Origin of the sequence: uncultured Brachyspira sp. (assembly GCF_944390595.1) — a bacterium.
Classification (GTDB): Bacteria; Spirochaetota; Brachyspiria; order Brachyspirales; family Brachyspiraceae; genus Brachyspira.
Genome location: NZ_CALXRN010000032.1, coordinates 1 through 44,666, shown reverse-complemented (window position 1 = coordinate 44,666; position 44,666 = coordinate 1). Strand labels below are relative to the sequence as shown.

At 27.2% G+C, this 44,666-nt stretch carries 35 protein-coding genes and 3 pseudogenes; 11 read left to right on the top strand and 27 right to left on the bottom strand.

Going from position 1 to position 44,666, the window contains the following annotated elements; translation table 11 throughout:
* From Q0J90_RS01895 to Q0J90_RS01875, 5 genes and pseudogenes are all read right to left on the bottom strand, one after another.
* Positions 1-283, bottom strand: a pseudogene (locus Q0J90_RS01895) (immunity 51 family protein); the annotation flags it as partial.
* Between the two features lie 577 nt (positions 284-860).
* Positions 861-984, bottom strand: a pseudogene (locus tag Q0J90_RS01890) (PD-(D/E)XK nuclease family transposase); the annotation flags it as partial.
* A gap of 92 nt (positions 985-1,076) precedes the next feature.
* Positions 1,077-1,394, bottom strand: a complete 318-nt coding sequence (locus Q0J90_RS01885; RefSeq protein WP_297276296.1) for a hypothetical protein — start codon at positions 1,392-1,394, stop codon at positions 1,077-1,079.
* On the bottom strand, positions 1,391-1,681 hold the full coding sequence (locus Q0J90_RS01880) for a hypothetical protein (protein WP_297276295.1): 291 nt from the start codon (positions 1,679-1,681) through the stop codon (positions 1,391-1,393). Before Q0J90_RS01880 ends, Q0J90_RS01885 begins: the two co-directional genes overlap by 4 nt.
* A gap of 69 nt (positions 1,682-1,750) precedes the next feature.
* Complete coding sequence (locus tag Q0J90_RS01875; RefSeq protein WP_297276294.1) at positions 1,751-2,488, bottom strand: 1-acyl-sn-glycerol-3-phosphate acyltransferase; 738 nt, start codon at positions 2,486-2,488, stop codon at positions 1,751-1,753.
* A 105-nt stretch (positions 2,489-2,593) separates the two neighbouring features.
* On the opposite strand from Q0J90_RS01875, the gene Q0J90_RS01870 reads away from it, so the two are divergent.
* Together Q0J90_RS01870 and recN are read left to right on the top strand one after the other, a co-directional pair.
* Complete coding sequence (locus Q0J90_RS01870) at positions 2,594-3,481, top strand: NAD(+)/NADH kinase (RefSeq protein ID WP_297276293.1); 888 nt, start codon at positions 2,594-2,596, stop codon at positions 3,479-3,481.
* Positions 3,481-5,202 (top strand): DNA repair protein RecN, encoded by a 1,722-nt coding sequence (gene recN / locus Q0J90_RS01865; RefSeq protein ID WP_297276292.1) that lies wholly within the window; start codon positions 3,481-3,483, stop codon positions 5,200-5,202. Before Q0J90_RS01870 ends, recN begins: the two co-directional genes overlap by 1 nt.
* A 50-nt stretch (positions 5,203-5,252) precedes the next feature.
* Here recN and thrB read toward each other — a convergent pair whose 3' ends face one another.
* Both thrB and thrC read right to left on the bottom strand, forming a co-directional pair.
* Positions 5,253-6,218 (bottom strand): homoserine kinase, encoded by a 966-nt coding sequence (gene thrB, locus Q0J90_RS01860; protein ID WP_297276291.1) that lies wholly within the window; start codon positions 6,216-6,218, stop codon positions 5,253-5,255.
* A gap of 2 nt (positions 6,219-6,220) precedes the next feature.
* Positions 6,221-7,276 carry a threonine synthase gene (thrC, locus tag Q0J90_RS01855; RefSeq protein WP_297276290.1) on the bottom strand — a complete coding sequence of 352 codons (1,056 nt, stop codon included), beginning with the start codon at positions 7,274-7,276 and terminating at the stop codon, positions 6,221-6,223.
* A gap of 222 nt (positions 7,277-7,498) precedes the next feature.
* Between thrC and Q0J90_RS01850 the strand changes: the two genes are divergently transcribed.
* The 4 genes from Q0J90_RS01850 to Q0J90_RS01835 all read left to right on the top strand — a co-directional run bounded on the left by Q0J90_RS01850 (position 7,499) and on the right by Q0J90_RS01835 (position 9,058).
* On the top strand, positions 7,499-7,999 hold the full coding sequence (locus tag Q0J90_RS01850) for a DUF2147 domain-containing protein (protein ID WP_297276289.1): 501 nt from the start codon (positions 7,499-7,501) through the stop codon (positions 7,997-7,999).
* An 86-nt stretch (positions 8,000-8,085) separates the two neighbouring features.
* The gene (locus Q0J90_RS01845; RefSeq protein WP_297276288.1) at positions 8,086-8,616 is read left to right on the top strand and encodes an HdeD family acid-resistance protein; all 531 of its coding nucleotides are present in this window, start codon (positions 8,086-8,088) and stop codon (positions 8,614-8,616) included.
* Positions 8,617-8,688: 72 nt separating this feature from the next.
* The gene (locus Q0J90_RS01840; protein ID WP_028329055.1) at positions 8,689-8,901 is read left to right on the top strand and encodes a (2Fe-2S)-binding protein; all 213 of its coding nucleotides are present in this window, start codon (positions 8,689-8,691) and stop codon (positions 8,899-8,901) included.
* A complete protein-coding gene (locus Q0J90_RS01835; protein WP_297276287.1) occupies positions 8,894-9,058 on the top strand; it encodes a (2Fe-2S)-binding protein in 165 nt (54 codons plus the stop codon). Before Q0J90_RS01840 ends, Q0J90_RS01835 begins: the two co-directional genes overlap by 8 nt.
* A 63-nt stretch (positions 9,059-9,121) precedes the next feature.
* On the opposite strand, the gene Q0J90_RS01830 is transcribed toward Q0J90_RS01835, so the two are convergent.
* The 5 genes from Q0J90_RS01830 to Q0J90_RS01810 all read right to left on the bottom strand — a co-directional run bounded on the left by Q0J90_RS01830 (position 9,122) and on the right by Q0J90_RS01810 (position 14,201).
* Entirely contained in the window at positions 9,122-10,039 is a 918-nt protein-coding gene (locus Q0J90_RS01830; protein WP_297276286.1) for a transketolase family protein, read from the bottom strand.
* Positions 10,040-10,066: 27 nt separating this feature from the next.
* Positions 10,067-10,864: a transketolase gene (locus Q0J90_RS01825; RefSeq protein ID WP_297276285.1), complete on the bottom strand. Its 798-nt coding sequence runs from the start codon at positions 10,862-10,864 to the stop codon at positions 10,067-10,069.
* Between the two features lie 90 nt (positions 10,865-10,954).
* A complete protein-coding gene (locus Q0J90_RS01820) occupies positions 10,955-12,307 on the bottom strand; it encodes a TldD/PmbA family protein (protein WP_297276284.1) in 1,353 nt (450 codons plus the stop codon).
* Positions 12,308-12,309: 2 nt separating this feature from the next.
* The gene (locus Q0J90_RS01815; RefSeq protein ID WP_297276283.1) at positions 12,310-13,698 is read right to left on the bottom strand and encodes a TldD/PmbA family protein; all 1,389 of its coding nucleotides are present in this window, start codon (positions 13,696-13,698) and stop codon (positions 12,310-12,312) included.
* 11 nt (positions 13,699-13,709) lie between these two features.
* On the bottom strand, positions 13,710-14,201 hold the full coding sequence (locus Q0J90_RS01810) for a pyridoxamine 5'-phosphate oxidase family protein (protein ID WP_297276282.1): 492 nt from the start codon (positions 14,199-14,201) through the stop codon (positions 13,710-13,712).
* A gap of 157 nt (positions 14,202-14,358) precedes the next feature.
* Here Q0J90_RS01810 and Q0J90_RS01805 point away from each other — a divergent pair, with 157 nt between their 5' ends.
* Complete coding sequence (locus Q0J90_RS01805; RefSeq protein WP_297276281.1) at positions 14,359-14,754, top strand: secondary thiamine-phosphate synthase enzyme YjbQ; 396 nt, start codon at positions 14,359-14,361, stop codon at positions 14,752-14,754.
* 305 nt (positions 14,755-15,059) lie between these two features.
* Complete coding sequence (locus tag Q0J90_RS01800; protein WP_297276280.1) at positions 15,060-16,067, top strand: aldose epimerase family protein; 1,008 nt, start codon at positions 15,060-15,062, stop codon at positions 16,065-16,067.
* An 11-nt stretch (positions 16,068-16,078) separates the two neighbouring features.
* Here Q0J90_RS01800 and Q0J90_RS01795 read toward each other — a convergent pair whose 3' ends face one another.
* The 14 genes from Q0J90_RS01795 to Q0J90_RS01730 all read right to left on the bottom strand — a co-directional run bounded on the left by Q0J90_RS01795 (position 16,079) and on the right by Q0J90_RS01730 (position 37,528).
* Complete coding sequence (locus Q0J90_RS01795) at positions 16,079-16,762, bottom strand: hypothetical protein (protein WP_297276279.1); 684 nt, start codon at positions 16,760-16,762, stop codon at positions 16,079-16,081.
* A gap of 17 nt (positions 16,763-16,779) precedes the next feature.
* Positions 16,780-17,481 (bottom strand): hypothetical protein, encoded by a 702-nt coding sequence (locus Q0J90_RS01790; protein ID WP_297276278.1) that lies wholly within the window; start codon positions 17,479-17,481, stop codon positions 16,780-16,782.
* A gap of 41 nt (positions 17,482-17,522) precedes the next feature.
* Complete coding sequence (locus Q0J90_RS01785) at positions 17,523-18,680, bottom strand: hypothetical protein (protein ID WP_297276277.1); 1,158 nt, start codon at positions 18,678-18,680, stop codon at positions 17,523-17,525.
* A 2-nt stretch (positions 18,681-18,682) separates the two neighbouring features.
* Positions 18,683-20,569: a hypothetical protein gene (locus tag Q0J90_RS01780; protein ID WP_297276276.1), complete on the bottom strand. Its 1,887-nt coding sequence runs from the start codon at positions 20,567-20,569 to the stop codon at positions 18,683-18,685.
* A gap of 67 nt (positions 20,570-20,636) precedes the next feature.
* On the bottom strand, positions 20,637-21,746 hold the full coding sequence (locus Q0J90_RS01775) for an ABC transporter ATP-binding protein (RefSeq protein WP_297276275.1): 1,110 nt from the start codon (positions 21,744-21,746) through the stop codon (positions 20,637-20,639).
* 61 nt (positions 21,747-21,807) lie between these two features.
* Positions 21,808-22,821: a PTS transporter subunit EIIB gene (locus Q0J90_RS01770; RefSeq protein ID WP_297276274.1), complete on the bottom strand. Its 1,014-nt coding sequence runs from the start codon at positions 22,819-22,821 to the stop codon at positions 21,808-21,810.
* 185 nt (positions 22,822-23,006) lie between these two features.
* Positions 23,007-26,510 carry a DNA translocase FtsK gene (locus tag Q0J90_RS01765; protein ID WP_297276273.1) on the bottom strand — a complete coding sequence of 1,168 codons (3,504 nt, stop codon included), beginning with the start codon at positions 26,508-26,510 and terminating at the stop codon, positions 23,007-23,009.
* A gap of 21 nt (positions 26,511-26,531) precedes the next feature.
* Positions 26,532-27,341, bottom strand: a complete 810-nt coding sequence (gene uppP, locus Q0J90_RS01760; RefSeq protein WP_028329070.1) for an undecaprenyl-diphosphatase UppP — start codon at positions 27,339-27,341, stop codon at positions 26,532-26,534.
* Between the two features lie 143 nt (positions 27,342-27,484).
* A complete protein-coding gene (locus tag Q0J90_RS01755; RefSeq protein ID WP_297276272.1) occupies positions 27,485-28,210 on the bottom strand; it encodes a hypothetical protein in 726 nt (241 codons plus the stop codon).
* A gap of 103 nt (positions 28,211-28,313) precedes the next feature.
* Positions 28,314-35,243 carry an ABC transporter gene (locus Q0J90_RS01750; protein WP_297276271.1) on the bottom strand — a complete coding sequence of 2,310 codons (6,930 nt, stop codon included), beginning with the start codon at positions 35,241-35,243 and terminating at the stop codon, positions 28,314-28,316.
* A 79-nt stretch (positions 35,244-35,322) separates the two neighbouring features.
* A complete protein-coding gene (locus Q0J90_RS01745) occupies positions 35,323-35,655 on the bottom strand; it encodes an STAS domain-containing protein (RefSeq protein ID WP_297276270.1) in 333 nt (110 codons plus the stop codon).
* An 85-nt stretch (positions 35,656-35,740) separates the two neighbouring features.
* Complete coding sequence (locus Q0J90_RS01740; protein WP_297276269.1) at positions 35,741-36,256, bottom strand: hypothetical protein; 516 nt, start codon at positions 36,254-36,256, stop codon at positions 35,741-35,743.
* Between the two features lie 13 nt (positions 36,257-36,269).
* Positions 36,270-36,797 (bottom strand): hypothetical protein, encoded by a 528-nt coding sequence (locus Q0J90_RS01735; protein ID WP_297276268.1) that lies wholly within the window; start codon positions 36,795-36,797, stop codon positions 36,270-36,272.
* 143 nt (positions 36,798-36,940) lie between these two features.
* Positions 36,941-37,528 (bottom strand): TetR-like C-terminal domain-containing protein, encoded by a 588-nt coding sequence (locus tag Q0J90_RS01730; protein ID WP_297276267.1) that lies wholly within the window; start codon positions 37,526-37,528, stop codon positions 36,941-36,943.
* Positions 37,529-37,846: 318 nt separating this feature from the next.
* On the opposite strand from Q0J90_RS01730, the pseudogene Q0J90_RS01725 reads away from it, so the two are divergent.
* From Q0J90_RS01725 to uvrB, 3 genes and pseudogenes are all read left to right on the top strand, one after another.
* A pseudogene (locus tag Q0J90_RS01725) lies at positions 37,847-41,026 on the top strand (efflux RND transporter permease subunit).
* A 596-nt stretch (positions 41,027-41,622) separates the two neighbouring features.
* A complete protein-coding gene (locus Q0J90_RS01720) occupies positions 41,623-42,294 on the top strand; it encodes a hypothetical protein (protein WP_297276266.1) in 672 nt (223 codons plus the stop codon).
* A gap of 35 nt (positions 42,295-42,329) precedes the next feature.
* Entirely contained in the window at positions 42,330-44,381 is a 2,052-nt protein-coding gene (uvrB, locus tag Q0J90_RS01715) for an excinuclease ABC subunit UvrB (RefSeq protein ID WP_297276265.1), read from the top strand.
* Positions 44,382-44,471: 90 nt separating this feature from the next.
* Here uvrB and Q0J90_RS01710 read toward each other — a convergent pair.
* The coding region (locus tag Q0J90_RS01710; protein ID WP_297276264.1) for a TCP-1/cpn60 chaperonin family protein at positions 44,472-44,666 on the bottom strand (195 nt) is incomplete at its 5' end.

Genomic DNA, 44,666 nt, shown 5'->3' with positions numbered 1-44,666 from the left:
AAAATAAATCGCTTATAAGTTTATCATCTTCGCATGCATCTTTAAATAACAAAGCAAATTTCTTTAATGCTTCAATATTACTACTATAAGCACAGAACATACTTGCCTCAGAATCAAAATCAATAATGCCTTTTAACTCTGGCACTTTTTCTTCTAAAAATACTATAGCCAAAGACTGCCAATCATACCCTCCGCCTTCAAAACCTTCATCTTCTCTTTCTTCAAATATTTCTGTTTTATATTCTCCAATATTTAGGCAAAGAGAAGCACTATTTTTATGTTCTACAAAAAAGAATGGTTATATTTGTTTTTCAAAATCATTATTCATTGTTATTTCCTTTTAATTAAATTATAGTTAATTATTATAAAAATGTAAAAAACAACTTTTAACCCCTAGTTAAATTTTAAACAAGTTTAGAGTTTAGAGTTTAGAGTTTAGAGTTTAGAGTTTAGAGTTTAGAGTTTAGAGTTTAGAGTTTCTCTCAAATCTGTTTTTATATTATATCATAAAAAATATATTTTGTCAAATATAAAGTTAAAATTATATAATATTCATTTTGTTATTATCACTTTTCTATTTCCTGTATACTTAAACCTGTTATTTAGAGATTGTATTAAAATCTACTTTATCTTTTTTATAATTTTTCCATTATAGTTTTTCTTTTACTAAATCTAACATAATAACATCCTACAAGCTGTAGCATCAACCGGCACCTTATTTCAAAATATTATAGATAGTCTTTTATATGTGTGGCTGACTACATTACATTACAACATAAATTTATTTTATTACTAATTAAAAATATTATAAGTATAATATCAATTAATACTAATTACAGAGTTAAAGCATCATATTTTTATCCGTGCTTTAATAATTTACTATAATTAGAAGCCCAATAACATAATATACGTTCTGGAAATCTTGAATTACATTAAAGCTGAATTTCTATTATAACTACTATTCTGTGTAATGCATTTAACATCTGGAGTCTGAGAATATAAAAGAATATTAAATAAGAATAATATAATAAATATATATTTAAAATTATTTATAGTCAAGTTATTTTTTAGCTAGATTATAAAGTGGGAGCATGATATCCTTTATAATTACCATTAGGATGACGCATGCATTTTGCAGAAGTTAATTGTTTTAATGTTTTATATTTATTACCGCAATATTTACATGTATACTCATCTTTTTCGCTTCCCTCATAAAGTTTATGCTTTCCTTTATAATTACCATTAGGATGACGCATACAGTTTTGAGATGTTAATATTTTGACAGAATTAAATCTATTGCCGCAATATTCGCAGTAAAAATTCTCCTGAGATTTTGGCACTAAACTTACAGTAAAACAAAAAAATATAAAAGTTATTATGTATAATTTTCTCATTTTTTATTATCCGAAAGTAAATCTTTATATTTAGAATCTTTAAACTCTATATATGGTTTTGAACTTAACATGTGAATGGCTGTTATAAGAGAATAACTAATACAAGCCTTTTTATCTGTAGGCTTTGATGATGAAGATTCATTTTTTTTAAGAAGCTCATTTAAAGAATCTGATATATCATCAATATGTTCTTCAAAAAAATCTTCGCATTCATCGCAGGTATCCATAGTAGCCTGACCTTGTACTTCCTCTATTTGTTTGCCGCACCAAACACATTTTACAGACATTTATTTTACCTCATATAATTTAATAGCTAATATTATACAGATAATTTTAACTTTGTAAATACCTATTAATTACTTTTCAGACTTTAACTCATTGTAATTTTTTGACATTACATCATACCAATAATCTAACTTGGCATTATCATCGCCTTCTATATCTTTAAAATAAAAAGGCTTCAAAAATCTAATTGTTATTTTTCTAAACGGAGAAACTTTCAAGCTTCTAGCCTTCATAATATTTCTAGTACCGCATATAACAACCGGAAGCACAGGAATATCAGGACATCTCTCTGCTATCTTTAATATTCCCCTTTTAGTTTTTTTTATTTCCCCGCTATCGCTTCTAGTTCCTTCAGGGTATATAATAATGCTTGTATTTGATTTAAGCCTTTCTTCCATATCATCTATTGACTTAGCCGCTCCTACAGTACCTCTTTTCACAAATATATAATTAGCAAGAGACATTCCTTTCCCTATAAATGGAACCTTTCCATAAGTATCTTTTGAAACAAAAGCATAAGATTTTCTAAATATTGTAAAACAGCAGAATATATCAAATGAGCTTTGATGATTAGGTGTTAATAAATAAGTTTTGTTAGGATCATAATTTTCTTTTCCTTCTATTTTGAAAGACGCTAAAGTTAAACGCATTATTATGCTTCCCCAAAGCTTAGCTATAGAATGAACATAATTTATAGCTGATACTCTGCTGAATATTCTAACAAATGGATAAAATAAAAATAATACTAAAACACATATCAATGTAAAGGTAATAGATATTAAAAAATAAAATATACTAAATAAAATCATATTGACAGTTTAATACAAAATTAAAAAATTATCAATATATACCTTGATATATTAATGAGTGTTTGTTATAATTATACTTTATTTTTAATGATAGATTAATTTATTATGGAAAGTAATATAAAAAACAACAAAAAAAATAAAAATACTGTTGGGATCATCGTTAATAAAATGAGAGGCGACCCCAATATCATAGTAGCAAATATAAAAAAAATATTAGAAAAGCATAATATAAAAGATATAGTTGTAGATTATGATATATCCACATATTATAATATCATTAAAGCAATAAAACAATTAAAAGATGTATCAATGCTTATATCAATAGGCGGAGACGGAACTTTATTATCTGCATTAAAAATAGCTATAAAATATGATATATCAGTTCTTCCTATATATAACGGAACATTAGGATTTATATCAGAAATTCCTCCGGATGAAGCATACCTTATATTAGAGGAATACTTTGATAATAGAAAAACATTATATGAAATAGAACCGAGAACATTATTATCAGTTAGAATATCTTCAACTAAAAGTTCAAAAGTAAAAGAATATTTTGCTGTTAATGAATTAGTTTTAAGCAAATGCGGCGGAAGAGCAATTTATATAAACATTAAAATATCCGGCAAAATGATATCATCTATTGTAGGAGACGGGGTCGTAATAGCTACGCCTACAGGTTCTACTGCTTATGCTTTAAGTGCAGGAGGCCCTATACTAGCACCTACTATTGATGCTATTTCATTTGTACCAGTAGCTCCTCATTCACTAACATTCAGACCTTTAGTAATACCTAAAGGCGACAGCATACAATTAGAATTAGCCAGCAATTCATTAAAAGCTATGATTACTATAGACGGATATGAAGTATGTAAATTTGATAATAATAATATTGTAAAAGCAGAAGTCAGCAATAGAAGCTGCTATATATTCCAAAGTGCCAATAGATTATTTTATGATATACTTCGTAATAAACTTAATTGGGGTAGATAATGCTCAAATATCTTGAAATAAGAAATTTTGTACTAATAGATAAATTGAAAATTAATTTTAATAATGGATTTAATGTATTAACTGGAGAAACAGGTGCAGGAAAAAGTATAATTATTAGTGCATTAGAACTTATAACAGGAGAAAAAGGTTCTACTAGAATGGTTGGAGCAAATGGTGACAGATTAATAGTTACAGGATGTTTCAGTCTGCAGTCATCATCAAACATAGTAAAATCAAAATTAAAAGAATGGAATATAGAAATAAATAATGATGAGCTTAATATAAAAAGAGAAATAACAAAAGACGGAAAAAGTAAATCATTCATAAATAATGTTGGAGTAAAAGTTGCAGAATTAAAAGAACTTGGGGATTTAATAGTTGATATACATGGACAGCATGAACATCAGTCATTGTTTAATCCTATTAATCATTTAAATTTTTATGACAGCTATTTAAATATTGATGATAAACTAGAAAATTATAAAGAGCATTACAATAAATTAGTAAAACTTATAAAGCAGTACAATGAAATATTGCAAAATAAAAATACAATCCTAAAAGAAAAATCTTTTTTGGAATATGCCATAGATGAAATAGAGAATGCAAAATTAAAGCCAAATGAAGATGAAGATATAAAAAATGATATAACTATGATGTCAAATGCTGAAAGTATAGCATCTTCATTATCTTCTATTAACAAAGATATATTCGGAAGCGAATCCGGAGCATATATAAAACTTACTAGAAGCATATCAGCATTGCAGGCTGTATCAAAATATGATAACAGACTTTCTGATATGGCTTCTCAAATAGAAGGCATAACATTAAATCTTGAAGATATAAAAAGCGTATTGACAGAAATAAGAGCAAAAACTAAATTCGATCCTGAAGAAATGCAGTCTTTAAATGAGAGGCTTTTCTTTATAAATACATTAAAGAAAAAATACGGCTCAAATATAAAAGACATTATAAATTATGCAAAAGAAGCCAAAGAAAAATTGGAGTCATTAAATTTCTCTGAAGATGATATTCAAAATCTCAAAAATGAAATTGAATCATTAAGAGAAAAAACTTCGCAATTTGCAAAAGAAATTTCTGAAATAAGACATAATAGAAAAGACGAATTTATAAAAGCTATAGAAAATGAAATGAATGATTTAGGAATGTCATCCACAAAATTTGATGTAGAAATAACACTTGATGAAGACGATGACGGAATACTTGTTATAGACGGCTCACATGTTAAAGCCTCTTCCAGCGGTATAGATAATATAGAATTTATCATAGCACCAAATAAACAAAGTATGTTCCAGCCTTTAAGAAAAATAGCTTCAGGCGGTGAAATATCAAGAATAATGCTTTCATTAAAAAGTGTATTATCAATAGGAGATTACTGCGAAACATGCGTATTCGATGAAATTGATGTTGGAGTCGGAGGAAGAATAGCTGAGGTAATAGGAGAAAAGATAGCATCGCTTTCAAAAAGAAAACAGGTTTTAAGTGTTACACATTTAGCACAGATTGCAATATACGCCAATAATCATTTTAAAGTTACAAAAAATGAAGGAGAAGATATAGTAACTTCAACAATTGAAGAACTTGATGATTCTATGCGTGTTAAAGAAATAGCTAGAATGATTACAGGTAAAGAAATTACAGAAGCAAGCATTAAACATGCTGAAGAGTTATTAGAACATGCCAAAAAATCTATAATATCATAACTATAAAAAACATGCTGATAAAAAATACCAGCATGTTACAAAATAAAAATTTATTTTATTAAAATACCTTTCACAGGAATATTTAGAACTTTTATTTCAGAATCTATTTTCTTTTTAGAGAAACTATTTTTCATGGATTCGGAAACTTTTTTAATTATTTTCTCATCATTTTTTACCAATGCAAGTATTGAAGAACCGGCACCGCTGATTGTAACAGAATAAGCTCCGGAATCTTTTGCCTGTTTGAATAAATCTTTAAGCCCAGGTATAAATTTAGCCCTATAATCCTGATGCAGTTTATCATCTGTTGCCACTTCAAGCAAATCAAGTCTGTTTGAAGATAAAGCCGATGTTAAAAGTGCCGCTCTTGAAATATTGAATATGGCATCTTTAAAACTTATTTCTTTAGGCAATGCATTTCTAGCAATTTCAGTACTTAAATGAAAATTTGGAATAGCTACTATTGCTTTTAAATTTTTAGGCGGATTAATTTTAACATATTTGAAATCTTCATTTTTACGTACAACTCCGGATATTATTCCTCCAAGTATGGCAGGAGATACATTATCCGGATGTCCCTCCAATTGAACAGACATATTTAATATATCATCTTCTATAGAAAGCTTATTGCCAAGTATATAATTAGCAGAAAGAAGTCCTCCTATTATAGCAGCAGAACTGCTTCCAAGCCCGCGTGAGAGAGGTATTCTATTTACACATTTTATTATATATCCTTTATCCGGCTTTGCTTTTAATCTTTTATATACCAATTTCATGGCATCAAGTATCATATTGTCATCTTTTGATATTTCATTTTCACCTTCTCCGCTGATTTCAAACTCTATCTTTTTAGAATTTTCATTAGAATAAATATGTATTTCATTGTACAAATCTAAAGCAAGTCCTACACTATCAAAACCAGAACCAATATTAGCAGAAGTAGCAGGTATTTTGAAAGTTACTAATTTTTTATTCATTACAGTTTTATTATTTTTAACTTTTTTAACATTATTCATAATTATATTCCTATAGCATTCCTTATTTCTTCTATATTGTTATCAACTTTTATAGGAGCATTACAAACTTTAATAGCATTATCGGGATCTTTAAGTCCGTTTCCTGTAAGTACAGAAACTACAGTATCTCCTTTATTTAATTTACCGGCTTTATAAGTTTTAATTATACCAGCTAATGAAGCAGCAGAAGCAGGTTCAGCAAATATACCCTCTTCTCTTGTAAGCATTTTATAAGCCTCTAATATTTCATCATCAGTAACAGAATCTATAAAACCATTTGATTCATTTGCAGCATTAACAGCCAATTTCCAGCTGGCAGGATTTCCTATTTTTATAGCAGTAGCAATAGTTTGAGGATTTTCTATTACCCTATTTTGCACTATAGCAGCAGAGCCTTCAGCCTCAAAACCTATCATCTTTGGTAAATTAGATGACTTGCCGTTTTCTTTATACTCTTTAAAACCCATCCAATATGCAGATATATTTCCAGCATTTCCTACAGGTATAACCAAATAATCAGGTGCTTTTCCTAAAGTATCGCAAATTTCAAAAGCAGAAGTTTTCTGTCCTTGAAGTCTGAAAGGATTAATAGAGTTTACCAAAGTTATAGGATATTTATTTGTAATTTCAATAACAGCTTTTAATGCCTCATCAAAGTTGCCTTTAATAGCTATAACCTTAGCACCATACATTAAAGCCTGTGCCAATTTTCCCAAAGCAATATTTCCGTCTGGTATAATTACGATACATTGAATACCGCTTCTAGCAGCATAGGCAGCAGCAGATGCAGAAGTATTTCCAGTAGAAGCACACATTATAGCCTTAGAACCTTCTTCAAGTGCTTTAGCAACAGCCATAACCATGCCTCTGTCTTTAAATGAGCCTGTAGGATTAAGCCCGTCATATTTAAAATATAACTCTATTCCTCCAAGTTCTTTTCCTATTTTTTCAGCTTTTATTAAAGGGGTGTTTCCTTCATGCAAACTAATCAAAGGGGTTTTATCTGTAATAGGCAAATACTCTTTGTATTCTCTTAAAAGTCCATTCCATGCTTTCATAATATTATCCTCTTTTTGTTAATAAACAAATTATTATAAATAGTATCCGTATAGAATATAGTATAAAGAATAATTTTTCAATACTTTTATATTTATAGAAAAAGTTTTTTATAATTAAAAAACTTAAAAAATGTTATATCATAATTTTTTATAATCAAAATAATTTATATAAAATTGACAATAATATTTAAAGTGTTAAAATAAATATAGAGAGATTTTAATATGAAAAAAAATATATTACTTATAATAATTATTTTCACATTTTTAACAAATCTGATTTATGCTTATAATTCAAAGGATGCTGAAGGTTTTTGGTTAATGCCAGCTAAACCAAAAGGCAGAATGGAAGTAGTAAAAATAATAGTCATTAACAATAATCTTTATGCATACGCTGTAAAATTACATGATGATGTAAAAAATGATTTAGATATACATAATCCAAATAAATCATTGAGAGATAAAAAACTTATAGGATTAATATTTATATATGATATAGTATTTGAAAATGGAAAATGGCAAACAGGAAAAATATATCATACAGATCAAGGAAGCACATTTTATGCTAATATAAGTTTATCAGAAGATAAGAATACTTTATTTCTTAAAGCATCACTAGATAAATCCGGAGTTGTAGGTGCTACTGTAAAATGGACTAGACTTCCTAATAAATACAATGATGTCCCTAGAAATCAATTACGTACTATAGACGGTAAATCTTTATAATCACTGCCGAAATTAGCAAATATTAATATTGTTTTTTTTGAATAATTTATTATTATTTATACAAATATTTTTAAAGGATTTATTTTATGGGAAAATTAGGAAGAGTATTATGGCTGATATTTGGCATATTATTAATAATATCAGGAATTGCTACAATGTTTAATCCGGCAGAAACCATATTAGTATTGGCATATACTATAGGATTTTTAACTCTATTTTCCGGAATTAGCGCCATAGTTTATTTTTTCAGTATAAGACATGCATCAGGTTCAAGTTTAATTTTATTAGATGGTATAATATCTACTATATGCGGTATCATTATAATTTCTAATCTTGCTATAAGCGGTGCATTTATACCTTATATGGTAGCATTTTTTGTAATAGTAAGAGGAGTTGTATCTATATCATCTTCTATAGAATTAAAGAAGCACGGATATAATCAATGGAGATTTGCTATGTTAAGCGGTATACTTACTTTAATAGTTGGTATAATATTAACTTTCAACCCTATTTTAGGTGCTATTTATGTAAGTGTTGTACTTGGATTATGTTTAATACTTTATGGAATTATAACACTTCAATTATGGTTTGCGTATGGAAAATTTTTTAAAATATAATATTATTGATTTTATTTTTCATTTTGTTAAAATTAATGAATGTTTTTCATACTAATATTTGGGGAGAAAATTATGTTACAAAAAAATGCCAATAGTACTTTATGCTTTTGCAAAAATATAAAGTACAAAGATGTGGTAAATGCCATCAAAAAAAAGGATTTAAAAACTCTTGAAGAGGTTATGCATACCACCAAAGCAGGTATTACATGCTGGAGCTGCAGAGGTGATATAAAGGATCTATTAGAAGAATATAATAAAACAGGTGATATAGATATCAATGAATAATAAGTTTATATGTCAATGTAAAGAACTATCATTGGAAGAGATAGAAATGCTTAAAAAAGAATACGGCATCAATACCTTAAAAGAACTAGTGAAAAAAACAAAAGCAGGAACAGCATGCGGAGGATGCCGAAACAAACTAAAAGAGATTTTTAAATAAAATTTGATGTAAAAAAGGAATAGGTTTTCAAAATCCTATTCCTTTAATATTTACAAATAATATTTATTTTATAGCATCATACAAAGAAGCAGCATTTAATTTATATTTATTCATAAGTTCATCAACTGTACCTGATTCACCGAATGTATCTTTTATGCCAAGTCTTATTAATTTGCTAGGATATTCATCAGTTAGTACCTCAGATATAGCAGAACCAAGTCCTCCTATAATAGAATGCTCTTCTACACTTATTAACTTTTTATGTTTTTTAGCCATTTCAACAATAATATCTCTATCTATTGGTTTAATTGTATGAATATTAACAACAGTAACAGATATACCGTCTTTTTCATCCATTTCAGCAGCTGCTAAAGCTTCAGGAACAACTATACCGCAAGCAAATATACATACATCCTTACCTTCTCTCAATACATTGGCCTTACCAATTTTAAAAGGAGTATCATTATTAGTAATAATATTTGTAGCAGGTCTTGCCATTCTTAAATAACAAGGACCATCAAATTCAGCAGCAGCAAACACAGCCTTTTCAGCCTCAACCGCATCGCATGGAACAATTACAGTCATATTTGGTATAGAACGCATAATAGATATATCTTCTATAGATTGATGACTTGCTCCGTCCTCTCCTACAGATATACCAGCATGAGTAACAGCTACTTTAACATTTAACTTAGGATAACATATAGAGTTTCTAATTATTTCAAAAGCCCTGCCTGCTCCAAACATAGCAAAAGTAGAAGCAAAAGGTATTTTACCATCTATAGCAAATCCAGCAGCAGCTCCCATAATATTTTGTTCTGCTATTCCCATGTTAAAAAATCTTTCCGGAAAAGCAGCTTTGAAAGTTTTTGTCATAGTAGAACCAGATAAATCTCCATCTAAAACTACTACATTTTTATTTATTTCGCCAAGACGTTTTAAAGCCTCGCCGTAAGCATTTCTTATTGCCTTTTTTTCCATAGTACTTATTCCTCAATTTTTAATTATTTAGTCAAGTCTATTTAACTCTTCCATAGCTTTTTCATACTCTTCTTTATTAGGAGCTTTTCCATGCCAGCCTACAGCATTTTCCATAAATGAAACTCCTTTACCTTTAACAGTTTTAGCCATAACGCATTTAGGTTTACCAGATACCTTTTTCTTAAATACCTCTTCAAGTTCAGCCTCATTATGTCCATCAACAATAAATGTCTCAAAACCAAATGCTTTCATTTTGCCCTCTAAATCTCCCAAACTCATAACCTCATCATTTTTTCCGTCTATCTGTAAACCATTCCAGTCTATTATAAGAGTATAATTATCCAATTTATAATTGGCTGCTGCCATAGCCGATTCCCAAAAAGTACCTTCCTGTGCCTCGCCATCTCCAGCAATAGCAAATATTTTACCATCTTTCTTATCAAGCTTATATCCTAAAGCAATTCCTAAAGCTATACAAACTCCTTGACCAAGAGAACCTGTAGAAGCCTCAACTCCTTCCAAATGCTTTTTATCAGGATGTCCTTGAAGTTTTGAACCTAATTTTCTATAAGTCATAAGTTCATCAGTTGAAAAATATCCCCTATGTGCCAATGTAGAATAAAGTACAGCTGAGGCATGCCCTTTAGACATTATAAGTATATCCCTTCCTTCCATTTTAGGATTCTTAGGGTCTATATTCATAATCTTAAAGTATAGTGTATGCATTATCTCTACCAATGATAAAGAACCGCCTATATGCCCTGAATTAGCATTATAAACCATACTTACTATATCTTTTCTTATTTGAGTATTTAAAGAAGACATAATAATTCCTTATAAAATAAATTTTACGCAAATAATGATACTACAAAATTACAATATTGTCAAATATGTATTTATTATATAATAATATCTTTATGAAGCAAATGATAATTCTCTAATTAAAGCACTTGGTGTATAAATAGATGAATGATTATAATCTGTATCATCTGCAAGCATTTCTACATTACTTAAAAAATCTAATATATTACCAGACACTATAAAAGGACTTGCAGTATATGAAAGCTTGCCATTTTCTATTTTTACTCCTTCTGCCTGTAAAGAAAAATCTCCGCTTACAGAGTTAACTCCGGAATGCGTTCCAGTAAGTGAATTCACTAATATTCCATCTTTAATCTGAGAAATAAGTTCTTCCTGAGTATTCTTGCCATTTTCTAAAATGAAATTATGACATGATATTCCTATTGATGATTTAAAACTCCTTGAAGCATGAGAGGTTGTTTTTCTATTATCTTTTTTTGCTGTATAATTATTGTATAAATAACTGTTTAATATTCCATTTGTTATTATATTTAAATCTTTTGTAGCAGAACCTTCTCCGTCAAAATGAGTATTAGCTAAACCCTTATCGAATACTGGTATATCTTTAATATTTATTATATCACTTGCTATTTTTTGATTCAATTTCCCTTGAAGAAGAGATAACTTTTTCTGTACAGCTTCTGATGAAAAAAGTCCCAAATATGCTGCTATAATAGTTCTCATTGCCTTGCTTGTAAATACTGTTTGATACTTTCCGCTTGATATGGGCTTAGCACTTAATTTGCTTACTGCATTATCAACAATATTTTTAGCAAAAGAATCCGTATCAAAGACAGCATCCGCTGATGAATAAATATCAAAAAAAGTTTTTATAGTATCTGCATCCTTAGCTATTACCTCAGCATAATACATTATACTATTTTTATTCTCTTCTTTGCATACCCCATTACTATTAATTATACATTTATCAAAACTATATCTGGCTAATCCTGCTGACGGAACATTAACTATTCTTTTATCCAATGAATATAATTTATCCTCTATTGACAAAGATATGTTTTTTAACTCATCGCTTGATAAATTAACTATATCTTTATTTATCATATCATAACTTTTTTCATTATCTTCATCTTTTTCTATTAATACATTAAAATCAGGCTCGGAAGATGCATAAGTTAAAGAGTTTTTGGCATTACTAACAAGATTTTCAATAGATTCTTTAGAATTAATTTTTTCTGTAAAACTTATTCCAACTTTTCCATTATCTATAAGTCTCAATCCAATTCCTCCAGATTCAGCAAATGTATATTTATCTAAATCTCTTTCCCTTACAGTAAATTCTTCTTCTGCACTTTTAGACATATAAATTTCTATTTTATCAATACCATTAGCTTTATTTTTAACAGAATCATAAATTTCTTTTAATCTATCCATACTATCAGACATTATTATCTGCCTCCTACTGTTAGTTCTTTTACTCTTAAAGCGGGCTGTCCCACAGTAGTAGGTACAGAGCCGGACACACTTCCGCATATACCATCTGCTAATTCCAAATTAGATGATACAGCTTCAATATTCATAAGTGTTTCATCTCCGCGTCCTATAAGCGTAGCCCCTCTTACAGGTTCTGTAATCTTTCCATTTTCTATTAAATATCCTTCGGAAACAGCAAAGTTATAATCAGTAGTGGCAGGATCAACGGAACCTCCTCCCATTTTTTTAGCATAAAGTCCGTACTCTATACCGGAAATTAAATCTTCAAAACTTGAATTTCCTTTATCTATAAATGTGTTTCTCATTCTTGATGTAGGAGGATATTTATAACTTTCTCTTCTTGCACTTCCTGTAATATTTTGATTCATTTTCATAGAACCAAGCTCATCAACTAAATAACTTTTTAATATACCATTCTCTATTAAAACAGTTCTTTGTGCATCATTACCTTCATCATCAATATTATAACTTCCCCAAGCATTTTTTATCGTTCCGTCATCAATAGCAGTAACAGCATCTGAAGCTATTTTCTCACCTAATTTATTGCAAAATACACTTGCATTATCAGCAACAGCCGTAGCCTCTAAAGCATGTCCGCAAGCCTCATGGAATATTACACCTCCGAATGCATTATCTATTACTACCGGATATTTTCCTGATTTCGGATATTTAGAATTAAGCATTTTAATTGCAGATTCAGCTGTTTCTTTAGCCATATTTTCTAAATTAATATCTTTTATTACTTGATATCCGTCTAAAGCACCTTTAGTTCTGCTTGCTGTTTGAGTATTAGCACCATCAGAAGCCATTGACATCATAACAAGTCTAACGTAAATTTGAGAATCTTCTCTCAAAATACCCTTGCTTGTACATACTAAAATATTTCTTTGTTTTTCATTATAACGTACACTTACCTGTTTGATTTTATCAGAAACTCCTCTGGCTGTTTTATCCAAATATGAAAGAACATCTATTTTTTCATCAAATTTAATAGAAAACGGATCTATATGCAAAGGATGATTATTATTTTCTTTAGATTCAATAAAATCATTAACTATATATTTTTTATTATTTACAACGGAAGCTGCACTCTTAGCCAAATTAATTAAACTATCATTGCTTGTATCATTAGAATATAAATATATTGTTTTTTTATCTGATATAACTCTTAAACCAACTCCATAATTAATACCTAAATTCATATCATCTACTTTTGAATCTAAATAACTTACTGAATTAATTTTAGTATCTTCAAAAAATAGATCAGCATATTCTCCCCCATTTTTCAAAGCCTCTTGTAAAACAGTATACAAAAAATTTTTGTCAAAATTAAAATATTTCATTAATACTCCTATTATTTTTTACTATTAACCAATTCTATAGCCTCTTTTCCTGTCATATACTCTATACAAAGTTCAATCATACATAATGCATTGTATTCTCTGTCTATAGCATAATCTCTATTTTCCTTTTTATCATAAGGATGATACTTTATAGAAAGTTTTTCAATAGCCTCTCTCTTTTTATCTTCATCCTCAATTATAAAAACCTTACCAAAAGCAATAACACTTCTATAATAAGTTGTATATTCTTCCGGTTTAATATCATCTTTTTCTATGACGCAAAATGATGCCTTATTATTATTTCTTATAGCATTCAATTTATAACCATTTCTTGCAGAATGAAAAACTATTCTATTATCATAATAAGCATAACTCAATGGTACAGCATAAGGATAATTATCATCTCCTAAAATAGCTAATACTCCTGATGTACATTTTTCTAATATTGCTATAGTTTCTTCATTTGATAAAAGCTGTTTTTTTCTTCTCATTTCTCTAAACATAAAAATAATTCCTAATTATTAATATAAAACATATATATTGTTAGAATAATAAAATATTATAAATTATATATTTTATAAAAAAATAATCAATTGACAATCATTTTATTATCATATAGTATTAATAGTATTAAATATATAAAGAATAAAAGGAAAGTAAATGTATACTATTAATGTAAAAACAAAATCAAGATTTGATATAGTTGATATTACCGATGAAGTTCAAAAATGTGTAAATGAAGAAAAAATACAAAGCGGCATAGCTGTAATATTTGTACCTCATACAACAGCAGCTGTAGGTATAAATGAAAATGCTGATCCTGATGTAGTTTTTGATATGAAGAATGCTTTTAATAAATTAGTACCGCAGCATGATAATTATGAACATTCAGAAGGTAATTCTCAAGCCCATGTTTTATCATCTTTAGTATCTCCAAGTTTGACTCTAATAATAGAAAATTCAAAAATTGTATTAGGTACTTGGCAGGATATATATTTTTTTGAATTTGATGGTGCTAGAAATAGAAAGGTGCATATTCAAATAATTGGTAAATAAATAGCGAGGAAAGAATCTCCTCGCTATCTGTTCAGGGATAAATCTATTATATTAAATGCCGATCAATTACTGTTTAATTTTTTTACTTTTAAAAAATTTTTCTTTTATAAAATTACTAATTGAACTAATTAGCTCTATTATTAATCACATAATACCTCCTTCATCTATATATTAATAGTATATACAAAATATCGCAATTGTCAACATACCCACGCTATGTATTAGAAAAATATTTATTTTTTTATATATAAAAAAATAAAAAAATAGTATATAATTGATATATAAATTACTTTAAGGATATAGATATGTTCAAATCTAAAAAAGAAGATTTTGGAAAAAATTCATTTGTATATACTTTAGAAAATGATAATGGTTTAAAAGTAAAATTAGCGGAAGTTGGTGCCTCTATAACTGGAATTTTCTTTAAAAATAAAGATAACAAAGAAATCGAAGTTGCATTTGGTTCTGATGATATAGAATTTTATACTGATAAAGCAAAAAATGGACATATGGGAGCTACTGTTGGAAGAGTTGCAGGACGTACAATGAATTCAAAATTTAAAATAGACGATATAGAGTATAATATTACACCAAATAAATCTCCTGACCATACGCATGGAGGTGTTAATGGACTTTCCTATGTAATATATAATTCAATACAAAAGAAAGATAATGAAGTATTGTTTTCTTACATTTCAAAAGACGGAGAAGAAGGATATCCTGGAAATGTTAATCTAATAGTAAAATACACTATAACTGAACAAAATGAATTAATAATAGACTATATAGCTACTACAGATAAGCCCACTCCTTTAAATATTATGAATCATTCATATTTTAATTTAAATGGAGGAGGAAAAATAAATGATCATGAAATATTTATAGATGCAAAATATTATTTAGGAGATGATGAAAATGGTATAACATCCGGTGAAATATTAAAAACTAAAAATACTTCTTATGATTTTACATCAGCAAAAAAAATGGATGAAATAATAAAACTTAAAAATGGCTGCGATAATTGCTTCATTTTTGATGATAATGATATAAATAAAAAGAGAGTTAAAGTAATATCAAGAAGCAGCTCAATAAGTTTAGAAATGTTTACTACAATGCCTTCTGTATTATTCTACACCGCTAATTATTTAAATGACATGAAAGTAAGAAATCAAGTACTTAATAAGCATGAGGCATTTTGTTTGGAAGCCCAATATTTTTCATGTTCTTTAAACTTTAATCATTTTCCAAGTATTATATTATATCCAGACAGAGAATTCAATCATAGAACAATATACAAATTTGGATTAATTTAATAAAAATAAAATTATTTTATAAAATACATGCCAAATTGGAATCCTATATCAAATGAAGCTAAAGAATCTTGATTAATAGTAAAATCTTTTAATATTCCATTTTTATCTATATCTATAGGAAAATCATAATTAGCATATACTCCAAATGACATCATAAATTTGCCCTTAGTTTTTATTAAAAAGTCCATTGATACTTTTACATAAGGTATATAACAAGTTTCAAAAGAATCTTTTATATCCCCAAAATCTAAACGGTATTTATTAGAATCTTCTCTTCCTTTAGAACTATAAGTCATTGATATAGGTAATTTTATTCCGCCTCCCACTCCTATAGAGAAAAATCCTATATTAAGTCTTGGAAATAATCCGAATGAAAAACTGCTGAAGTTATAATTTTCAACAACTCTTTTTCCTTCTATATTATATTTTATTTGATATCTATCCTTATTATATCCTATATCGAATAAAAAAGCACTTGATAAAGTATCATCATAACCCCAAAATATACCAGGCTGAAAAGAGAAAGAATTATCAAAATCCCTAAAATCTGAAGTAAATACTTTACTCCTCTCTGTTGTAGCACTGCTTGCACCTAAACGTCCTACAAATCCAGCAATAAAATCTGCAGCGTACAAATTGTTAATTGATAATACAAAAAATAAAACAAAAAATAATGAAAAAAACTTGTTTTTCATAATTTATTACCCCTAGTTTATTTATTAAAATCAATATTTATATAATATCCGAATTGAATACCTATATCCAAAGCACTTAGAGAATTATTATTAATAATTGTATCACTTATGTAGTTATTATGCTGAAAATGCAAAGGGAAATCATAATTAGCGTACACTCCAATCATCCAATAGTTAAATATACTAAAATCAATAGAAAATCTTACATAAGGTATAACAGCACTCTCAAATATATCGCTCAAATCTCCGAAACTAAATCTATAAAATCTGTATTTATTATATGAATCTAATTTATATGTAGCAGAACCAGGTATCTTAACTCCTCCTCCTGCCCCTAAAGATATAAAACTAAAATTAAATCTAGCATATCCTCCTATAAGGAAACTATCAAACTGATAATTTTCTGTTGCTCTTTTTCCATTTATAGTGTATCTTAAATCATAAGAATCATGATAATATCCTAAATCAAGAAGAACAGAAAAAGACATTGATGATGAGTTTATAGGCTGATTTACCCCTATGGAAAATGCAAATCCGGAATCAAAGTCTCTAAAACCTGAAGGAAAAACTTTTGATGCATTTGTATTAGCTCCGCTTAATGCAAATTGGCTTATAAAGCCTACCGCTAGATTTGCTGCTTTCAAATTATGAAAAGGAATAATTAATATAAAAAAAGTTATAAATAATACTTTTAGTTTTAATTTCATCATTGCTTCCATTTATGTACCCTTATATAGTATAATATAAAGATATTATAAAGTCAATATGATAATAACATTATTAAAAATATAATATATAAATAATTATAAAAAAATATAAATTTAGTACATCTTTTCATAATGGTAAATGCTATATTATATATAAAATTAATAATCATTATAATGTTCAAAATATTAAAAAATATATTAGAAAATCTCCCAATACATTCTTTAAAACAAAATATGGAAAATAAACAGCCTATTATATTTGAAATAATATATATAATAAAATAAGCTTTATTGTTTTCTTTATCTATTCTAAATAGAAATATATTAAGTAAAAAAATTACAGAAAATATAAAATAACCTAACAATAAAAAAGCCGAATGATTATCATTCATAAAGTAATATATAATCATAAAAATTGATATAATACTTAAAAATAATGTTAATACCCTAGAAACACTAACTGATAATTTCGTATTAATCATTTTATTATAAATAACATAAGAAAAATATATCACAGAAGTTTTTAAAATTATAAAAATAGAAATGATTATTTTCAATTTTTTCATATTATCATTAATAAAAAATCTTATAAGCCTTCTTATTTCTATTTTTCCATTAAAATAAAAAAATGCAAATATTGAAAGCATTATCAAAGAAATAATAAAAAATATTAAAAAAGACCATATAATCATTTCAGCAATCATAGTATAAAAACCGTACAAAGTGTGCATTTTTTTTATATTATATCTTATGTACGCCATACCGGATATAAAAAGCATAATAAAATTAGCTGATACTATATGTATTATTAATTTAATAAAAGAATTTAAATCATCAAATGGGTATGTTAATATATTATAATCAAGTTTATACAAATAAAAAGCAGTCAAAAATATCAATACAAATGATATTAATATTGATTTAATACTAATTGGATTAAGTACAAAAAGAAAAATAAATATAAAAAAAGTTAAAGGTATTAAAAAAGAAAACAATATTCTGATATAAAATACAAAATTTTCTTTAACAATATTTTCTAATGATGATAAATCTGTATTATAATTTAAATTTGGAATATTAATATTAAATAAAGATATTATATATATAAGAGATATAATCACTATAAAACTAATACCTATAATAATATTAAAATTTCTAACTATATTTTTATAAGCAATAGTATTGGTATTATTTACATCTATATTATTCACGATTAATTATCTATACCCAATATATTAATCATTTCATTTTCTATCTGCATTATATCGGAACTATCTTTAATCTGAGAATATTTATCCTCTAAAGCTTTATCATCTTTATCAGCATTAGATTTTTCAAGTTCTTGATAATAAAGTTTATCTGCTATTCTCAAAGTTTTATCTGATATTACAGCCTTTTCATAATTATTTGCTAAATGAAGCATATCGAAACCAGCATCAGTTTTCAAAAGTCCGTCAAGCATATCTTCTTTCCATAATGATTTCGGTTTAAACTTATAAGTCTTATATGCAAACTCATCTACATTAACAACACCATTTTCAGAAAATATATCCTGAGCCATATTGGCATACATATCAATAAGAAGTATTTTATTTTTTCCATTCTCCTCATATAATCTTTGAGAAGTATTTAATCCTTGTCTGCTGCTGCCATTTAAAGATTTTCCTAATACGCTTTCCAAATCCAATTCTAAATTATCTTTCAAAAGTACGGTATATGATGCTGTACCTCCTCTTCCTCCTGAATGTTCATAAGTACCTGTAAGCATTATTTCTTCTTTACCATCATTATTTATATCGCATAAGAAAAAGTTTGGGTAATATATAGGGAAATATAATATATCATATAAATATTCAGCGTATTCATCTCTGTTAAATTTTCCATTAGATATAAACTTTGAATTAGTAACAAAATCTTTTAAATCATTTGTTTTTATCATAGTTATATTAGCTGAATTTAATTTTTGATCATCTCCCAATCTAAAATTAAATGTTTCTTCTGTATCATAAGATGCATATCTTGTATTTCCAATATACATAGGATTAAAACAATATACCTCTTTTAATTTATCTTCATAAACAGCATAAACAAAAGTATTCTTATTAAACTCTAAAAAATATAAATCTGATAATTCATCGTACTTTTCTTTAGGAGATGAATTTTCAAGATTATAAAAATCTTTATAGTTAGATGATCTGTTTCTTGGAATATAAGTTTTTACGTATCTATTCATTATATTAGTATTAACAGTATCATTTATAACACCAATATATGAAATATGAGCAGTACCTTCATAAATTATAGAAGCAAGATTATAATTATTCTCATTATAAACATCTAAATAACCTGCTGTTTTATATATATATTTTAGAAAATTCTTTTCATAAGCATCAGCAATTAATTGTTCAGCTTTTAAATCTTCCGGTGCCTCTATTATATAATTAATTAAATTCATTTTATTAGAATAAACTTCATTTATATTATCATGTTCATTAACTATTCCGACCATCATATCAATATTGGTACCGCCTGATTTTTTCCACTCTTTTAAATAATTCTGAATATCTGAAAAATAATATAATGAATCTGTAGCCATATGAGATAAAAATAAAGCAAAATAAATATCAGCATCTTTATTTTTAATAGTTAAAAGTAAATCTCTTGCCTTTTTCAAAGCTAAATTTCTCTCAACATATATATATTCGGAAGCATAATATGAAGAAAAATCATCCCCGTACAAATCTAATCCATCTATTTTAGCTTCATATTGATTATGATATGCATTAGATATAAAATCTATTGAATATTTTTTTATATCATTATCGCCGACAAGTTTTCTATTAAGAAAATCTTTATTTTTATTTAGAATGTTGCTGTAAGATTCATCATAATAATAATTAGTAAGTGCATTACTGAAATTATTTTTATCTCCTCTAACAGCTTTATAAACATATTTCATATCAAAAAAGTATGTATATTTCTTTTTTCCATTATTTAAACTTAAATTTTCTTTTTCAGAATCATTAGCAGCATTTTTGCATCCATGAAAAACCAATACCAAAATAACGATAGAAACTATACAAAATACTTTTTTAAACATAGTAACCCCAATAAAATGTTTGTACTATTATATATATAAAATACTTTTTTACAAGTATAGATAATTTTTATATTAAAATGTTTTCTTCTGTATCTTTATCAAAAATATGAATCTTATTTAAATCAAATTCAATAAAAACATGCTGTTCTCTTTGATAATCATCAGAACTATTTGTACGTATGATTATTTGAGAATTTCCAAATTTCATATATAAGTAACTTTCAGAGCCTATCATCTCTATAACATCGATAACACCTTCCATCATATTTGATGAAGATGCTAAAGAGTTATCTTTACATAAAGTAATATTTTCAGGTCTTATTCCTAATATAACTTCTTTTCCATTATATGAATTATCTAATTTAGATATTTTATCATTATTCAATTCTATTTTATATCCCTCAAAATTTGCATGCCACTTATCATTATTTTTATTTAATAAAGCATTAATAAAATTCATTTGAGGTGCACCTATAAATCCTGCTACAAATAAGTTCTTCGGGTTATTATAAAGAGTTTTAGCATCATCAGCCTGCATTATATCTCCGTCTTTCATAACAACAATTCTAGTACCCATTGTCATAGCTTCAATTTGATCATGCGTAACATATACAAAAGTAGTTTGAAGCTGCTTATGAAGCTTAATTAATTCTGTACGCATTTGAACTCTTAATTTAGCATCAAGATTGGATAAAGGCTCATCCAATAAAAATACTGACGGATTTCTTACCATAGCTCTTCCTAAAGCCACTCTTTGACGCTGGCCTCCGGATAATGCTTTAGGTTTTCTGCTTAATAAATGAGATATATCAAGAACTTTAGCAGCCCATTCAACACGTTTCTTTATCTCTTCTTTCGGCGTTTTTCTAAGCTCCAAACCAAAAGCCATATTTTTAAATACAGACATATGGGGATATAAAGCATAATTTTGAAAAACCATAGCTATATCCCTATCCTTAGGTGCCGTATCATTTACTAATTTATCACCTATATAAAGCCTGCCGTCTGTTATATCTTCAAGTCCTGCTATCATACGCAAAGTTGTGGATTTACCGCATCCTGAAGGACCTACCAATATTACAAACTCTTTATCCTCTATATATAAATTGAAATCTTTAACAACTTCAACATTATTATCATATACCTTTCTAATATGTTCAAATTTAATGCTTGACATAACTTCCTTCTTTATATTGTAATTAGTTTATTAAAATATGATAGGTATATTAATTTTTAAATCATATAACAAATTTTTTAAACTCATCCGCTAGCAAATTAGCATCGGTGCCAACAACTATATGTACTTCATTATTATTAATTTTCTCTAAAGCAGGATAATATTTTTTTATCTCTTCTGTATTTACTTTATCTGCATCTTTTACTTGTAATCTCAATCTAGTAGCACAATAACCAACTTTTGTAATGTTATCAATACCTCCAACCAAAGGAAGAATCAATGAAGTTTTAATGCTTTGACTTTCTAATAACTTTTTCAATTCCTCAGCAAGAAAATCAGCCTTTGTACCAACAACTACATGCACTTCTTTATCATTAATCTTTTGTACAACAGGATAATATTTTTTTATCTCATCTGCATTTACTTTATCAGCATCTTTTACTTCTAATCTTAATCTAGTAGCACAATAACCAACTTTTGTAATATTATCAATACCGCCTAATAAAGGAAGAATCAATAATGCTTTATTAAAATCAGATGTATTATTTGAAACTAAATTCTTTAATTCCTCAGCAAGAAAATCAGCCTTTGTACCAACAATTATATGTACTTCTTTATCATCAATCTTTTGTACCGCAGGATAATATTTTTTTATTTCTTCTGTATTTATTTTATTAACATCTTTTAATTGTAATCTTAATCTAGTAGCACAATTGTTTATCTCTATAATATTTTCTCTTCCGCCAATTAATGGAATAAGTATTAATGCTCTATTACAAGGGCTGTCATCTGAATCTACAATCTTTCTTAATAATTCTGCGATAATACTTGCATTAGTACCAACAACTATATGCACTTCTTTATCATCAATTTTTTGTACTGCAGGATAATATTTTTTTATTTCTTCTGTATTTATTTTATTAACATCTTTCAATACTAATCTTAACCTAGTAGCACAATTGTTTATTTTTACAATATTTTCTCTTCCGCCGATTAACGGTATTAAAAAACTCACTTCTTCTTCATTAGAATGACCATCTGTTTTTTCTTTTTTATTAAATAAATTAAATAACATTATTAAACCTCATAATTTTTATAACGCTATAATACTAACACAATATTAATTTTTTTCTAGTTTAAATAAAAAATAATTTTATTTGAAGTAAATAATATAAAAGACAAGAGAATTAATTACTTAACTCTCCTGTCTTTTGTAGATAGGTATAAACATATATATAAATTTGATAGTTTCTATATTAATTATTCATCTAAAGTTATTAAAACCTCTCTAGGCTTACTTCCATTCTCTGGTCCAACTATTCCTTGACGCTCCATTATCTCTACTATTCTTGCTGCTCTGTTATATCCTATTTTCAAGCGTCTTTGTAAGAATGAAGCACTTGCTTTACCGGTTCTAGCAACCAACTGAACTGCATCCTCCCAAAGCTCTTCATCAAGTATATCTTCTTCATCTGTATTTTTATCATCTGCATCGCTTCCCTCTAAAGCAGCAATTAAGCTCTCATCAAACATAGGAGACATTTGTCCGGATAAATAATCAACAACCTTTTTAACTTCATTATCAGAAACAAAAGCCCCCTGTACTCTGTCCGGCATTTGACTTCCGGAAGCACAGAATAAAGCATCTCCTTTACCTAATAACTGTTCAGCACCTGACATATCAATTATAATTCTTGAGTTTGTTTTGTTAGGTACTTGGAATGCTATTCTTGTTGGAAGATTGGCCTTAATAACTCCTGTAACAACATCGGCAGAAGGTCTTTGAGTAGCTATAATCAAATGTATACCAACTGCCCTACTCATACCAGCCAAACGTGATATTAAATCTTCTACCTCTTTTGAAGCAACAACCATCAAGTTATGAAGCTCGTCTATTACAAGAACTATATATGGAAATAATTCTAAAGGCTCTCCGTTAAATTCTGTTTCACCTTCTTTAAGTAATTGTCTTACCTTTTCATTATAGGTTTTAACATTTCTAACGAAGAATCTTTCCATTCTCTCATATCTCTTTTCCATTATATCTACAATATATCTTAATACTATAGTAGCTTTCTTCTCATCAGAAACTACAGGCGACATCAAATGAGGTATACCGTTATAAATAGAAAGCTCTACTCTCTTTTTATCAACAAATATAAATTTAAGTTCATCCGGTCTGAATTTATATAAAAGTGAAAGTATTATTGTAGATAAGCAAACACTTTTACCGGAACCTGTAGTACCAGCAACCAATAAGTGAGGAGCTTCTGACATATCGGATACAACATTATTTCCGTAAATACCTTTTCCAAGTACAAATGGTATATCAAGTTTAGATTGTCTAAAATCAGTACTCTCTAAAACATCTCTTAAGAAAACTGCATTTCTAACTTTATTAGGTATCTCTATTCCTATAACAGAACGGCCAGGTATAGGAGCAATTATCCTTACACTTTCAGATGCTAAAGCCAATGCAATATTATCTGTAAGGTTAGAAATTTTTGAAACTCTAATACCAGATGCAATTTCAAGTTCATATCTAGTAATAACAGGTCCTCTTGATACTCCTGTTACTTTTGCTTCAATATTAAAGTCTAATAAAGTATGCTCAAGCTGCATTGCTGTCTGTTTAATAGACTCCATCATAGCACCGTCATTTACAGGTATGGATCTATTCAATAAATCAAATGGAGGGTGCTTATAATGTTTATCAACATATTTAGTATCAAAATTAGATTGTATGCGTTCTGTATCCATATTTTTGATACTTTTAGTTCCAATTATAACTTTTTTAGGTTTTTGCAATGTATCAACAGTCTTTTGAGATTCCATATTTATGAAACCTGATGCTTCTTCTGCAGAATTATTTATTTCTTCTGTTTTTTTTGTTTCTTCTATATCCTTTACTTCTTCTATCTCTTTTACTTCTTCGCTTTTTTCTGCTGGCTCTATATTTTTTACTTCTTCTGATTCCTTTATGATTTCTGATTCATATCTTTCTGCATTTCTATCTATATTGGCAATGTTTTCTAATTTATTATGCTCTTGTAAATTATTCAAATATTCTGAATACATATCATCATCTATTATATAATTATCAGTTTCATAATTAATTCTAGTATCTTCAATATCCTCATCATTAGCATGATAAAGCTCTTCTTCATCTAAATCAAATTCATCTATTTTACTGTCAGTATAATGATTATAATTTGGTATATGATCTGCTCTGTTATATTCTCTTTTTGAAGCATAACCCATACCAAATTCAAAAGCTTCTCTCTTCTTTTTATTTATTTCAGGTGCTTTATTATATGCAGAAACATATTCTTCTTTTTTATTTTCTTCTATTATTTTTTCATCTTCATATAATTTATTATTTTTATTTAATTCGTATGATTCATTTATTATATATTGATTATCTTCTTCTTTCTCATCTTCTTTAGCTTCAGCAATTCTTTCAATTTCAAAACTTTCTTCTTCAGGATATTTATATTTTATATATTTTTCCCCTACATTATATTTTGCATAATTATCAACAGAGTCTTCATAGGCGGCTCTTTTAAAATCAGACTTTCTTAAATAATTTATATTATAATCAAGTTCCCCAATATACTCTTCTACATCTTCATTTTTTTTTTTATTTATAAAGTCATTATAATAATCTCTATAAAAATTGTCTTCCTTTTCCATAGAACTTTCATATACCTGCGTATTATAACTACTATTATGTACTCGTTCTCTTCCAAATACAGTTTCTGCTAAAGTTAATCCCAAATCTTCCTCTTTAGTTTCCATTATATTTACATTGATACCGGTAAAATGACTATTTTTTAAATTTGATACTATATTATCTATTTCTCTATTTTCTGAATCATTTTTATTAAAAAAATCATTCATAATACTGCTTTTTTTAGATAAATCTTCTCTATATTTCTTCTCATCAAAACCATAATAATTTAAATCTTTTTTTTCTATAAAAGGTGTAGTTTTAAACTCTAATTCGCTTACCTCTTTAGTATAAAATAAAGGCAAATAATCTTTTGTATAAAACTTTCCATCATTATTATTTTCTATATTATTGTTTTCTTTAGTTTTAGTATTTTTCATTTCTAAATCTTTTATTCCATTAACAACTTTTTTCTCTATATCTTTTATTTTTTCTAAATCAACATTTCTAATCATATTTCTAAAATAATTTACCAAATCCATTATAGAAACTTTAGTAAATACTATAGCAGTTATTAATAATGCTGATATAACTATCATAAAGGCACCTGTTTTCCCAAATATAGATACCAAAGAGCCTCCAATAAACTCTCCCATCATGCCGCCTTTATTATAGAAATCTAAATCTCCTAAAAATATATTCAATAATACACTAAGAAGTATCATTAATATAGATGATGACAATGCAGATATAAGCACCTTATCAGTAGAGTTTTTTAATATAATATTAACACCCGCATATATAAAAAATGCCGGTATTATATATGATGAAAAACCAAATGCTAAAAAAGAATAAGAAGATATATAAGCTCCGAATATTCCTAATAAATTTGTTATATCTTTTCCAGAGTTTAAATCCTCCATATTCATACTCAAATATGAAAGAAGAAGTATTCCAGCAAATAAGAGGCATAAAAAACCAACTATATCAAAAAATATATTTCTATTTTCATATTCTTCTTCAAAAGATTTATTTTCTGTTCCTTTTTCTTCAGCTCTTTTTTGTATTGCTAATTTTCTTTTAAATAATCCCATAATAAAACTCCAATACCTAAATCACACTTTTATAAAGTATAGAAAAACAGCTATTCCTACTATCATGCAGTAAAAACCAAAACAGAAAAGCTTACCTTTCTTCAAAAATACAAGTAAAAACTTCAATGCTATAATACCAAATACAAATGCTGTAATAAATCCTACTAAAGCATAAGTAAGGTTAAAATCAGCAATATCCTTTATAGAAAGAAGCAAAGCTCCAAATATAGCAGGAAGAGATATTAAAAATGAAAATCTCCCAGCCAAATCTCTGTTTAATCCTAAAAATAAAGCCGCACTTATAGTCATTCCAGATCTTGAAATACCAGGAAAAACTGCAACAGCCTGTGCTAAACCTATTACAAATGCATTATAATATGTCATTGTAAATATATTTTTTAAATCATTACTGTAAGTATTTTTATCCAATTTTCTAGTTAAAAGAAGTATACATCCTGTTATTATAAGATTAAGTCCTATCCTTTGTAATTCTAAATTGCTTAAATACTTTTCTAAAAGAAGACCAACTATAGCAACCGGAATAGATGCTATAATAACCATAAGCGATGTTCTAAATCCTTCATCATTTTTACTAGAATTTTTAACATCTTTTAAGCCTGTAAAAAAACCTGTTATAGCTTTTATAATATCTTTATGAAATATAAAACAAGTAGCTAAGAAAGTTCCAAAATGAAGTGCTACCTCGAATGATAATATATTCTCTGCATGAAAATTAAGAAAATGCTCAATTATTCTTAGATGTCCGGAACTTGATACTGGTAAAAATTCAGTTATAGCCTGCACCAAACCTAAAATTATCGCTTTAATCATTAAACTACCCCGTTTTGTTTACATAATACTATAATAATTCTCGGATAGTTTTAAAAAAGCAATAGAAAAAATTATGTCAACTTAATAAAAAATGACAGACCTAAATTTAAGCCTGCCATCGCGTTAATCAAACTTAAAAACAATTAATTATCAACAAAATAGAAACTTATTTGACCTCCTAAATCAACAGCTCCTAAATCATTTTTAGTAAATCTTGAGTCATTAATTTTTGGTCCGAAATCATATCCAGCATAAAATCCAATGCCCATAGCAGTATCATCGCTAAAGAAGAATAAATAATCTAAAGTAAGTTTAATATACGGTATTACAGAACTAGAATATTTGCCTTTTAAAGCACTTAAATTATAATAATAATTAGCATTTTCAAATTGACTATATGTAGTATTATAATTTTGCGTAGACTCTCCGCCTGCCAATGGAATTTTTACTCCAGCACCTATTCCTATAAAAAAGTTAGCTATATTAAATTTAGGCAAAATACCGATAACCAAGCTATCAAAATAATATGATGTATTAACTGACTGATATGCTCCTCCAGTACCTGCTGCTTTACTTTCTTTATATGAATAAACATCTCTATGATAAGCTATATCTAATGCTACAGAAAACCCCATATAATCATCAAACCCAGAATAAATACCAGGTGTTATTCCTATACCCCATTCAAAGCCGGCACCTGATGTTAATTTGCCGTCATTATTATTAACTCCTAATCTATAATCCTGATAGCTCTGTGAAATAGATGCCCCAAGCGGTATATAAAAACCTATTCCTGCATTAAAATCTGCAAAAAGATTTGATATTTGGGTTAAAAAAATTATACTGATTATAATAGATATCTTTTTCATAATATCCCCCGTATTCATTTGTTATACTTATATTATAATATATTGTAAACAAAATGTCAAGAAAAAGTAAATAATTTTTACTAAAAAATACACAATGTAAAAATTATTTATCTCTTGGAATTCCGGGCAATATATAATCAAATAAGGAATAATTAGCCACATAAAGGATATTTCTATCGCCTGTATTTATAGTATTAATAGGAACTCTATTAGTTTTTATAAATCTATAAGCATCTATTATTCCATCTCCAAAGTTATTATATAGATATTTCATAACTGTATAATAATCGCCTGAACTATTGGTTGTGTAAGTAAACATAAGTTTAGTTTCACTTCTTGCTCTTAAATATCCAAAAATATCTGCATTTCTAGCAGGAGATAAGAATAAATCCATATCATTAAAAGGCTTATTTCTATTAGTATCTATACCTATATAATGAGTTAATGCAATATTTCCTTTAGGTTTGTTAAAGGATTTAACTGCTGCTGTTTCTAATGAAGTATAGAAATTAGTTCCAACATTCAATTTAACAGTAGGGTTTCCAATATTTAAAATATAGCTAGGAGAATATTTAAACTCTCTTATTTTTATTACATCATTGTTTTTAAAAGCATTCAAATATGCAAAAGGAACAGTAAATAAATTTGCATAAGAACCTGTTATATAAATTCTCTCTACCCTTTGAGAATCTTTAATTATATCTGATGACAGCATTCCGCCCTCAATAGATTTTAATGCATTTCTTCTATCCCTTGCTTTTGAAGCATTAGTAAAGCTTTCTAAATAGCTGCCTAATTTTTTCATATCAATTAAATTAGCTTTCTTGACTTCAGAATCGCCTACAACATAACTATAAGCAACATATTTATTATTCTCATAGGCATAGAATATAAACATTGTATTAGTATTCTCATTAGAAAATATTTCATAAGCATTTTCTATATTATTATTAAAGTCACTCCCAGGAACTCTTATTTTATTTAATAGACCGTATATATAGGCCGAATTAGTTTTATATAATGAATAGAATCTATCGGCAAAGGATGATACAGTTTCTGTTTCAAATATATATTGATTTCCATAAATATAATTCATTGTTCTGAATATATCATTTTCATTACTAACTTGATTATCTAATATTGTATTTGCAACAGTTAATATTTCATTAGTATTTTTCATTCTGCTCAATAAATTAGTTACCGTATCAATAGGTGTCTTAGCATATATTAAATCATATAGAACTGCAACTTCAAGAATTTTATCTTTATTATCTCCATCAACTTTATTTGCTATATAATTTAAATATCTTACATTCTCTTTTGCATCGTCTCTGGCTTTCAAGAATCTTGATAAAGTTCTAGGAGTAAAATATTCATCAATCAAATCATAATTATTATTAGTATATAAATATATAAAATGCAATGCTCTGTTTGCTCCTTTAACAGCACCTTCCTCTCCCATTCTTCTATAAACAGGAAGCATTGATTTAATAAATTTATAAGCATTTGAATCACTTATATTACTATATGAACTAGCAAAGAATTTATATCCTTCTTCAGAAAATATGTATGCTGTGTTTGTATCTTTTGCATTATATCTGTCTTCAACAATCTTAGCATAATTAAACATTTTCTCATCATCACTTTGAGAATATGCTATAACATTTGACATCATAGAAATAGAAGGATTAGCATTATTATCATAAGATGTATAAAGTCTTGTCTTAAATTCATAAGCTGCATTAGATAATGATGACATACTGTAATCCGGCTTGCCATATATAGTAAATAAATTATTATCATATCCTTTCATTGTTTCTTCTAATGAATTAGTTGATAATCTTCTAAAATAATTTGTATAGAACATCATTCTAGAATCTTTGCCGCTATTACCAACAACTAAAGCTATATTATTAATATTTCTCAAAACTCTTCTATTTTTATCAAATGTTTCCTTATCGCTGTATACAATATAAAGATTTTTACTCATAACATTTGATATATCAGAAGCACTTGCACCTGTTATATCAACAACTAAAGGAACATAAGAATTTGTAACTATATCTTTAAGTTCTATAAATTTAAAATTACCTCTTCTTCTCCTTCTATTCGTAGATACAGAATCATTTGAGGATATAGTATTAGTATCACTATTATAGGCTACATTCATAGCTAAATTATTAGTATTATAACTATAAGTATTATTTGTAGAGTTAGTATTGCTTGACATACTCATAGTATTTATTTCTTTTTCAGCATTTCTTCCCGTTCTAAAGAACGAAATTAATTTAGTATCTATATATGCAGTTTTAGGAGGAAGCATATACTCTGTAGAATCATAAAGCTCCCTTACAAAAATATTTCTATTGCTTATACTGATAGGTCTGAATCCTATATGAGTAACATAATTTTTTGTCTTAGGCATAGCATTGCTTTGTATATAGAATGAAGTTTTTCCATTTTCTCTTACAAATCTATATCCTAAATAAGTATCCCAAATTAGAGTTTCATCTTTACGCATAGATCTATCAATATCTTCAGGCTTAACATCGCATATAACTATTGATTCTATAGGAGTACCGGAAAATTGTGATACAGCCTCTTTTTCATAATTCAAAATTTCTTTGAGCATTGCTGACTCTGTTTTACTATCATAAGGAGTTGCAACAGCATTTAAATATCTTTGATATGAATAAAGAGCTTTTTCATAAAGTTTATAGTATTCTCTTAAATAATAATTATTCTCTCCTAATGTATAAAGTCTTCTATCCAAAAACTTTCTTCTCATATCAATAGCGTCAAACATAGCAAGTATGTTCAAACTTGCATCCGGATATTTATCCTGAAGGAATTCTATAACTTTATATTTTGCTTGTCTTAATATAAAATTATTTCCTTCAACAAAAGTTATCATGAATACGCTTTCTCTAATTCTTTGAAGTATTCTAAATACATACTGCACAGGATAATCTAAACTATCAGGATATCTGTCTCTATATTTAGAGCTAAAATCAATCAATGTCGTAAGAATAGCTATTTCTTCAACAGCAAAAGCAGAAACCTGTGCCTTTGAGAATGCTGACATATATTCTCTTGCTGCCTCTTCAATATAACCCGCAAGCTCATAGGCCTTTGCTAAATTATATCTTATTATTATTTCTGTTTTCAAATCAACAGGAAAATTAGAGTTTGAGGAAAGAATATATTTATATCTGTCAATTGCATCTTTAAGCATTGATAATCTTTGTATATTTATGTCATAATCTGTCATATCTGTAGGATCATCATTTCTCTTTCTATTATATTCTATACTATTATCCGCTGTAAGTTTAAATGCCATTATATATTTAAATGCTGCTATATGAGAATATAACAATAATCTATCTTTTGTACTTACAGCATTATTAGTTGACAATATTTGAAGAGTTTTTGTAGTATTAAAAAGCTCTATAAAAAATTCTCTTCTAATAGAAGTTAAATCATTTTCTGATAAATATCTTAAATATAAAGATGATAAACTAAGATAATTCTTAGCATCATTTTCAGCATTTTGATACTGCAGACTAGGATTATTTGCAAGTGTTTTTTCATCCAAAGTTTTTTTATACTCTTCTATAGAAGCCTTGAAAGACATAATAGAATTTGACTGTTCACCCTGCTGATAATATAAATAACCTTCATTATTGTAATATGTAGCGAGCATCAAAGGCTGAATAGATTTTTTAGGCTTATCTTTAATAATATAATTTCTATAAGAAGATAAAGCCTCTCTTGCTTCAGAATATCTGCCCATCTTCTCATACAATTCCTGGTATATAGAATAAAGCATCTGCTGTTTATCAACATTCAAAGGCTCTCCAGGTATATATCCTCCTAAAGATGCCAAACCCAAATTTATTATATTAATATTAGCACCATAAAAAGTTATACTCAAATAATTAGGAGTATATAAAGAAGAATCTAAACTATCAATTTTAGCTTTTACATTATCACAATACATTAATGCATTATTATAATCTTCTAATTTTAAATAACATGCCGCAAGCAATAGCTGATTAAGTTCATTTTTATCAACATCGTTTTGTGTAAGCTTATCTCTCTCTAATAGGGATTCTACAGCTTTTTTATAATCTTCCTGCTCTATTGCTGCTATTGAAGTATATCCTACTATTTTATAAACAGACTCTTTATCACCCAATTTTTCAAATAATTTACGTGCCAATTCATATTCTTTATAAGCTCCATTTACATCATTATTCATCCAAAGCGAATAACCATGGAAGAAATGATACCAAGCCATACTTTTATCGCTTCCAGCTTGTCTAATTAATTTTTCTGCCTCTTTATATTCATTAGCAGCATCCGAATATCTGCCGTTTATTAAATATGAGTTAGCAAGCATTAGAGAAACCACATTAGGCTTAGTTCTAACCTTACTTTTAGCCATTATAAGAGAATCTATTATTTCAGAATCTAAATTAGCGGTTTGAAATGCCAGCATGTTATAACCCATATATTTATCATTAGTCACAGCATCATCTTTATATGCCGGTACAAGTTCTATTACACTCTTATATGTTTTCTGATCCTGTAAAACCTGCATTTTCAATGCTTGTGCAAATGTCAGCATCTCCGCTTTTTTTATATAATAATCTTCATTATCCGGATATAAGAATATTGCAAAATCAATATATGATTTAGCCTTATCAACTATAGCATTAAAAGACTTGTTCAAATACAAATAAAAACCATCTTCTCTTTTCTTCTCACTTAAAACGTATCTATCAGGACTATATTGTTTTCCTATAGCCATAGAATAATATCTATTAGCTAAATAATAATAGGCATTAGCAAGCTCAGCATTTGCTTCATGATCCGAATACCTTGTAGATATGATATTTTTTTCTCTTTCGGCAATAGTCTTTTCAAGAGAATCTATAGTACTATATGCTCTAAGTCCGCTTTCTATTAATTTTGATGATGAAGAAGCATCATTAGGATTATATTTTAATACTTCCTGATAATTATCATAAGCAACAGCATATCTTCCTTCATTATACGCACTATCTGCTAATGACTTATAATAATTAGCTAAAATAATTTTACATTCATTAGCTTCAGATGTGAAATTGAAATTATTTCCTCCTGAAGTTAAAGCATTCTTAAACAAAGCATAAGAACCATCATCTTTTTGTGCCAAAAGAACTTTAGCATTTGCATAATATCCTAAAGCATGCATTATATCATTTCTGGATTCAATATAAGGTTTAAATAAATTTGTAGCATCATTATAGTTTCTTGAAAGTATTAAACTATCTAAATATTTTAGTCTTGCTGCAACTGATAATGGAGCATAAGGATGTGCATTAGTTAATATAGAATCATAAGGAATTTTTGTATCTTTTATAAAATCTTTAGCTATCTCTAACCTTTCAGAAAATATTAAATCTTTTCTTCTATAAGGATTATTATAAATATTTTCATTAAGATGATATTTATAGCCATTACCTTCAGCAGAACGTGAATATAACTTAGCTATAAGCATGTATAAATCTTTTTGATTGTTTAATGTCATAATATTGCTTAAAATAGTTAATGTACTTGCATTTCTATTATTAGCTTTATATTTTTCATTTGCTGATATATATCCAGCCCAAGAAACAAAATTAACAATCTCGTCACTGCTGTTATTAGTTAAAAAGTACTCATTAGTATAATATTTTATATCAAGCCAATTATCATTAGTATTAAAATTCCTATTTATCCTAGATGCTAAAAATCCCGCAAAAGTTTCCTGATATTCATCTGTTAATACTTTTATTGCTTTATTATATTCGGTAGTATTTGTATTTGTATATGATGATATCATTATATTAAAATATGCTTTAGCTACACTGCTTTGATCATCATAAAAAGGAAAATATTCTGAGAATCTATCTATAACATCAAGTTTTCTTTCATAAGGAAGCTCGGTAAATGTGCTATACATAGTATTAGCATTAGCATCTTTTATAAAATACTCTTTTGTAGAACCCATTGTTACTATACTTGTAGATCCTTCACTTACAACATAAGCACCTACTAAGCTGGAAGGATACGCTACATTAAAAGTACTCAATTTTGTATCTTCATCCAATACATAATACTGATGAGTTGATAAAGAATATGACATCAGACGTCTTTTATCATAATAAGTTAAATTACCGTCTCTGTCTGAATCTCTTTCTATTTCAAAAAATATTATTGTATCATCATTATAAAATGTAGGGTTAAATTTGAATGTTTTAGTATCAGTAAGAATAGTTAAATTTGTTTCTGCATTAGTGTCAGCATTTAAATCTAAAACAACTAACTGAGAATATTTCTCTCCTATTTTTGAAGTTATAAAAGCTATTTTACTATCATCAAAAGAAAAAGCCGGAGAACTTGCCTCTATATCTGAAAGTTTTTTTAACTCTTTACCATTAGCTCTCATGGTAAATAACTTTTTAGTTCCAGCATCTCTATCTGATACAAAAGCTATAAGATTTCCCTTATGTGAAATTACAGGGTCTTCATCATAACCTTTATAATCTGTAAGCCTTACAATATTTTGTTCTAAATTTTCTAAATTATTTTTTGAAGTTCTTACACCAAAAATATTTACTAGTTTATAAAGATAAATATCTCCGAAAGCATCATCTCTAGTAGAAGAGAATACTAAATATTTAGATTTGTCATCAATAGAAACAGAAGTATCTATACCAGGACTTCTAGTAAGTCTGTAATCTTCAAGAGTATACGAATCTACTGCAAAAATGTCAGTATTTCCGGCATTTTCTCTTGTATAATATATCCAAGTACCTTCTCTATCTATTACAGCATCCAAAGCCGGATTAGACTCTCCGGATGTAAGAGAATATCTTTTATACTCTCTTAAAAATGGTCTGCTGCTGAATACATAGTCCGAATTCTTTTGACTTGATGCACATGCAAATAGTACAAAAGAAATCAAAATCAAAATTTTAAATTCTACAAAATTTACTATCTTCATAAAATATTCTAATATTAGTATTTTTTTATATATTTTTATATTATACAAAAAAATACTAATAAAGCAATATTATAAAAAATTAAAATGCATTTAAAGCATCATCTACAGATTCATAAACTTCAAATAAATCTTCTAGCTCTACAGTTTTTAATATTTTTTTAATAATATCTGGAACACAAGCTAATACTAATTTACCGTCTTTTGATTTTATTTTTCTCATTATAGAAATGAATACTCTAATTCCGCTGGAACTTAAATATTCAACACCTGATAATTCTAATATTAATTTATTAGAACCTGATTCAACTAATTGTTCTAATTCTGTTTCTATAGAAATAGATAAATTAACGTCTAACTTTCCTTCTAATCTAATTATTTTAGCTTTACCTTTATCTTCTATATTTAAACTCATATTATACTCCTTCTTCATAATTATAACTTTGAAAATTATAACAAATAAAAATGTTTAAGTCAATATAAAAGATAAATGAATTGATTTATGATAATACCCCAATCATTGCTTTTTTTTCCCAATTTATATCATTATACTGAGGAGAAGGAAAAGTATTCCATTTGATATTTTTTTTAGCTACCCAAACTTCTTTAGACTGAAAAACACCATTAAGTTCCATCCAATTATGAAGTTTATCATAATAAGATGATTTATAAGCATAGGTATAATATAACTTATTATTTTCAACAATATATCCTTCCATAAAAGCAGCTTTTATAGAAGGATAACCAGAAAAAATTAACATAAATTTATTCAAATAATCTGTATTACTATATACAGCCATATTATTATATTTAGCTTTAATAAATATTAATTTCTTTTTATTATCTATTATAAGCTCTGCATCATCTTTAAATAAATAATGTTTATCAGCATTGACAACTCTATTTCTTACAAGCTTTACCCATTCATTATCATAAGATACAACTTTCTTATTACTTATAAATAATAAAACTACAAGAAGCAATATAATAGATAAAATAATAAAAACATATTGCATTTACGTTTTTTAATTAATATAACTCTCCGGCATATTCTCCCTCTGCCCAATTAACATCTTCAGGCTGAGGTACTGGATAAGAATCCCAATCTGCATTAGTATTTGCAACCCATCTCTCATTAGTAAAAATAGAATTAGCCTTTTTCCATGTATCTAATTTACCTTGATAACTTCTTATATATTTAGAATATCTCATAACTTTACCGTCTTCAATAGAATAACCTTCTACTAAATTAACACCTAAAGCAGGAGCGTTATCATAGAACATAGATATAGGAACTTGATGAGAATAATAGGCATGTGAATCAGATCTTGCACCTAAAAATTTATACATTTTCACAAGCATTATAGGAGTTCTTCCAGAAATTAATTCCAAATCTCCTCCAGGTCTTCCCTCATATAAAGCTCCTTTCATATCTATTGTTTTCTTAAAAACAAAATTAACCCAATTTTTTGAATAGTCGCTTTCTTTAGTGATATTTTGAGCATTCAATAAATGAAATGATAATATAAAAGATATAAATAATATTATTTTCTTCATAATGTGGTATTCTCCTTTTTACAAATATACCTAGTTTATTAAATCAAATTAAATAATATAAATGTAAAATAATTATTATAATCTTTTTATATTATCGACAAATTTCATACAATATAGATATCTTAATTTAAACTGACTAATAATTATTCAGCAAAAACTCTTTGCATTATTATATCTGATATATACACAGCCAAATCTTCAACAGATATAAAACAATCATTTAAAATCCAATCTGTAAGAACCGATATGAAAGCTCCTGAATAAAAACTGCCCATTATTCTCATAACGTTTTCTTTATCAGGACGTATAGTTTTGAAATCTTTTATACCCTCTATAACATAAGAAGCTAAATATTCTCTTAAAATTTTAGTAATACTGCCGTCTTTATTATTTTTAAATATTATTTTTAAATATTTTCTGTTTAAATAAAAATATTGAAGTATTTTTTCCATTATGTCCACATGAGAATCTTTTAATTTATTTTCTATTTTATATCTGTTCAAATCTTCTAAAAATTTAGCTTCATATTCATCTAATTTTGACTTTAATAGTTCATATTTATAATTGTAATAAGTATAAAAAGTGCTTCTATGCATATTAGCTTTTGCACATATATCTATTACTCTAATATCTTCAAAAGGTTTCTCTTCCAATAAGAGTCCTAAAGAATCTTCAAGTAATTTTTTAGTTTTTCTTACTCTTGCATTATTTTTATTTGAATCATTTTTCATATACAATGTTCCTATAAACTATAAACGAAAATATAATTAATTTTCAATACTACATCATATTATATTATAATCTTGTAAAATGTAAACTGTTAATATAACAATAATAAATGATAAATGAAAAAAAATTATATTATAATACTTATATAATCAACATTATAATATTTATGTCTATAAATTAGTAAAAAAACATACTAATTTACAAAAATATTATATAAAAACAATAACATAATATTTTTTTTAATAATAAGAGGTATAAATTCATACAAAAATTTATTATACTATTCTAATAGAAATAATTATTTAGAGATTTTTTATACTATGAAAAATTTAATATATTTTTTTGCTAACAATAGAATGCTTGTAAACATTATCATATTTGTTTCTATTATGTTAGGTTTATATTCATACTACAATATAGATAAAGAATCATTTCCATCTACTGATTTAGAATTAATGATTTTGCAGGTTGTATATCCTGGGGCATCTCCATTAGATGTTGAACAAAATGCCGTTATACAAATAGAAGACCAATTAAGGACTATATCAGGAATAGATGAATTTACATCGATAATAACAGAAAATGCTGCTATAATATTTGTACAATTGGATATGGAAATAGATACAAGTAAAGCTAAAGATGATATTTTTAGAAAAATGCAAAGCGTACCTGATATGGCAGAAGAAGTTGAAACAATAGAAATAACAGATATAAATCCAAAATTAACTCCAATATATAATATAGGTGTTCATTTTAAAAAAGGATATAATGGAGATGAAAAGATTTTATATGATTTCAGTAAAGAATTAGAAAGACAATTAAAATATGTAGACGGAGTTGCTGATATAAGAGTTCAGGGAAGAACAGATCCTGAAATAAAAATACTAGCAGACCCTAAAAAATTGCAGGAATATTATATATCTCTTACAGACATAGTAAATTCTCTTTCTGCAAGGAATATAAGAGCAACAAGCGGTGATTTTAAAAAACCTCTATACATGGATTTAGAGGAAAATGAAGAAGAAAAAACTGTCGTTACAATGGGACAATTTGATGATCCTATTGAAGCCACGAATGTTGTGGTACGTTCTACTTTTAATGGACAAAGAGTAAGAATACAAGATTTGGCAAAAGTAGATAGAAGTTTTGTTGAAAAATCTATTTATGTAAGAATAAACAGCGTAGAAGGATATTCATTAAACATATTAAAAAAAGAAAATGCCGATATAGTTAAAACCACAGAAAACATAAATGAATTTTTAAAAAATAATAAAAATCTAATACCGGAAAATGTAGAAGTTACCACTATGGGAGAGACTTCAAGAATGGTATTAGCATTAACTAATGTAGCTACAAGCAATTTAATATTCGGATTTATAATAATATTAATAGTTCTAATAATATTTTTAGATTTCAAAAGTGCATTATTCACAAGCATAGGAATGATAGTTGTAATATTTATAACATTTTCATATATTCATTTTTCTGAATTAACATTTAATATAATATCTCTTGCTGGTATAATTACTGTTATAGGAATGGTTGTTGATAATAGTATTGTAGTATGCGAAAACATATATGATTTTCAAAAATCAGGTAAAACAGGATTAGAAGGAACTGTTGAAGCAGTAAGAGATGTTGTAAGTCCTATAATGGTTGCTACAATGACTACTGTTGTTGCTTTTATACCAATGCTTTTAACTAAAGATGTTGTAGGCAAATTAATTGCACCTTTTCCTAAAGTTGTAGTTGCTGCTTTGCTTGCTAGTTTGTTTCAAGCAATATTTATTCTTCCTAATAATTTGCAGGACAAAACAAAGAAAAAATCAAAATTTAATTTTTTCAAAAATATTAAAAATCCGTTAGATTTCGATAAAGAAAAACTTTTTAATGCAATGAAAAATCCTTTTAATAAGGCATTAAAAATATTATTAAAATTCAGATATTTAGTTGTTTTATTTTTCGTAGTTCTTTTAATATTTTCATTTTTTTTGGCTAAAGAAAGTCTGCAGAAATTCATACTTATATATGATACAAGCTCAGATAGCATAATGATAAATATTGACTCTGGAATAGGAAATTCTATCAAAAATACAATGAAATACGTTGAGCAAATAGAAAATATAATATACAAATCAGTTGATCCTGAGAACTTAATTGCAGTTAATAGTGTGGTAGGAAAACAAGTGAATCAAAATATAGTTGATATTTCAGAGGAATCTGTAAATCTTGCTGGCATAACAGTTTATCTAATACCATCAACAGAAAGAAAAAAAACAGCATACGATATAATGGATGATATAAATGCAGAGATAGAAAAAACAAGTTTAAGAAAAGAATTAGATGCTTTAATGGTATCTGTTAAACTTCCAATGGATCCTGGAAAAGCAGTAGATATAAAAATAGTAGGAAATGATATAGAAAAAACTAGAAAAGTTAGAGATGAAGTAAAAGCTTATTTACTTAGCTTAGACGGGGTAATAAATTATTATGATGATGATAAAATAGGAAAAGATGAATTAAGAGTTATATTCAATTATGATGAAATAGCACAATTAGGAATGAATGTTGCCAATGTTGCAAACGAATTAAGAACTGCATACAGCGGAACAGTTGCTACATATATTCAGGAACTAGATTACAAATTAGATTTTAGAGTGCAGCTCGACAGAGATTATATATTTGACACTAATGTATTGAATAATCTAGTTATACCAAATACATACAATAGACTTTTATATTTAAAAAATGTTGCGGATATAATCAATACAAACGGAGTATCTGCTATAAGACACTATAACGGATAAAGGTGTATAACCATAACAGCCGATTTAATTCAAGGTAAAAATACATCAATACAAGTTATGTTTGCAATACAAAATAAATTTAAAGATATCAGCCAAAGATATCCTGGTATAATAATAGGTTTCGGAGGAGAAGCTGACCAAACTGTAGGAGCATTAGACGGACTTACAGCCACATTATTAATAGCTATAGTATTAATATACTTGATACTGTTACTGCAATTCAAGAAATTTATTCAGCCTTTAATGATAATGTTCTTGATACCATTTACATTAACTGGAGTATTTATAGCATTTTATATACATGGCATGCCTATGTCATTTATAGGATTTATAGGCATAGTCGGATTATGCGGAGTTCTTGTTAATGACGGAATAATAATGATAGACTTAATAAACAAAATAATAGAATCCGGAAAAACAAATCCTGATGCATTAAATAACCCTAAGAAATTTGCATTCAATTCAATAGTAGAAGGTGCAACTCAAAGACTTCTTCCAATATTTTTAACAACTATAACAACTGTCGGCGGACTTCTTCCTACAGTGTACGGTATAGGAGGACGTGCTGACCTGATAGTACCTATAGTTATGAGTTTGGCTTATGGTTTGATATTTTCTACACTTATAACTTTAATATTTTTACCATGCGTATTTATGATAGCCATAGATTTTAAATTAATAAAATTGAAATAAATCATATAAAAAGAATACATATTAATTTAATTTTTAATTCGTATAATAAAAATATTATGCCAATAGAGTATTGATTTCTTAATAAAAAATGGTTTATCTACAACTAAGCTTAAAAAACATACTATTTTAGAATAATTAGGTAAATGATATAAATACTCTATTAAATATACTAAACATAATATCAAGTATTATTTTTATAATTTAAAATTAAATAATTTTATATTCTAATTTTGCAATAAATTTATTATATACTAATTTAAGTAATATTGACAATTTATAATATTATAATATTATATTTTTTATAAAATTAAATATACAATATAATTTTGAAAAATATTATAATGGTAATGTTTTTATACTATGAATATCGTAATTATACACACTGGTTTTTCTAAATATGTAATTTACACACTAAAAAATTAAAAGAAACAAATAGAAATGCCAATATATTTTTAATATCAAATAGAGAATATAAAGAATATTCTAAATATTCAACTTTTGTAGATGTAGAAAAACTCAAAAAAGAAGAATCTATAATTTTTCAAAATAAATACATACATCTTGGTAAAAGCAATCCTAATTATGAAATGTTCTGTATGCAAAGATGGATTATTTTAAAAGATTTTATGAAAGAATATAATTTAACAGAATGCTTTCATATTGATAGTGATATATTACTTTTTTCTGATTTAAATGAAGCTTTAAAACCATTTATAAAATACGATATATCATTGGCACATAATTTAGCTTTAACTATGTATATAAGAGATATAAAAGTATTAGAAGAGTTTTCAAAGTATTTATTATTTAAATATACTGATGAAAAAGAAATAAATAAATTAAAAAGTATGTATTATGACGATCCCAACAGAGTAAATAATGGTATTGCAGGAAGTATTTCAGATATGGATATTTCAAGAGAATTTTTTTCACATACAAATTTTAAAGTAGGAAATTTATCAGAAATAGAAAATGATTCAATATTTGATTCTTCTATTGTTTATGGAGCACCTCAATTTGAAATGCTGAAAAAAGGTAAATATGAAATGAAGAAAATATTCTTTGAAAATAATATTCCATTTTGCGATTACCATAATGATAATATAAATAAAAAAATAAGATTTCATTCATTACATTTTATTGTATGGTCTAAATTATACATAAAAAGACTTTATTTAAATAAAGATTTAAACTTTAATCCTTATTATATAAATCTATACAGAGAATTTAATGTTTTCAAATCTAAATTGAAAAATTTTTTCAAATAATTTACTAAATATATAAAATATAGTATAATTATTATATGAATTTTAAAATAGAATCAAATTTCAAACCTTCAGGCGACCAAGTAACAGCTATAGAATCTCTAGTAAAAGGACTTGAAAATAAAAATAAATATCAAACTCTTTTGGGAGTTACAGCAAGCGGAAAAACTTTCACTATAGCTAATGTTATAGAAAAAGCAAACCGCCCTACTCTAGTAATGTCGCATAACAAAACCTTAGCGGCTCAGCTTTACAGAGAGCTTAAAGATTTTTTTCCCAATAATGCTGTTGAATACTTCGTTTCATACTACGATTATTATCAGCCCGAAGCTTATGTTCCTGCAAAGGATTTATATATCGATAAAGATGCCTCTGTTAATGATGAAATTGATAGATTAAGACTTAAAGCAACTACATCATTACTTGAAAGAAGAGATGTTATAATAGTAGCTTCTGTTTCATGTATATACGGCTTGGGTTCTCCTGAAGATTACAGAAAATTATATATTTCAATAGAAAAAAACGGCGAATATGACAGAGATGAAATAATTGAAAAATTGGTTTCAATACAATATGAACGCGTAAAAGATGTACTTGAAAGGGCGAGATTTAAAGTAATAGGCGATACTTTAGAAATAATGAGTGCTTATTCTGATGAAGTTATAAGAGTTGAATTTTTCGGTGATACTGTTGAACGTATAATGAAAATAAATCCTATAACAAGACAAAAATTAGCAGAGCAGGACAGAGTTGTTATATATCCGGCAAAGCACTTCGTTACAGGAGGAGATAAATTAGCGGCCGGAATAAAATTAATAGAAGAAGAACTTGAAGAGCAGTATAATAAATTCAAATCAGAAGGTAAACTTGTAGAAGCAGAACGCATATACGGAAGAACAAAATATGATTTAGAAATGCTTAGAGAAGTAGGATACTGTGCCGGAATAGAAAATTATTCACGCCCATTATCAGGAAGAAAAGAAGGAGACAGACCTGCTTGTTTGATAGACTATTTTCCTGAAGACTTTTTAACTATAATAGATGAATCGCATGTAAGTGTGCCTCAGATTAGAGGAATGTTTTTCGGAGACAGAAGCAGAAAAGAAACTTTAGTAAAGTACGGCTTCAGACTTCCTTCAGCACTTGACAACAGGCCATTATTTTTTGAAGAATTTGAAAAACTAACCAATGACACTATATATATTAGCGCCACTCCTGCAGAATATGAATTAAAGAAAAGCAGTCAGGTTGTAGAGCAGATAATTCGTCCTACAGGATTGCTTGATCCAATTATAGAAGTATACCCTATTGACGGACAAATAGACCGAATACTTGAAGAAATAAAAAAGACTGTATCAAACAATGAAAGAATATTTATAACAACTCTTACTAAAAAAATGGCTGAGGATTTAACAAAATATTTAAATGAAAACGGAGTTAGAACACGTTATCTTCATTCTGATATTCAAACAGTTGAACGTGTAGAGATAATAAGAGATTTAAGACTTGGTGCTTTCGATGTACTTGTAGGTATTAACTTGCTTAGAGAGGGACTTGATGTACCTGAGGTATCATTAATATTAATACTTGATGCTGATAAAACAGGTTTTTTAAGGAACACCACTACCCTAATACAAACTATTGGACGTGCGGCAAGAAACGCTAACGGAAGAGTTATAATGTTTGCAGATACTATAAGCGATGCTATGAGGGTTGCTATAGATGAAACAGAAAGAAGAAGAAATATACAAATGGAGTACAACAAAGAACATAATATCACTCCTAAAACAATTATTAAAAAGATACAGGATATAATTGAACGCGAAGAAAAAGTTGAAACATCTTATGAACTTCATTTTGATTTCAGACGCTTCAATGAAAGAGTAAAAATCGACCCAGAGCAGAAAAGCGATGATTATATAAAAGAGCTTGAAAAAGAAATGAAAAAAGCTTCTGACAGTTTAGAGTTTGAAAAGGCTATTGAAATAAGAGAGAAAATAAATCAATTAAAACAATTAAAACCTCAAAAGAAAAATGTTCATAAAAACATAACTTCCAAAAATCCTAATGGAAAACAACGTAAAAAGTAATTCTTAGTAAAAATAAAAGCCCCAGTAATAATACTGAGGCTTTTTTATTTATATTATAATTTTTTATTCTAATATAAAACAGGCTATTTATTAATACATACCGCCCATTCCGCCGCCAGGCATTGGAGGCATTGGTTTTTCAGGTTCAGGTATATCTGTAATAATAACTTCAGCAGTTAATACTTGACTGGCAATAGAAGCAGCATTTTGTAAAGCACTTCTTGAAACTTTAGCAGGATCAATAATACCAGCTTTTAACATATCAACCCATTCATTAGTAAGAGC

What these genes read in the sequence shown, in the direction of transcription:
- Q0J90_RS01885 (WP_297276296.1), bottom strand. Translation starts at nt 1,394, where the DNA reads ATGAGAAAATTATACATAATAACTTTTATATTTTTTTGTTTTACTGTA.
- Q0J90_RS01880 (WP_297276295.1), bottom strand. Translation starts at nt 1,681, where the DNA reads ATGTCTGTAAAATGTGTTTGGTGCGGCAAACAAATAGAGGAAGTACAA.
- Q0J90_RS01875 (WP_297276294.1), bottom strand. Translation starts at nt 2,488, where the DNA reads ATGATTTTATTTAGTATATTTTATTTTTTAATATCTATTACCTTTACA.
- Q0J90_RS01870 (WP_297276293.1), top strand. Translation starts at nt 2,594, where the DNA reads ATGGAAAGTAATATAAAAAACAACAAAAAAAATAAAAATACTGTTGGG.
- recN (WP_297276292.1), top strand. Translation starts at nt 3,481, where the DNA reads ATGCTCAAATATCTTGAAATAAGAAATTTTGTACTAATAGATAAATTG.
- thrB (WP_297276291.1), bottom strand. Translation starts at nt 6,218, where the DNA reads ATGAATAATGTTAAAAAAGTTAAAAATAATAAAACTGTAATGAATAAA.
- thrC (WP_297276290.1), bottom strand. Translation starts at nt 7,276, where the DNA reads ATGAAAGCATGGAATGGACTTTTAAGAGAATACAAAGAGTATTTGCCT.
- Q0J90_RS01850 (WP_297276289.1), top strand. Translation starts at nt 7,499, where the DNA reads ATGAAAAAAAATATATTACTTATAATAATTATTTTCACATTTTTAACA.
- Q0J90_RS01845 (WP_297276288.1), top strand. Translation starts at nt 8,086, where the DNA reads ATGGGAAAATTAGGAAGAGTATTATGGCTGATATTTGGCATATTATTA.
- Q0J90_RS01840 (WP_028329055.1), top strand. Translation starts at nt 8,689, where the DNA reads ATGTTACAAAAAAATGCCAATAGTACTTTATGCTTTTGCAAAAATATA.
- Q0J90_RS01835 (WP_297276287.1), top strand. Translation starts at nt 8,894, where the DNA reads ATGAATAATAAGTTTATATGTCAATGTAAAGAACTATCATTGGAAGAG.
- Q0J90_RS01830 (WP_297276286.1), bottom strand. Translation starts at nt 10,039, where the DNA reads ATGGAAAAAAAGGCAATAAGAAATGCTTACGGCGAGGCTTTAAAACGT.
- Q0J90_RS01825 (WP_297276285.1), bottom strand. Translation starts at nt 10,864, where the DNA reads ATGTCTTCTTTAAATACTCAAATAAGAAAAGATATAGTAAGTATGGTT.
- Q0J90_RS01820 (WP_297276284.1), bottom strand. Translation starts at nt 12,307, where the DNA reads ATGTCTGATAGTATGGATAGATTAAAAGAAATTTATGATTCTGTTAAA.
- Q0J90_RS01815 (WP_297276283.1), bottom strand. Translation starts at nt 13,698, where the DNA reads ATGAAATATTTTAATTTTGACAAAAATTTTTTGTATACTGTTTTACAA.
- Q0J90_RS01810 (WP_297276282.1), bottom strand. Translation starts at nt 14,201, where the DNA reads ATGTTTAGAGAAATGAGAAGAAAAAAACAGCTTTTATCAAATGAAGAA.
- Q0J90_RS01805 (WP_297276281.1), top strand. Translation starts at nt 14,359, where the DNA reads ATGTATACTATTAATGTAAAAACAAAATCAAGATTTGATATAGTTGAT.
- Q0J90_RS01800 (WP_297276280.1), top strand. Translation starts at nt 15,060, where the DNA reads ATGTTCAAATCTAAAAAAGAAGATTTTGGAAAAAATTCATTTGTATAT.
- Q0J90_RS01795 (WP_297276279.1), bottom strand. Translation starts at nt 16,762, where the DNA reads ATGAAAAACAAGTTTTTTTCATTATTTTTTGTTTTATTTTTTGTATTA.
- Q0J90_RS01790 (WP_297276278.1), bottom strand. Translation starts at nt 17,481, where the DNA reads ATGGAAGCAATGATGAAATTAAAACTAAAAGTATTATTTATAACTTTT.
- Q0J90_RS01780 (WP_297276276.1), bottom strand. Translation starts at nt 20,569, where the DNA reads ATGTTTAAAAAAGTATTTTGTATAGTTTCTATCGTTATTTTGGTATTG.
- Q0J90_RS01775 (WP_297276275.1), bottom strand. Translation starts at nt 21,746, where the DNA reads ATGTCAAGCATTAAATTTGAACATATTAGAAAGGTATATGATAATAAT.
- Q0J90_RS01770 (WP_297276274.1), bottom strand. Translation starts at nt 22,821, where the DNA reads ATGTTATTTAATTTATTTAATAAAAAAGAAAAAACAGATGGTCATTCT.
- Q0J90_RS01765 (WP_297276273.1), bottom strand. Translation starts at nt 26,510, where the DNA reads ATGGGATTATTTAAAAGAAAATTAGCAATACAAAAAAGAGCTGAAGAA.
- uppP (WP_028329070.1), bottom strand. Translation starts at nt 27,341, where the DNA reads ATGATTAAAGCGATAATTTTAGGTTTGGTGCAGGCTATAACTGAATTT.
- Q0J90_RS01755 (WP_297276272.1), bottom strand. Translation starts at nt 28,210, where the DNA reads ATGAAAAAGATATCTATTATAATCAGTATAATTTTTTTAACCCAAATA.
- Q0J90_RS01750 (WP_297276271.1), bottom strand. Translation starts at nt 35,243, where the DNA reads ATGAAGATAGTAAATTTTGTAGAATTTAAAATTTTGATTTTGATTTCT.
- Q0J90_RS01745 (WP_297276270.1), bottom strand. Translation starts at nt 35,655, where the DNA reads ATGAGTTTAAATATAGAAGATAAAGGTAAAGCTAAAATAATTAGATTA.
- Q0J90_RS01740 (WP_297276269.1), bottom strand. Translation starts at nt 36,256, where the DNA reads ATGCAATATGTTTTTATTATTTTATCTATTATATTGCTTCTTGTAGTT.
- Q0J90_RS01735 (WP_297276268.1), bottom strand. Translation starts at nt 36,797, where the DNA reads ATGAAGAAAATAATATTATTTATATCTTTTATATTATCATTTCATTTA.
- Q0J90_RS01730 (WP_297276267.1), bottom strand. Translation starts at nt 37,528, where the DNA reads ATGAAAAATGATTCAAATAAAAATAATGCAAGAGTAAGAAAAACTAAA.
- Q0J90_RS01720 (WP_297276266.1), top strand. Translation starts at nt 41,623, where the DNA reads ATGCAAAGATGGATTATTTTAAAAGATTTTATGAAAGAATATAATTTA.
- uvrB (WP_297276265.1), top strand. Translation starts at nt 42,330, where the DNA reads ATGAATTTTAAAATAGAATCAAATTTCAAACCTTCAGGCGACCAAGTA.